We start from the raw sequence: 56,232 nt of genomic DNA on the forward strand, positions 1-56,232 counted from the left end.
GCAGGGCGACAAGGCGGTCCTCGGCATCCTCGCCGAGATGGGCTGTGCGGTCGAGGAGGGCGATGGCGCGGTCACGGTGACAGGTCCAGCGGAAGCATTCGACGCGGACGCGGGTTTCGCCCGCGCCGCCCTCTCGGGCGGAACCTTCGACCTCAACGCCATCCCCGACGCCCTGCCGGCGCTCGCGGTAGCGGCCTGCTTCGCCCGGGAGCCCGTGGAGCTCTCCAACGTGCCCCAGGCGCGCGCCAAGGAGACCGACCGGGTGTCGGTTATGGCCGCGGAGCTCACCAGGATGGGCGCCCGCGTCGAAGAGCTTCCCGACGGGCTGCGGGTACGGCCGCGGGCCGGGGGTGGCGGTAACCCCCGGGGTGGCGGCGCGGCCGGGGGCATGGGCGGGCTGGGCGCGGTCGGGCTTGCCAGTGCAACCACCCTGCTCGCCGCCCTCGTGGCCCGGGCCGCCCGGCAGGGCCCTTTGCTCCCGGTCCTCCTCCTCCCCCTGCTGGTGCCCCTTCTCGTGTCCGGCACCAGCGCAACCCGCAAAGCCATCGCGGGCCTCCCGTGGGTGCAGGCCCAAGACGAGCTCCTGACCCTCATCGGCTTTGCCGGCGCCACGCTCTCCGCTTCCGTCGTGCTCTTCGATTTCGTCTGGAAGGAGTAGCGCCTCGGGGTCCCATGAGGACGGCCTTGAACCTTGAGCGAATTCATTTCCCCGCGGGAAAGCCCAAACTCCAAACGGCGTTAGTATCGACCCGACCGGATAGGCTTTCCTCGATGAATGGCCATGATGTCGGAGAACAGCGAAGCGTCCTCCCATCTCAGGATGACGAACGTGGAGCGCTCTCTGGACGGAGGACTTGGGCATCCCCCCCCCCGATACAGTGCGCCCGCTCGAAACGCCCCCGCTGCGATGACTTGTAACGCAGTCGCACTGGGTCCCTTGTTTGCTTCTGCGTACCGCCAACCGTGACATCCCCATCGATCCGCCCGGAGATGACCAGCCGTCGCGCTCCCGCGTAGAGATCACCGTCAACCTGACCGGCGATCTCCACGCGTCGTCCAGCGGCGAAGAGTCCACCGTCCACCTGCGCCCCATCCGCGAGGTGCACGGTGTTGCCTGCGGCAAATGTTGTGCTTCCAAAGACCCCGGTCAGGTCCACAGAGCGAGCAGCCAGGACGGCATCCTCACCAATACTACCGTCAATATCCAGGGAACCCGCCATCGCGAAGATGCTGTCGGACTCGGTGGCGCTGGGTCAGCTTTTGCTCGTCCGCTTTGGCCTTCAGGCGATTGTCCTCATTCCGATCATTGCGCTCACGGGCCGTCTCTGGCGCATGTCGGGCCGGGTGTTCGGACTGACCTTGCTGCGCACGGTCATGCATATCCTCGGCATCGGAATGATGATCTCGGCGCTCTCCTACCTGCCTTTGGCGGACGCGATTGCGATTGCCTTTGTGATGCCGTTCATCATGTTGCTGCTCGGGCATTACGTGTTGGGCGAGGAGGTGGGCAGTCGCCGCCTCATCGCCTGTTCGATCGGGTTTTTCGGCACGCTTCTGGTGGTCCAGCCCTCCTTTCAGGCGGTGGGATGGCCTGCGCTTTTGCCACTGGGGGTTGCGCTGAATTTCGCGCTCTTCATGCTGGTCACCCGCAAGATCGCCAAGGAAACCGATCCCATCGGGCTCCAGGCCGTTTCCGGCGTGATGGCCGTGGCGCTCTTGGCACCGGGGATGCTGCTGATCCCGGATACCGCGGTTCCGCTCACGACATGGGACACGGCGCTCACCGAGGGAACCTGGATCCTGCTTGTGACCCTTGGCCTGTTCGGCACATTGGCTCATTTGTTGATGACCTGGTCGCTGCGCTATGCACCCTCGGCCACGGTCGCCCCGATGCAGTACCTTGAAATCCCGATCGCAACGATCATCGGCTTCGCGATCTTCGGCGATCTGCCCAATTCGATGGCCACCGTCGGTATCGCGATCACCATCGGATCGGGACTTTATATCGTCTTCAGAGAGCAGGCCATAAGCCGTCAGCTTGCAACAGAGCCTGTTGCAGCACCAGCCGTCGGGACACCGGCACAATAACCAGCAACCCGGGGGTCGCGACCGACAGCGCGACCGCGCCCTCGGCCTGATTCGACGTGCCGACACGCCGGTCCGGCGACAGTGTCAGCCCGTCGATGGGCCAGCGCAGTCCGCTCGATTGCCCGGCCACAGCGCGCATCGGGAACAGGGACACCCGCGTGCCGGCGGCAAGCGGAAGATCAAGCCGGGGCGGCACATGCGCCACCGCGTCGGTCTCTCCCACCAGGACGATGGCCCGGTCCGGATGTCGCACCATCACCGTCATCGCGGCCAGCAGGTGATCCACCCGTCCACCCAGAAATCCGATCCCGATGATCAGCGGCGCCGATATTGACCGCACCGCCTTGTCGAAATCCGTGGTGTTCTGTTCGCTTATTCGATGCACCTGTCCGGGCGGCATGGCAGCGACCGTCGCCTCGGAGACGGAATCCAGATCACCGATCAGAGCGTCCGGCATTCGGCCCAGCGCCCGTATCCAGTCAGCGCCGCTGTCGGCAGCGACAACCAAGCCGGCCTCGTCCAATAGGGTGCTCAACAGCCCATTGTCGCCATTTGCACCACCGACCAGCAAAACTGGGTCGTCCGAGAAAACAATTGCATCATTCATGTTTGATTAATGGCGAAACGCGAAACAGATCACAATCCGGTCACGAAATGATACCGTAAGAGGCACAGATTCGATGCGCTTTGGTCTTGGTAAACGTGCTAGCAAGACCATCGCAGAAGATTAGAAAGCGAGTTTTGTCATGGTGAGTTCGAACAAGATACTCACGGTTTCCTACGGAACCTTTTCATGTACGCTTGAAGGGTTCGACCAATCCTTCGACACCATGAAAGCGATTGCGGAATATTTCCGTGATCTTGCGCAGGACGACCGATATTTTGGCGCCGAACCACCAACCCCTGATGCCGAAATGCTGGCCCGGATCGCGGAACGCGAGATCGAACGCCGCGTGGAGGCGCGTTTTGTAAAAGGTAACTGGGTTCTGCGTCCAACGGAACAGTCCGGGTCGCCGCAAGGGGATGTCGCGCCGGACACGTCGTCGGATGCAGCCAATGTGGGCGCGACAGCCGGGGTGGCTGCCACCGCGCTGGCTGTCGCGACCGCACCGGCGACAGAGAACGCCGAGGTCGAGGCCAAAGAAAAAGGCCAGGCTGAAGGCGATGCCGACCGCCCGCAATACCATCCGGAGCATGATCCCGAAGATGCCGCGACCCCGGAGTTGAAGACAGAGGCTGCTGTCGTGTCGGGTCTCGACGATCTGCCCGAGAAAGAGACAGCAATTGATCTCTCCGAGGTTGATCTGTCCAAGCTTGAGCTTGATGCAGCCGCGGCCGACATCTTGGTTGACGACATCACGGTGGATGCCGATGGCGTGTTGTCCGAAGAGGACGCATTCTCGGCCGAGCAGAGCATCGACGACCTGATCTCCGAGCAGGCCGACAAGGCCGATCGCGCCGCGAAAGACCTGGCCGATGAGGCCCGCGCCGAAACGGCACAAGAGGTCACTGCGCCCGCGACCGTTGCCGTGACAGACAGCGTGGCCGACAAGCTCCAGCGCATCCGCGCCGTGGTGGCCGCAAAATCGCAAACGCCGCAGGTTCAGGCGTCCGACCATGCAGAGCCGGAATACATCGAGGACGAACACGCCATGCCCGGCCCGGACGGGGATGGCATCGATGAGAATGATGCCATTGATCCTGATGGAGCAATTCAGGCGTCGACAGTGGCTGAAGCCGGCGAGGACAACAGCGCCTTTGCACCGGCAGCGGAAGACGACAACACGCTCTTCGCCGATACCATTGCCGGGATCATGAGCGACCAGATCGAAGATGCGGACACGGACACCCTTCCGGACCCGGCGCAGGTGGAACCCACCAATGAGACCGCGCCCGGTGCCAGCCCCGACGGCGCGCCGGAAAGCGAGCTAGAGGCATTGCGCGCCCGCATCGCCGAGCTTGAATCCCAGACCGCAACCGCCGAGCCCCGCGTGACCGACAAGGACGCTGACGCGATTGCAGGGCTCTACGCGGACGAACACGAGGCCGATCCCGCCGAAGAGACGGATGACACTTCGGTGCAGGCCTTCGACGATCTCGAAGATCTTGAAGATATCGACGACAGCGTGAGTGGCAGCGATGCGCCTCAGGTCCTCCAAAAAACCCGTCAGGACGACCAGGCGGAGACGGAGGATGCGCCAAAAGCCGAAAGCGTGGCGGCCCCGCTCGTTGCCCGTGTCGGGAAAGCCAAGCGCGCGGATGTCGAAAGCGCGCTCGCAGCGGGCGATATCGAGGAATTCGACGAGGACGCGGAGCTTGATACAGCCGCCCCCGGCGATACGGAAAGCTCCCTCACCAAGGAGGAGGAAGAAGAGCTTGCCCGCGAACTGGCCGAGCTTCACGCCGAGATCGAAACCGATGACGACTGGAACCTCGACGCCGAGAATGACACGCAGGACGAGGCCGCACACGCGAATATTCGCAAGGCGGTCAAGATGACCAGTCCGGCGCGCGCCATGCTGACCGACACCGCCATCGCCGAAGACGACACCTCGGTTGACCGCCTCGTCGACAAGACGGAAACCGAAATGGACGAACCGGAAGGCAACCGCCGCCGCAGCGCCATCGCGCATCTGCGCGCCGCAGTTGCCGCAACAAAGGCGGAACGCCTGCTCGGCAAGTCAAAGCCGAAGGCGGATGAGGAAGAACCGTATCGCGAAGACCTCGCCGATGCGGTGCGCCCGCGCCGCCCCAAGGTTACGCAGACCCGCTCCGAACGCCCGGCCCCGGTGCGCGCTGCGCCCCTGAAGCTGGTCGCAGAACAGCGGATCGACACAGACGATGACGCGCAAGACGACGCCGTGCAGCCGGTTCGTCCGCGCCGCATTAAGCGCAACATGGACGCGGCCGCACCGGCCGGCGCAAGCACCGCTGTCGAAGACACCGGCTTTGCGGATTTCGCCGAGCAACAGGGCGCCAACACCCTTCCCGAACTGCTCGAAGCGGCGGCGGCATACATGTCCTTTGTCGAAGGCCATGACCAATTCTCGCGGCCGCAGCTGATGACGATCCTGCATCAGGCCGAGAGCGATGCAAGCTCTCGCGAAGAACGCTTGCGCAGCTTCGGCCAGTTGCTGCGCGAGGGCAAGATCGAGAAAAAGGGCGGCGGCCGCTTTTCCGCGTCGGACAATATCGGCTTCAAACCCGATGCCCGCGCCGCAGGCTGATCCCCGCCCCACAAACCGGATCGAACCGGCCCGCGATACAATCGCGGGCCGGTTCGCGTTTCGCCCTCGAGCAAACACCGCGATCCCGCCTTGCAAAGCGCCGCAGGGTCCCCCATTTTCGACGCCCCGCTTCTGTGCGATAAAACGGCCCAAACACGCCGACCACGGATCATAGACCATGAACCTGACCGAGACCGCCAGACTGTCTGTCGCCCCGATGATGGACTGGACCGATCGACACTGCCGGTATTTTCACCGGCAGATCAGTCGGCATGCCCTGCTTTATACCGAAATGGTCACGGCCCCGGCGCTTGTCCGTGGCGGCGCGACACAGTTGCTGGCCCATTCCGGTGCAGAGCATCCCGTTGCCCTGCAACTGGGTGGATCGGACCCGCGAGAGCTGGCCGAGGCGGCGCAGCTTGGACAGGCGTCCGGCTATGACGAGATCAATCTCAATGTCGGCTGCCCATCGGACCGCGTGCAATCCGGGACTTTCGGCGCGGTGCTGATGAAATCGCCCGCGCGTGTGGCCGAATGTGTCGCGGCGATGAAGGAGGCGGTCACTGTCCCGGTCACTGTCAAATGCCGCGTCGGCGTCGACGATCAGGATCCGGCGCAGGTGCTGCCTGACTTCGTCCAGCGGGTGCAGCAGGCGGGCTGCGATTACCTGATCATCCATGCGCGCAAGGCGTGGTTAAAGGGCTTGTCCCCAAAGGAAAACCGCGACGTTCCACCGCTGGACTATGACCTCGTGGCCGAGATGGCGGATCGTTTCCCGGATCTGCCGATATCGATCAATGGCGGCATCGAAACGCTTGATGCAGCCAAGGCGCTGATCGATCGCGGCCTGAACGGCGCAATGGTCGGCCGTGCCGCCTATCACCGCCCGTGGGATATCCTGTCGGACGCGGACGCCCGGCTTTATGGCGCCGCGCCCGCGGCCCGAACGCGGAACGAGGTCATCGACCGCATGAAGCCCTATATCGCTGCGCATCTCGAGGACGGCGGCAAGCTGCACCATGTCACGCGCCATATGCTGGGTCTGTTCGCCGGGCAGCCGGGCGCGCGCACCTGGCGGCGTGTCCTGTCAGAGCGGGCCAACGTTCCCGGTGTGGGGCCAGAGCTTCTGAACGAGGCGCTGGACCGGATGCAGCAGCCTGACCGGCTGGCCGGCTGACCGGATGGTCACCGACTGGCCTGACTGCGGGTATGTCCGCTTTGCCTGGCACCCCGACACCTATCGCTGGGCACAGGCCGCCCATCGGATCGGACGGGCCGTGGCACGCGATCCGGCGATGCAGGCGCAATGGCTGCAATGCGGCGGCACTTGGTTCGTTGGCGTGGATGCCCTGCCCTCGGATGCCGACGGTGCGATCGGCGGGACAGCGCTGTCCGGTCCCGTGGTCGATCGGATCGGCCCGCGTGACGATCTGCACCCGGCGCAGCTGTCGATCACCTATCCAGGCTTCCCGCGCCCCCGGAATAGCGAAAGCGAGGCTGCCTTTCGCTATCGCCGCAACCGCGACGGCGCGCATATGGACGGGCTTGTGGCCGAAGGATCACCGAAACGCCGCTTCCTGCAGGAACGGCATGACTGGATCCTCGGCCTGCCCCTGACAGAAACCTCACCCGGCGCCAGCCCGCTGGTGGTCTGGCGCGGCAGCCACCACATCCTGCAACGCGCCATGATCGACGCGCTGGGAGCGGTGCCGGAACGCGATTGGGCGAAGACCGACGTGACGGAGGTTTATCACGCCGCCCGCAAGACAGTGTTCGAGACCTGCGCGCGCAGTCCGCTCTTTACACGGCCGGGCGAAGCGGTCTTGCTCAACCCGTTTCTCCTGCACGGCGTTGCCCCCTGGGCAGCCCAGGCAACCGCGCCGCCAAGCGGTCGGATGGTCGCCTATCTGCGCCCTGAATCACCCCGGGACGGGCCGAACTGGCTGGGGCAAAAATAAGGCACCGCCACATTCCCAAAGCCCCTTGGCGACAATCGCGAAACGCCTTTCGCATTGTCACAGAAAACCGGACAATATCGTTCAAATTGTCGATTTTTCTAGGGATGTGGGTGCCGAAACGGGTAGTTTATCGCATATTCGGTAATCTTGGGATTAACCTGCTATGGAACTTGCAGCGCTTTTGGCTCTCACGCTTTTGGGTATCTCCGCCAGCGTGTTCGCGGATTCTGGTGACGATGATGACAGCGAAACGGACACCGGCGCCACCGGGGGTGACGACGGGGACGACGGGCTGGATACCGGCGACAGCGAAGACGGCAGCGACAGCTCCGGAGGCGATGGCGTCGTAACCTCAGATGGTGTGACCTTCGGCTCCGACGACGGCGATACGCTGGATGCAACGGCTGGCGCGGACACCGTGGTCGGCGGGGCCGGCGATGACGTCCTCAACGGCAGCGCTGCAGACAACATCCTTGACGGGCAGGAAGGGGACGACACTGTCCTTGGCGGCGACGGGGACGATCAGGTCTTCGGCAGCGAAGGCGACGACTCTCTTGACGGCAATTCCGGGGACGATCTGGTCGCAGGCGGCGACGGCGATGACACGCTTCTCGGTGGCCTTGGCAGCGACACGCTTTTCGGCGATGCTGGGAATGATCGGATCGACGGCCAGGAAGATGACGACGAGGCTGTCGGCGGCGACGGGGACGATACCATCTTTGGCGGGTCAGGCAATGACACGCTCTTCGGTAATGATGGCGATGACAGTCTGATGGGCGGTGCGGGTGATGATTCCCTCATTGTGGGTGCGGGTGCCGATACGCTTGATGGCGGCGACGGTGATGACCAGCTCTTTGGTGTCTGGGATGGCAATGACGACGAAATGATCGAAGCCCGCGATCTGGATGACCCTGACACCCTGCGCGGTGGTGCAGGCTTTGACCAGATCCAGATGGGCAGCGGCGACGTGGCCTATGGCGGAGAGAACAGCGACATCTTTTTCGCCGGTTCCTGGGTTGATCCCGACAATGCCCCGATCGTGATGGACCTTTCCGAGAACGAGGTTGTGATCGTCTCCGTGCCGGCTGGCACCTCCGGCGACACGGAAATTTCGCTGGAGGAGGACGAAGACAGCGGGGACACGCTGGTCCAGGCCAATGGACAGACCGTTGCGGCTGTTTCGGCAGATGCCGGTCCTGTTTCGCTCGATCAAATCCTTGTGGTTGAAAGCATCAATATCGCGCCGGCGGCGGCGGCTTGATGCAGATGATCAGAACGACCCGCGCCCCGACACGGGATTTCGCGGTGGCGCGGAACCATGCTAGGACTGCCGCGACGTACGCGGTTCCATGAGGGAAATGATATGAGACTGGCCCTGTTGATGATTTTGGCTCTTGCAGCGACCCCTGCTCTGGCACGGGACGCCTCGCCAGAGCAGCCAAGCTACGAGAAACCGACCTTTGACCGCCCGACGACCACGCGGACCACGCGTGAGCGAGAGGACAGCCCACGAGACCCGGAAAGGGTCGTTGTCACTCCGAAACCCAAGCCTGTCTCATGCCCCAAGGTGAAATGCGTGACCGACGAGCACGGCAACCGCCGGGCGATGTTCACGGCCGATGTCCAGCCGGACATGTACTATCTCGGCCGCAACTTCTGCGCCAAGGCGCCAAAGGATGTCGAAGTCACGGCGTGCTGCCTGGAAAAAGAGGACCAGACCTACCAGATCCTCTACAACGTGGAGGTCAGCAAGAAGGCGCACTGGAAAGCCAAGCAATTCTGTACCTGCGTGCTCGAACTCGACTGACCGCCGTCAAATGCAAGTGCCGCATTCTGGGCCACCTCGTGGCGGTCGCGGTTCATCCACACATGGCACAGCCAAGACACGGGCGCGCGGGCAGAACCTGACCCTCAGTTTCACACCGAACGACGTTGCCCGAAATCCGACCCCGGTTCAGCGCTTCCCGCAGGATGCCACACAAAAGGTTGCCAAAAGGTTAACTTGCGTCGCGGGACCGGAACGCCGGAGTCTCTAGTCCTCCGCCTCCGGGTCCATTTGCCCCACACCCTGGAACACGAACTTGAACGGCAGCGCCCAGAGAATGCCGAGGACCAGGAAAACCAGCAGCTCGACCAGGAACGGGGGCCGGTCGAACAGGCTGATCACGTTCAGACAGACCACGATGTAAACCGGCAGGCCAACCAGCAGGATCACCAGCGACCAGCGTTTTTTTGCCTTGTGACTCAGCGCCATCTGCGCCCCCTTTTCCTCAGTCTGCAAACGGGTCGGTGACAAGGATCGTGTCATCCCGCTCCGGTGAGGTAGAAAGTAGGGCGACCGGGCACTCGATCAATTCCTCGATGCGGCGCACGTATTTGATCGCCTCCGCCGGAAGATCGACCCAGGATCGCGCCCCTTCGGTGGATTGCGACCAGCCGGGCACTTCCTCGTAGATCGGTGTGCAGCGGCCCTGCTCCTCCGACGCGGTCGGCAGGTAATCATAGCGTTTGCCATCCAGCTCGTAGCCGACACATATTTTCAACGTCTCGAACCCGTCCAGCACGTCAAGCTTGGTCAGGGAAATTCCGTTCACCCCGCTCGTGGCGCAGGTCTGGCGCACGAGGCAGGCATCGAACCACCCGCAGCGCCGCTTGCGCCCCGTTGTGGTCCCGAACTCGTGACCCCGCTCTCCCAACCGCTGCCCATCGGCATCGTCAAGCTCTGTCGGGAACGGCCCCTCGCCCACGCGGGTGGTGTAAGCCTTGACGATCCCAAGTACATAATCGATTGCGCCAGGCCCAAGGCCGACCCCGGTCGCCGCCTGCCCCGAAATCACGTTCGACGATGTGACAAAGGGATATGTCCCGAAATCGATGTCCAGCAGCGCCCCCTGTGCGCCTTCGAACAAAATGCGCCGACCTGCTTTGCGTTTCTCGTTCAGCACCTTCCAGACCGGCGCGGCAAAGGGCAGGATCTGCCCTGCAACCTCGCTCAATTGCGCCAGCAGCGCATCACGGTCCACGGGCGGAACGCCCAATCCCCGGCGCAGCGGATCGTGATGCTGAAGCGCCCGGTCCACCCGCGCCTCCAAGGTGGCCTGATCCGCCAGATCGGCGACACGCACCGATCTGCGGCCCACCTTGTCTTCGTAGGCCGGCCCGATGCCGCGCCCGGTTGTACCGATCTTGGTGCCCTTGCTGGCCGCTTCTTCGCGCGCCCGGTCCAGTTCACCATGGATCGGCAGGATCAGCGGCGTGTTCTCGGCAATCATCAGGGTTTCGGGTGTGATCTCCACACCCTGCGCGCGGATCGTGTCGATCTCCTGCAAGAGATGCCAAGGGTCCAGCACAACGCCATTGCCAATCACCGACAGCTTGCCGCCCCGCACGACGCCGGAGGGCAGCGCATGCAGCTTGTAGACCTTGCCATCGACGACCAAGGTGTGCCCGGCGTTGTGCCCTCCCTGGAAACGGCAGATCACATCCGCCCGTTCCGAGAGCCAGTCCACGATCTTGCCTTTGCCCTCGTCGCCCCATTGTGCGCCGACTACGACCACATTCGCCATGTCTCGAAACCCCTGCCTGCATTCCATCCATCAAACCCGCGCCCGTATAGTGCGCATTCCGAACAGGGGGAACCGGTTTTCCACCGTTTTTCAGATGGGACGCCCGCAATGCGGAAGATGTCCGACAGAACGGGCTTCTGCAAAGCGGCCCCACCGAAACCCCGGTGCAGCACAACACGCCAGACGCTTGACGCGCAAGACAGGTCGGAGCGCATCGTGATCCATCAACACAAACGCGTTTCGGGGACTGCATGACCGAGGGTCAGGAGGCACGACCACGCAGGCCGTCGCCTCACTCTGCGTCGTAGGTCCAGCGATAGGCAGGGGGCGTTGGCCCCTTGTTGCGGCCGCCCTGCTGGGTTTGTTCCCATGCATGGGCGAGGATCCCGACCGACCGTGAGAGACCAAAGAAACCGCGCGCCAGGGGCGCCGGACATCCGAGTTCGGCATAGATCACGGCGGTTGCGCCGTCGATGTTCATCGGGACCGGTTTGCCGCGTTCGGTCGCGATATGAGCCTCGATGGCGCGGCCCACGGTCGCGTAGGCGCCGCTGACGGCTCCGGTTTCGGCGGCGTCGTCGACGAGGCCGAGCAGACGGGGCGCGCGAGGGTCCACCGGTTTGTGAAAGCGGTGGCCGAATCCGGGGATATAGGGACCGTTGTCGCGGCGCCAGTCGGTCAGGACAGCGCCAAGGTTTTCCGGGCCCGCGGCAACAGCGGCCTGGTAGAGTTCAAGCGCCTGTTCACCGGCACCGCCATGCACATCGCCCAGCATGTTGAGCCCGGTCGCCATGGCGGATTGCAAACCGATCCCGCAGGTTGCGGCCATGCGGGCAGCGGCGATGGACGGGGCTTGCGGTCCATGATCGACGGCGGCCACGAGAGCCGCCTCGAAGAGGGTCTCGCGCGGGCCGTCGATCTCGTCGCCGACAACCATGAGCCAGATCATGCGGGCAAACCCCGTGGTGCCGATCAGATCCTGCACCGGACGGCCGCGCAGCTCGATGCGGCCAGGTTCCATATCGATGATGCGGGTGCGCCACCAGTCTTTCACGTCATCCGTCATGTCACGCCTTCATTTTGCATTTCGGTTATGTCCGCAGCGGAATAGCCCAAGGCGCCCAGGATATCCTCGGAATTCGCCCCGAGCGCGGGCGGCGGGCTGTCCACCGCCGGTCGCGTGCCGTCGAACATGGCGCCGATCCGCATCAAGTCGAACGCCCGGTCAACACCCGGCGCGTCCTCGAACCGGGCCAGAAGGCCACGATCCGCGATCTGCGGATGGCCAAGGATCTCCGGCACCGTCATCACCGCGCCTGCGGGGACGCCGATCCCGTTCAACTCGCGCGACCAGTCACGGGCGGGACGTTTTGTCAGAACGGTTTCCAGTTCGGCTTTCAGGCGCAGGCGGTTGGCCTTGCGGTCTTCGCGCGTGGCGAAATCCGGATGTTCCAGCAGGTCCGGTCTTTCCAGGTGTCGGGCCAGCAGATCCCACTGCTCGTCTTTATTGGCGGCGATGTTGATCAGGCCATCGGCGCATTGAAACGTGCCAGAGGGTGCCGAGGTCGGGTTTTCATTGCCCTGCGGTGTCGGGGCGACGCCGCCGACCAGGTGGTTCGAAACCACCCAGCCCATCGTGGCCAGCACGCTGTCGAGCATGGAGATATCGATGAACGTGCCCCGATCTGGCGCGTTCAGGGCGGCGGTAATCGCCATGGCGGCCGTCAGGCCACCAACCGTATCGGCCAGGGGGTAGCCGACACGCAGCGGCGCGCTGTCTGCATCGCCAGTGACGGACATCACACCGGACAGGCCCTGGATGATCTGGTCATAGGCCGGTCGGTCGGCCCATGGGCCGTCCTGTCCAAATCCGGAAATCGCGCAGTAGATGAGGGAGGGGTTCCGGGTCTTGAGGCTGTCGAACCCAAGGCCCAGCCGGTCCATGACACCGGGCCTGAAGTTTTCGACCAGCACATCGGAGGCCGCCACGAGACGCGTCAGGGCCTGCTTGCCGCGCGGGTCCTTTAGGTTCAGCGTCAGGGATTTCTTGCCCGGGTTCTGGGCAAGAAACGAGATGCCCATCCCCTTGGCAGACAGCTCGGCATCAGCCCCGAGATTTCGGGCCAGGTCGCCGCGCGCGACCGCTTCGACCTTGATCACCTCTGCCCCCAGATGCGCCAGTTGATGACAGGCGAACGGGCCGGCGAGAACATTGGTCAGGTCGAGAACACGGATACCGCTGAGCGGTTTGGTCATGGGCTGTGACATGTGGTTCACTTCGGTCACGGCCGCACAAGGCGGCCCGTTTTGGCATCGCCCGGCGGGCGCGCCGCCGGGCCGGGTCTCGATCTGGCGGCATCAATCGCCATCCGCCACACCTTTGGCGCGGGCCTTTGCCCTGCGGGCGCGATAGCTGGGCAAGACGATGAGGATCGCCGCCAGCACCAGCAGACCCAGGGTCATCGGACGCTCCCAGATAAAGTCCATCCCGCGATAAAGCTGCATCGACCGGGCGAAATTGTCTTCAAGCATCCGGCCGAGGATGAAGCCGATCAGGAGCGGCGCCAGCGGGTAATCGGCAAAGCGGAAGATCGACGCCAAGACACCCAACCCGACCAGCATCAGCAGCTCTGTCGCGTTGTTCTGCCCGATATACGCCCCCATCAAGGTGAAGAACAGGATGAACGGGATCAGGTAATTGCGCGGGATCGCGAGGATCTTGGCGATATAGGGGATCAGCGGAAGGTTGAGGATCAGCAGCACGAAGTTCCCGATGAACATCGAGATGATGACCGCCCAGAAGACCTCTGGCGTGTCGGTCATCAGCCGCGGTCCCGGTGTCACGTTCAACGCGATCAAAGCCCCCAGCAGGATCGCCGTGGTCCCCGATCCGGGGATTCCGAGCGTCAGGAGCGGGACGAATGAGCCCGTGCACGCCGCGTTGTTGGCGGTTTCCGGCGCGGCCAGCCCCTTGACCGATCCATGGCCGAACTCGGCCTGGTCCTCACCTTTGGCGATGTTGCGCTCCACCGCGTAGCCCAGGAAGGAGGCGAGTGTTGCGCCCGCGCCGGGCAGCACGCCGACGAAAAACCCCTGCACCGACTGGCGGCCGATCACGGGGAGCATGGCCCTGCCTTCGGCACGCGAAAAGCGCAGCCCCGTGATCTTGTTCGGTCCCCCGTCGCCGCCGGAACCACGCGCCGGGTTCAGCACAAGGAACAGGGCTTCGGGCAGCGCGAACATCGCCATGGCCAGCGTGATAAAGGAAATCCCGGATTGCAGGTCCATCATCCCCAGCGTGAAACGCGGCATGTTGAACAGCGCGCCTTCGCCCACCGTGGCGAGAATCAGGCCCAGCACGGTCATCATCAGCGCCTTTGCGACCTGGCCGGTCCCGGCAAAGGCCGCGATCGCCGAGAGCCCCACAACCATCAGCGCGAAATATTCCGCCGAGTGAAACAGCAGCGCCAGCGAGCTCAGCGCCGGAGCAAAGATCATCAGAAGGATCACGCCCATCATGCCGCCTGCGAAGCTTGACACTGCGGCAATCGTCAGCGCCTTGCCCGCCTGCCCCTTGCGCGCCATGGGATAGCCGTCGAAGGACGAGGCCACCGTTCCCGCGACGCCCGGTGCGTTCAGCAGGATCGACGAGGTCGAGCCGCCGAAAATGGCGCCATAATAGACACCGGCCAGCAGGATCAGCGCCGCCGCCGGATCGCCCAGCGTGATCGCGATCGGGATCATGATGGCGATGATCGACATCGGCCCTAGCCCGGGCAACATGCCAATGAAGGTGCCGATAAGGCAGCCGGCGACCACCAGCAGCAGGTTCTTGATCGAGAATGCGGCCTCAAGGCCGATCAGGATACCTTCGAGCATGGCTCAATTCCCCAGGAAAAATGGAAAGGGCCGCAGGAAAATACCCAGGACCTGTTGCACGAGATACCAGACACACAACGCGGCCAGCAGCGACACCGGTACCATGATGTGGACCTTGCGCTCGCCCAGGATCGCGCTGCCGGCGATCAGGAAAAGCGTTGTCGCAATGAGAAAGCCGGCAGGCCGAAGCAGCAGCGCATAGGCCACCATCAAGCCCAGCAGCGCCAGCGCCTGGCCCAGCTTGTATTCGTGCAGGCGACGATAGTTGATTTCCGTTGCAGAGGGCTCTTTTCCGGCTTCGGGCTTTTCCAGCCCGAGCAATACGACCAGCCCGACGAGGATACCCAGCACGGCAAGAACCTTGGGAAAGGTCGATGGCCAGACAGGGTTCCTCTGCATGAAGGGTGGCACGTCCTGGTCCATGGTGAAAAAGGCCATGTAGCCGTAGGCGCAGCAGAAAACGATGAAGATCAGCGCGATCCAGCGATCCAGCGCCATTGCCATTCCCTCCCGATGAATGATCCGTCCCGGGTGACACCGCCCGGGATCGGGCGATGTCCTTGATGTGGCTCCGGCGCGGGCGCCGGGGTCGGCGGGGCGATCCCTTAGAGAAAGCCCAGTTCCGTCATCAGATCACCGATCTCCTTTTCCTGGTTTTCCAGGAAGGTGCGGAAGTCGTCGCCGGGGTTGAAGATGTTGACCCAGCCATTGCGGGCGCGCACGGTTTCCCATGCGTCGGTCTCGTACATGGCCTCCAGGGCCGAGATGTACTCCGCCACCTTCTCGTCGGAGGTGCCCGGTGCCGCGAAGAAGCCGCGCCAGTTCACGAAGGAGGTGTCGATCCCCTGCTCCATGAAGGTCGGTGCGCTGTCATAGGCCGGGACACGCTCTTCGGCGGTGACACCAAGGATGCGCACTTCGCCTTGTTCGGCCAGTGCAATCGCTTCGGAGAACCCTGTCGACAGGGCGTCGATCTCGCCCGACAACATGCCGGCCATGGCCTTGCCACCCGCGTCGTAGGGAATGTAATTGAGGTCGGTCGGCGCTTCTCCGGCCGCCTTCATCAACATCGCGGCCACCAGGTGGTCCATGCCGCCGGGAACCGATCCGCCACCAACGGCGAAATCCGGGCCCTGTTCGCTGTAGGCGGCCAGCAAGCCGTCCATGTCTTCGATGTCGCTGTCCGCCGGCACCACGAGCGCGGCATAGTCCCCGATCGTTCCCGCCACCAGCGTCAGGTCGCGGAAGCTCTGCGGGAACACGCCGGTGAGCGACCGGATCACGATCGGCGTGGAGTTCACCATCAGCGTGTTGTCGAGGCTCTCGGCGTTTTCGATCATGTAGCCGATCGCCTTGCCGCCACCACCGCCGGACATGTTCTCATAACTGGCCGAGCCGACAAGACCGGAATTGGTCAAGGCCTCACCGGTGCCGCGCGCCGTGCCGTCCCAGCCGCCGCCGGCGCCACCGGGAATGACGAAGTGCAGTTCCTCAAGGACCGTGTGTCCCCCGGCCTGCACAGAGCCGGACAGGGCCAGCGTGGCGGCCGCAGCGGCCATCACGACCCGGCGGGTCATGTTGATATTCATCTTGTATTCCTCCCGTTTGACAGGCGAAGCTGTTACGCCCATATTTCGTTGTCATCATAGAAAACTGACATGAGCCTGACACGCAATGGCACAAATTGCCGGAAGTGGCAGAAGGAGGGGTCCGCACCGTGCGGTATCTGCTGGTCGAGGACAACGCCGAACTGGCCGACAGCGTGGTGAAACGGCTGGCGATGGACGGTCATGCTGTGGATCATGCCCTCACGCTTGCCGATGCCGATGCCTGCCTGCGCACGGCGCGTTATGACCTGATCCTGCTGGACGTGATGCTGCCCGATGGCGACGGGCGCGATTTTCTGGCCCGGAGCCGCGCGCAGATCGAAACGCCGGTGATCGTCCTGACCGCCCGCGCCCAGGTGTCCGACCGCGTTGGCGCGTTGAATCAGGGGGCCGATGACTACATCACCAAGCCGTTCGATTTTTCCGAACTCGAGGCTCGGGTGCGCGCGGTGCTGCGCCGCAGGGGCGGATCGGCCCGCAACGAGATCACGCTGGGCACCGCGCTTTTTGATCCGATGTCGGGCAACCTGCGCCTGGGCGAGGATAACGTCGCGCTGCGCAATCGCGAAACGCGGTTGCTTGAGGTGTTTGCCCGCCATCCCGGACAGACCTTTTCCAAGGGGCAGCTTCTGGATCGGCTGTTTTCCTTCGACGCCGATGTGACGGAAAACGCGATCGAGGTCTATGTCGGTCGCCTCCGCCGCCAGATCGGACCGCTCGGTCTCAGGATCGAGACGGTGCGCGGGCTTGGATACCGGCTGGAGACGGAATGATCCCGCAGATATCCATCGGTCGCCGCCTCACGGCGCTTCTGGCGGGGGTGGCAGCGGTGTTGTCGCTCTTGTCCTGGTCGATGGTATCGGGGCTGGCGCGTCAGGCCGCCGCGCAGTCGCAGGACAACGTGCTTGCCGCGTCGGCGACCACCATCGCCGAAACCGTGCGCAGCGAACAAGGCGAGGTGCGTCTTGAATTGCCGTATTCCGCCTTTTCCATGCTGGGCGCGATCAGCGAGGACCGCGTGTTCTACAAGGTCACGGCCGGCGGCACGCTATTGACGGGCTATGCCGACCTGCCCGCGCCCCGGGCGGATCCGGCCTCTGGACGCATCACCTTTCAGACCGAGGATTACCTGGGCGAGGCCGTGCGCACCGCCTCTGTCCGGCGCAATGTTCTTGCCGGGACACGCGCGGTGCCCGTGGATGTCACGGTGGCACAAACTCTTGGCGGCGTGCGCGCGATATCGGGACAATTGTCCCGCACGGCGGCCGGGCTGTCGATTGCGTTTTTCATCGTGGCGGTGGGGCTTTCGGCGCTTGCGGCGCGGACGTCCCTGCGCCCGCTCAACAGCTTTGCGCAGGCGGTGTCCCGCCGCGGGCCGTCCGACCTGCGCCCCCTGCGCCGCGATACGCCCTCCGAACTGGCCCCGCTGCGCAGCGCGCTCAACCGGTTGATGGACCGGCTGGGTCAATCCATCCGCCGATCCGAGGATTTCATCGCAGAAGCGGCCCACAGGGTGCGCACGCCCCTGGCGACGGTGCGTACACAGGCCGAGATCGCGCTGCGCAGCGCGCCGGATGCGGATGCACGCCAAAGACTGCGCCAGATAATCCGCGCCGTGGACGAAAGCTCGCGCTCGGCCGGTCAGTTGCTGGATCATGCCACGGTGGCGTTCCGCGCCGAAGACCTCGCGCAGGACCGCATGGACCTTGGCGTGCTGGTGACCCAAACCGCCGCGGCGCTGGAGCCGACAGCGACGATGAAAGACATCCGTCTCGAACTTGACACGGCCCCGGCGCATGTCAACGGCGACGCGGTGCTGCTGGACAGTGCGCTTCGAAACATCCTGGACAACGCGATAAAATATTCTCCCGAGGAAACCACCGTGCGGATCAAGGTGCGCGCGGCAGAAAAAACGGCCCGGATCACCGTGTCTGATGATGGCCCCGGCCTTGGCGACGGCCCGGCCCGGGCCCTGACCGGGCGCTTCTGCCGTGGCAGCAACACCGAGGGCATTATCGGCTCTGGTCTTGGCCTGACGATCGCGGCAGAGGTGCTGGAGGCCCATGGCGGGCAACTCGACCTTGGCCCCAACCCGGAAGGAAACGGTACATGCGTCACATTTGTCTTGCCCTCTGCCTGAGTGTCCTGGCCCTTCCCGGGCTTGCGCAAGAGATCGAGGCGCGCAAGGTCTATCCCGGTACCGGCGATCACAGCCTGCGGATCATTTCCACCGCCGACCTGGACGTGTTCCACCCCTATATCCTCGCCTTTCAGAAAGCCCGTCCCGACCTGACCGTGGAGTACAGCGTCGCTTCCTCGGTCGAGCTTTACAAGGCGATCCGCGCCGAAGCCGAGTATGATCTTGCCCTGTCATCGGCCATGGACCTGCAAATGCAATTGGCGAATGACGGCTTTGCCCAAGGCTATCGCTCGACCCGGACAGATGCCCTTCCCGACTGGGCCAGATGGCGCGATCTCATCTACGCGTTCACCGCCGAACCGGCGGTGGTCGTTCTGTCGACCAAGGTGCTGGGAGATCGCCCCCTCCCCGCGACGCGGCAGGACCTGATCAATTTGTTGCGCACCCACCCCGACCGCTTCGTGAACGCCGTTGGCACCTATGACGTGCGCGAAAGCGGGCTGGGCTATCTTTTCGCCACGCAGGAAGCGCGCTCCACCGACGCCTACTGGCGCTTGAGCGAAGTCATGGGCCGACTGTTGCCGCGGTTATTCTGCTGCTCCAGCCAGATGGTCGAGGAGGTCATCGCCGGAGACCTTGCGCTCGCCTACAATGTTCTTGGCAGCTATGCCAGCGAACGCCTGGCCCGGGAAACCGATGATACGATCCGGATCGTGCGGATGGAGGATTTCGCCAATGTCATGCTGCGCACCGCCATCATCCCGGCCAACGCCCGCAACACCGACGACGCGGGAGCCATGATGGACTGGCTTCTGGAGGTTGGGCTGCGCGAAAGCGCGGATGCCTGGCCCCTGCCCCCGCTCAACAAAAGCTCTGCGGCGGCAACCACGGGCTTTGGCCCCATCCGGCTTGGCCCCGCGCTGATGATCTATCTCGATCCGTTGAACCGCCGCGCGTTCCTGGAGGAATGGGAAAATGCCCTGGAGCAGTGAGGATTTGGCCCGGACACAGCGGCTTGGCATCGCCCGTTGGTGCCGCCCGACATGCAAGACAGGGTCGACATAGGCAGACACGAGCCAACGCGCGGTCCACCCGGTTCCTCAGTGGTTTCGAACTCAGTTCAAAGTCACGCGCCAGCCGCCTGAAATGATCGGGTGCAATTGACGGGGCGACACATGGTGTACAGTCTTTGTCGGGAACGCTCCGGTGCGCCCGCCGCAGACCCCCGTCAACTGGCCGAGTTCAATGCGCGGCTTCGCCTTTGGCCATCGCCAGATGATGCGCCCGGTGATGGTCGCCGGTGGCCATCAGCCCGAAGAACCCGAGCGCCTGGATGCGGACCGCGGCGGCGGCGTCGGCACCGCGCACCGTCCAGACAATCTCGGGGCCATCACGCGTCACCTCTGACTGCCAGCCGGTCTCGGCCGCGAGAACCGGACCATGTGCCGGAACCATGCGGGACGCGGCCTCGCCCGGTCGCCCTGCCGTTCCGACCCGCATCCTGAGACCGTCCGGCACCGGCTCGGAGCGGACGCTTGCTCCGAGGACAAGCACGTTCATGTCGACCAGGTGCGCGCGCAGGCCGTCAATATCGACGCGGTTCCAATCAGTCTCCGGATCGGCAGACAGCATGGCGACGATTTCTGCAATTGCGGCGAAGGCGTCGTCTCCCGGCTCGGTGGGCAACTCTGCTGTCTCGGACCCCGACATATCATGTCCCATATGGCCTGAATGGTCCGCCTGCTGCGCCGCCAGGGGTGTTGCGGCAGCGATTGCGAGGGCGGCGATGGCTCGATTGAGCGCTTTGGAAAACATGCGAAAATCCTTGTTGATTCAACCCACGACTAGCCAAGACACCCCTGGTCTGGATATGATGACGATCATGTCACTGCCCGGATTTTTCGATCGATTGGAACAGGCCTGCCCCGCGGGGAGCGCACGGACGATCGCGCTGGAACCCGGACAGGTTTTGTTTCGGCAGGGGGACGATCCTCCCGGGCTGCTGTTTCTGACGGATGGGCAGGTCGAGCTTGTCCGTCACACGGATGCAGGGCGACGTGTCCGGATTCACACCGCGCGGAAAGACGAGACATTCGCAGAAGCCTCGATCTTCGCCGACCATTGCCATTGCGACGCTGTCGCGGCAGCGCCCTCAAACCTGCGTCTCCTGCCAAGGCGCCTGGCGTTGCGCGCCTTCGAGGCCAGGCCCGACCTTGCGAATGTCTTCAGCTTGCACCTCGCACAATCGCTGATGAAGGCGCGGCGCCTGCTTGAACTTCGTGCCATCACGCCATTGACAGAGCGGGCTTTGGCGCGACTGAGCGACCTTGCGGACGCCGAGGGCGCATTGCCACCGGAGATGTCGCTCATGTCGATTGCAGCCGATCTTGATGTGACCGCACCGGCGCTCTACCGCGCCATCGCGGTTCTCGAACAGCGCGGCCAGTTGACCCGGCCAGAACGCGGACGGGTCCGATTGCTGAGTGATCAGAGCCACCAGACGGCCCAGAGCGCCAAGCCAGGGGGCAGGTCGTAGGCAAGACAAAAGCGGCATGTACCAGCGCCGCGCGGCGTTCCGACACCGCGACGCGCGGCAGCACCAAATGCAACGGCACCGCAAGCAGATCAGCCCGGAGGACGCCGCCCATCGCGTCATGGCCCGTGGAGGACTGGGACGCTGTCACCTGGCGGTTTCGTCCCGCGCGGTGACCTGAGCCTGGTATGCGCGTTCCCGCTCCGGCCACTGGGTCTTGATCCAGTCGAGGACGTCGCGCAGGTCATCCTCGGAATAGTCCTCCCCGAAGCCCGGCATGTTGCTTTCGTAGCTGCCCCCAACCACGGCCGCAGTGCCGCGCATCGTGATGTCCAGAAGCACGCGGTCGGGATGGTGCCAGGTGTGGCCCGTCGCGTCATGGGGCGGCGCCGGCAGCCGTCCGTCCGGGCCGGGCGAGCGCCAGTCAGCCTGCCCTTCGAGGTCAGCGCCATGACAGACGGCGCAGGCTTCGGCGTAGATGGCCGCGCCCCGGGCAAGATCGGGCACGCGGGCATTACCGCCCGCATCCCCGGTCGCGGCGCCCCGGACCCAAACAGTCGCCACGAGACCCGCAACCACAAGCCCCGCCCCAAAGATGACAAGCCCCCTCACAGCTTCATCCCCCGGAGCCGCAACGAATTTCCGATGACCGAAACAGATGACAGGCTCATCGCCGCCGCTGCGATCATCGGCGACAGCAGCACGCCGAAGAACGGAAACAGGATACCTGCCGCGACAGGCACGCCGGCCGAATTGTAGACGAAGGCAAAAAACAGGTTCTGCCGGATATTGCACATCGTCGCCTGCGCCAGAACACGCGCGCGCACGATGCCGCGAAGGTCGCCCTTCACAAGGGTCACCCCCGCGCTTTCCACAGCAACATCCGCGCCTGTGCCCATGGCGATACCGACATCCGCCGCAGCGAGCGCGGGCGCGTCGTTGACCCCGTCTCCGGCCATGGCCACGGACAGGTCTTGCGCCTTGAGGTCGGCGATCAGGTCCGCCTTCTCCTCTGGCGACACCCCCGCGCGCACGTCGTCGATATCCAGTTCCTGCGCGACCGCGTCCGCCGTGCGCTGGCTATCGCCGGTCGCCATGACGATGCGCAGATCCGCGTCATGCAGATCGCGGATCGCGCCGGCGGTCGTTTCCTTGATCTGGTCTGCCACCGCGACGATCCCGGCGAGGTTGCCATCCACGGCAAGCAGCATCGCGGTCTTGCCTGCATCCTGAAGGTTGGCAATCTGCGCCTCGACCTGTGCGACGTCAATCTCCAGATCCTTCATGAGCCGTGTGTTGCCCAGCGCGACCGGCGCGCCATCGACCTTGCCCCGCACCCCCTGGCCGGTCACGGCGTCGAAATCGGTCGTATCGAGGCGTTCGACATCGCGATCCTCGGCGCCGGACAGGATCGCCTCGGCCAGCGGATGCTCGGACCCGCGCTCAAGCGCCGCGGCAAGGCCGAGAATCCGATCCTCGCCAATATCTCCAAGGGCGATCACGTCGGTCAGGCTCGGCTGCCCCTCGGTCAACGTCCCGGTCTTATCGAGCACCAGGACATCGACGCCCGCGAACCGCTCCAGCGCCTCGGCGTCGCGGATCAGGACACCCGCCTGCGCCCCGCGCCCGGTTGCGACCATTATCGACATCGGCGTGGCAAGCCCCAGCGCACAGGGGCACGCGATGATCAGGACGCTGACGGCGGCGACGACGGCATAGCCCAGGGCGGGTGCCGGCCCGAAGATCAGCCACGCCACGAAGGCCAGCACCGCGACACCGATCACGGCGGGCACGAAATACCCGGCCACCCGGTCGGCCAACGCCTGGATCGGCGCGCGCGAGCGCTGCGCCGCCGCCACCATCGCCACGATGCGGCTCAGGACCGTGTCGCTGCCGACCGCCTCTGCCGTCATCACGAAAGACCCGGTCTTGTTGAGCGTCCCGCCCGTCACGCTGTCGCCATCGGTTTTCTCGACCGGGACAGGCTCACCGGTGATCATGCTTTCATCGACCGAGGACCGGCCCTCGGCCACCGTGCCGTCGACGGGGACGGACTCGCCCGGGCGCACGCGCAACCGGTCGCCGGCCTCCACGGCGTCGAGGGGGACGTCCTCTTCCTCGCCCGACCCGGTCACGCGCCGGGCCGTCTTGGGCGCGAGGTCCATCAGCGCGCGGAGGGCATCACCCGTGCGGTCACGCGCCGTCAGCTCCATCACCTGGCCCACGAGAACAAGGATCAGGATCACCGCCGACGCTTCGAAATAGAGCGGCGGGCCGTGCTGTCCCTGAAGTTCGGCGGGAAAAACCCCCGGCAGCAGCAACGACACCAGGCTGAAGCCGTAGGCCGCACCAGTGCCGATGGCGATCAGCGTCCACATGTTCAGGTTGCCCGTCACGATCGACGACCAGCCGCGCTTGAAGAACGGCTGCGCCACCCAGACGACAACCGGCGTGGCCAGCAGAAATTGCAGCCAGCGGACTGTCGTGCCCCCGAACCAGTCCGCCCAGGGCATCCCCACCATGCTGCCCATCTCGAGCACCAGCACGGCCAGCGCCAACGGCCCGCCGATCCACAAGCGACGGCGGAAATCGACCAGCTCGGGGTTCGGCCCGGACTCCGCCTGCGGCATCATCGGCTCCAGCGCCATGCCGCAGATCGGGCACTCGCCGGGCCCCTCCTGAACGATCTCGGGGTCCATCGGGCAGGTATAAAGCGTGCCCTCGGGCATTGGCTTTGGCGCCTTGCCGTCGCCGAGATAGTCATCCGGCGCGGCCTCGAACTTGTCCTTGCACCGCTCCGAACAGAAGTAGAAGCGCTTGTCCGCGTGCTTTGCCACATGCCGCGCCGTGGCCCGGTCGACGGTCATGCCGCACACCGGGTCCTCTGCCTCGATATAAGCATCCGGATCGGCCGCGAACCTGTCCCGGCATTCGTCGTCGCAAAAGTGGTAGACATGCCCGTCGTATTCCATTTGGGGCTTGTCGTCCTCCGGATCGACGATCATCCCGCAGACCGGGTCGCGCGTGACGGTCTCGGCAGCTTGGGTGGTCTGGGCCATGGTGAGAACCTCCGTTTCAATATACCTAATTCTTCCACTCACTGGAAGGTCAAGGGATGACACGCTATTGACCCTCCAGTAGGTGGAAGCCCTATCTACAGGTCATTGGGATCACAGGCGTCACACGAAAGGAAACCCACCATGAAGAGGATGCTCACGTTATGCGGCACAACCGGCATGGTGGGTTTCGGTCCGGCCGCCTCCGGCATGGCCGTCGCGGCTCCCTCGGGCGGTCGATCCTTCGATCACCACGGCATGATGGGTTGGGGCGGTTGGCTTACAGGGCCGGTCATGACGCTGATCTTTTTTACCCTTCTCATGGGCACGATTGTGCTTGTGGTCAGACGGCTTGGCGCAGACAGACCCCGATCCGGTGATAAATCGGAAGACACCGCAATGACGAGTCTTCGGCACCGCTTCGCCAAGGGTGAGGTCAGCGAACACGAATACGAGGTGTCACAGAAAGTGCTTGATGGAGCGAAGACATGAATATCAGTGAGGTCGCAGCCGCGAGCGGTCTGCCCGCCAAGACTATCCGGTATTACGAGGATATCGACCTCGTGCATCCGGCACGAAGCGCCAACGGCTATCGTGCCTTCAGTGAGCGGGACGCGCACATGCTCGCCTTTCTCGGCCGGGCGCGGTCGCTCGGTTTCTCGATCGAGGAGTGCCGCACGCTTCTGTCGCTCTACGAGGACCGGGCGCGGGCCAGCGCGGACGTGAAAAAGGTCGCCATCGAGCATCTCGACCGGATCGCGCGCAAGATTGGGGAGTTACAAGCGATGCAAGCCACGCTGGAAACCCTTGTTACACAGTGCCACGGCGACGGCCGCCCGGACTGTCCGATCCTCGACGATCTCGCCGGTCTGGAGGGACACAAAGCGTGACCTTGCGGCCTGCCATAGCGGGTCTGGGCAGTGTTGCCCTGGTGGCTCTGGCCGTCTGGTACAGTCAGAGGCCGGCGGCGGACGCGTCTGGCAAGATCGATCTGGCGACACTCGCGATCCCCGATCTTACCGAGGACCAGACAACCGGAAAGATGCTGTTCGATGGCAATTGCGCCGCATGTCACGGTGAGAACGCGGCTGGCTCGGACCAGGGTCCACCGCTTGTTCATCGAATCTATGAACCCGGCCATCATGGCGACATGGCCTTTGCTCTCGCAGCGGCGCAGGGCGTGCGCGCGCATCACTGGCGCTTCGGAAACATGCCCGCAATCGAGGGTGTGAGCAAAGAGGACGTGGTGCAGATCACGGCCTATGTCCGCGCGCTGCAGCGCGCAAACGGTATCAATTGAGAAGGAAACCCATGACACCTCGCGACATTCTAATGCCCTTTACCGCTGCCGCGATTGCCAGCCTCTTGGCCATGACCGCCGCCGCCCATTCCGAGAAGGAAGCGACGACCCCGGCGGATGGCGCGACGCTGTCCGAAACGCCGGACATGGTCCACATGATATTCGACGACCCGATGCGCGTGACGATGGTCAGGCTGTTGAACGAGGATGGGGCCGAGATGCCGTTGGAGCGCGGCACAGGTCTTGATCCGGCGCTGGAATTCCACGCGGAACCCGAACCGCTTGGCCCGGGCGCCTACACCGTGGAATGGCGCGGCCTGTCCAGCGATGGCCATGCGATGTCGGGACGCTTTTCCTTTGAAATCGGAAACTGATCCAGGATGCTGGCCACGTTGACGTCCGCTGACGCGCTGACCTGGATGTCGATCCTTGTAAAGGCGCTGACCTATGCGACCACCCTCGTGGCTGCGGGGAGCGTTCTGGTCGCCTGCGCGCTGCGCAGGCTCGATGCGGAAATGCGGCGGTCGCTGGCGCGCATTGCAGTGGTCTCGGCCCTCGCCGCTGCGGCCCTGAGCCTCCTGCGCTTTCCCGTTCGCGCAAGTTTCCTGATGGGCGGATCGCTGGACGGGGCGCTTGACCCGGCGATCCTCGGCATGGTTGCGGATGGCCCTCTTGGCACAAGCGTCACGCTCCGCCTGATCGGGCTGGCACTGATCCTCGCGATCCTCTTTCCATGGCGGCGGGCGCAGTGGGTCGCCGCAGCCGGCGCCATGGTCGTGGCCGCGTCCTTTGCGTTTCGCGGCCACGCGCTTGATGAGCCGCGGGTGCTGCTCGGCCTGCTGATCACCGTTCATATTCTCGGGCTCGCCTTCTGGATCGGGGCCTTCGCGCCACTGGCACAGGCATCGGCACGAGGCGAAGCCGACATTGCGGGTCCACTGGCACAGGAATTCGGCGCCAAGGCGCTCTGGGTCGTGGGCGCGCTGGTGGCGGCCGGAGCGCTGACGCTGCTGCTGTTCGGAGCGGCCACACCGACGGCGCTGGCGACACCATACGGACAGGCCTTCGCGGTGAAACTCGCGCTGTTCGCGGGGGTCCTGTCGCTCGCGGCCCTGAACAAGATGTACCTGACGCGGGCGCTTCTGGCCGCCACACCGGGCGCCGGCAGCCGTCTGCGGCGCTCCATCGGGATCGAGGCGGCCCTGGTCGGGGCGATCCTGCTCACGACCGCGGCGGTCACCACCGTCACATCGCCACCGGGACTCTCGGAGCAAGCCATCCTGTCCGGGGAGCGGCAGGATGCCATGGCTGCGTGTCACCCCACGCGCTGCTACCATCCAAATCAAACAGATCGATCAGGGAGATACGATACATGAACCGCAGACATTTCATTTTCACCGGCCTCGGTGCGGCATTGGTTGCCGGTCCGGCGTCGGCGGCCCCCACCCGCATCGAGGTCTACAAGTCACCGACCTGTGGTTGCTGCTCGGCCTGGATTGAGCACATGGTGCAAGCCGGATTTGACACCCTTGCGCGTGACGTCGAACAGGAAACGCTCTGGTCGATGAAGGCGCGCGCGGGCGTCACACCGGACCTCGGATCCTGCCACACAGCCTTCGTCGACGGCTATTTCATCGAGGGCCATGTGCCCGCAAGCGATGTGGAGCGGCTGCTTGCCACCCGTCCGGCTGCGCTCGGGCTTGCGGTGCCCGGCATGCCGATCGGGTCACCCGGCATGGAGATGGGCAACCAGCGCGATGCGTTTGACACTCTGCTTGTGCTGCAGGACGGCACGACGGAGGTCTTCCAGCGTCACGCCTGATCCGGCGGGCAGCCTGCCTGCGGCTGACCTGCGCCCGCGTGACGCGACACCATCTTCAGAGATACGAGGCCCAGCGCGGATGCGCGTCGTCCACGACGAAGCGATGCGCGTGGCGGCGCACGCCCCGAAGGTGCGGGTGGTCGAGCGGCAGGTTGTCGTGGGTGTGTTCGAAGGTTTCGGGATCGCCCGATGGCCAAACGCGCAGGGCCAGGAGCATCCCGGCGCCGGCCACTGCCGCCAGCAGCCCAAGGGCTGCGACCGGGCCGAACTGCGTCATCAGCCAGCCCGACAGCGGATAGGTCACCAGCCAGCAGGCGTGGCTCAGCGCGAACTGCGCGGCGAAGACCGCGGGGCGATCCACGGTATGGGCCGAACGGCGCAAAAGGCGACCCGACGGGGTGAGCACCGCCGAATAGCCAAGACCGATCAGCAGCCATGCGCCGAGCAGGAACGGCCAGTCGAGGCCGTGGGTTGCGACCTCGGCCGCCAACGCGAGCAGGGTCATCCCCATAAGCACGGCCCCACCGACCATCACCGGGCGGTCCGACACCCGATCCAGCAGGCGCGGCAGCGCCAGCGCCGCGATCATCGACCCTGCCCCGAAGGCAAAGATCGTCCAGGCGAGCGCGCTTTCCGACAGGCCCAAAAGGCCCCGCACCAGAACCACCGAGTTCACCAGCACCATCGCGCCTGCCGCCGCGGCAGCGAGGTTCAGCGCCAGAAGCCCGCGCAGCCGCGGCGTGGCGAGGTAGATGCGGATGCCGCGTGTGGTGCGGTCGTAGATGCCGCGCGGCTCTGAGGGCTTGGGGCTGGGCTGGACCACCGAAACCACCAGTGCCGCCGAGGCCGCGAAGCCAATGACCGTGCCAAGGAACAGGGAATTATAGCTCAGCACCGCCAAGAGCAGCGCGGCGAGTGTGGGGCTGACGATATTTTCCAGGTCATAGGCCAGCCGAGACAGCGACAGAGCGCGGGTATAGCGTGCCTCTTCGGGCAGCACGTCCGGGATCGTCGCCTGGAAGGTCGGCGTGAACGCGGCCGAGGCCGATTGCAGCGCGAAAATCAGGACATAGACCTGCCAGACCTCGGTCACGAAAGGCAGGCACAGCGCAGTCCCTGCCCGAACAATGTCCAGCGCCACGAGAAGACCGCGCCGGTTGACCCTGTCCGCGAAGGCGCCCGCGAGCGGTGCGATGCCAACATAGGCCACCATCTTGATGGTGAAGACCGTGCCCAGAACCATGGAGGCATTGTCGCCCGCCAGATCGTAGGCCAGCAGCCCGAGCGCGACGGTGGCCAGCCCGGTGCCGAGCAACGCGACAACCTGCGCGGCGAACAGGTGGCGGTAGGTGCGGTCAGCGAGGATCTCCAGCATGGTTGGCCTCAAGGATAGCTGCTGAGGGTCTTCAGCACGGCCTTGTCGACCGCCCGAAGCTGCCGCGTGAGCAAGAGGCAGGGCCTGCCCGTCTCGATCATGCCGACCCCCGCGCCCAGAGCGCTGTCGGCGCGCGGGGACCACCGCGCGAGCCGGCGGGGTCAGTTGCCTCGACATTGGGTTTCGTCACGACCGGACGCTATCCTTCCCGGAGCCGTAGAACAAGCCGGCCAGGCAAGGCGGCCGGGCAAGGCAAGGTGCGCTTTGGCGATACGCGGACGACACGCAGTCGCGGCAGAGCTGTACCTGTCGCAGGCCGTCTGCTCGGTTGTGCCTGTCGCAGGCCGTCTGCTCGGTTGTGCCTGCCGCCTGCTTGCGCCGCGCGCTTCTTGCGATGTGGCCCGAACTCTGTTCTGGTTGGACAATCGCAAAAATGGAGTTGGCAAATTGTCCAGTGAACCTGAAACCTTCACCCTTCCGGCGCGGCGGGGGCGTGCAATCCGTCTGGGCAAGGGCGAGGCGATCCAGATCATCAACACGCATGGCGCTCAGGTCGTGGACACATGGGTGTTCAACGCCGAGGACCTGGCGGAATTCCTGTCAAACGAGCACATGCGTCCGACCCTCGGCAAGCTCTGGCCCGGTGAAGGCGACGCGCTGATCACCAACCGGCGCCGGCCGATCATGATCATGGAAGAGGACACGTCACCCGGACGCCATGACACCCTGATCGCGGCCTGTGACAATTATCGGTACGGCTTGCTGGGCTGCACAGACTATCACGACAACTGTACCGACAATCTGCATGCAGCGATGCGGCAGATCGGGCTGGAGGCACCGGAATGCCCCAGCCCGCTGAACCTGTGGATGAACATCCCGGTCACTGCGGATGGTGCCACAAGCTGGGGTGAACCGCTCTCCCGACCGGGGGATCACGTTGTCCTGCGGGCTCAGATGGCCTGTGTCGTCGCCATGTCGGCCTGCCCTCAGGACATCCTGCCAATCAACGGAGCGGGCTGCACGCCGACCGAGGCGCATTACCGGGTCCTTGACAGCCAGGGCTGATTTTCCGGTTCACACAAGCCGATCGCGGCACTTGGCACGGGCTTGCGTTTTGCCGCAGCCGCAAGGACGGGTGGCGTTGGGTCCCGCAGTCGGCGCCGGATGCGGGACGTTCTTGGACCAGAGCGCGACGCGGGACTGGGTGCCGAGCTTGCGCGACGCGTCTCTGGGCCGGCGACCGGGGGAAGGCGTTCCACCCGAAAACGCCGGGGGTCCTCACGCCGAGCGGTGCAGGATTTCCAGGTAATCGTCGCGGGTCGCCGTGCGGGGGTTGGTCGCGTGGCAATGATCCTTGAGCGCGGCGCTTGCCACCTCTTCCATCATCGCTTCGGTCACGCCCATCGCGGTCAGCCCCGACGGCATCCCGATCCGGTCGTTGAGCGCGGCAATATAGGCGTCGGGCGCAGCACCCATCCGGTCTTGCAGCACGTCCCACTTGGCGCCGATGCTGTCGCGGTTGAAGCGCAGGACTTCGGGCGTCAGCACGGCGTTGAGTGTGCCGTGATGCAGGTTCAGCGACCGGATCGCCCCAAGCGGGTGCGTGAGCGCATGAACCGCACCGAGGCCCTTCTGGAATGCCATCGCACCCTCCAGCGCGCAGACCATCATGTCGCGGCGCGCGTCGGTATCTGACCCGTCCGCCACGGCCCGTTCTATGGATCGCAATCCGCAGTCCAGCCCGTGCAGCGCGATGGCCTCGGCAGGCGGATTGAAGGCGGGCGCCATGTAGGTTTCAAGGCAGTGCGATATCGCATCCATCCCCGTCGCCGCGGTCAGCCCGGCGGGCAGGCCATAAGTGAGTTCCGGATCGCACAGGGCAATCGACGGCAGGTTGTGGGGCGACAGGATTCCAAGCTTGCGCCCGTCGTCCGTAATGATGACCGATGCGCGCCCCACCTCGGACCCGGTGCCGGATGTGGTCGGGATCGCGATCAGCGGGGCGATATCGCCGTGTATCTTGGCGACCCCGCCATTGATGGCGGTGTATTGTGCAAGGGGCGGTTCATGCCCCGTCAGAAGCCGCACGGCCTTGGCCAGATCAAGGGACGACCCGCCGCCAAGACCCACGATTCCGTCGCAGCCCTTTTCGCGATAGAGCGCCAGGGCCGCCATCACCGCCTCTTCCGTCGGGTTGGCAGGTGTCCCGTCGAAAACGACCGCGTCGGTCAGGGTGGCGGTGACGGTGTCGACCAGCCCGGTTGCGACCAGCCCCGTGTCGGTGCAGACCAGCGGGCGCGATACGTTCAGCGCAGCAAGATGCTCGGGCAGCCGGGCGACCTCGCCTTCGCCGAACTCGATCCGGGTGAGATAAGAGATCAATGCCATTGTGCCCTCGCCTTGTGTTTTCCGGTTTGGGTCCGCATCACGTCCCCCTTGTGTTGTCGCGTGCCCCCGTCATCCCGCAGGGGTCAGCCCCGGCCGATGAACGGCATCTTGGTCGCCATGACGGTCATGAACTCGATATTCGCCTCGGGTGGCAGGGAGGCCATGTGCAGCACCGAGTCGGCCACACAGGACACGTCCATCACCGCCTCGACCGCCATCGAGCCGTCGGCCTGTGGCACGCCACGGGTCATCGCCTCTGCCATCTCGGTCAGCGCATTGCCGACGTCGATCTGGCCGCAGCCGATATCGAACGGCCGCCCGTCCAGTGACAGCGTCCGCGTCAGCCCGGTCACCGCGTGCTTGGACATCGTGTAGGGTGCCGAGCCGGGACGCGGGACATGCGACGAAACAGAGCCGTTGTTGATGATCCGCCCGCCTTGCGGGCTTTGGTGGCGCATCATGCCGAAGGCCCGCCGCGCGGCAAGGAACAGGCCGGTGATGTTCACATCGCAGACTTGCTGCCATTCGGCGACGGGAATCTCGTCGATCGGTCGGCCGGCGACATTCGTGCCCGCGTTGTTGAACAACACATCGAGCCTGTCCCATTCCCCCGCGATCCGCGCATAAAGCGCATCAACCGCCGCTTCGTCCGTCACATCGCAGGGAATGACCAAGGCGGCGGCATGACCCGCTGCCGCTTCGTGCAGGGCATCTTCGCGCCGCCCGGTCAGGGCCACGCGCCAGCCTGCGTCCAGAAAGCGCCGGGCCGTGGCACGTCCGATGCCACTGCCCGCGCCGGTGATGAGAATCGACTTGGCCATGTCGCGCCTCAATGGTTGTCGCGCGGCAGGTCGCGGCCGATCTTCTGGTAGGCGGTCGCCAGTTCCAGGCAGCCGCCGTCAGCCAGCTGGCCCACATGGGTTCGGTAGATCTCCTGCCAGGGCGTTTGGTGCGCGATCTCGGGCGGTTGCCAAGCGGCCTTGCGCCGGTCCCATTCCGCGTCTTCGACCAGCGCATCCATGCGGCTGGCGTTGAGGTCCAGCCGCACCCGGTCTCCGGTTTGCAGAAAGGCCAGCCCCCCGCCCACCACCGATTCCGGCGAGGCATTCAGGATCGACGGGCTTTCGGAGGTGCCCGATTGACGCCCGTCGCCCACCGTCGGCAGGTGCTTGATGCCGGCGCGGATCAGGTTATCGGGCGGTTGCATGTTCACCACTTCGGCCGAGCCGGGATAGCCCACGCAGCCGACATTGCGGATAAACAGAATGCAATGCTCGTCGATCTCCAGCGCCGGGTCGTTGATCCGGTCGTGGTAATCCTCCGGCCCTTCGAAAACGATGGCACGGGCCTCGTAGACGCCTTCGTTGCCGGGCTCCGACAGGAACCGCTTGCGGAAATCGTCGGAAATCACCGATGTCTTCATCAACGCGCTGTCAAACAGGTTCCCCGACAGTACCTTGAACCCGGCATTGGGCCGCATCGGCGCGTCATAGGTCTTGATCACGTCGATATCGACGCTTTGCACCCCGGCAAGGTTCGCACCCATCGTGTTGCCGGTGGCGGTCATTGCGCCTTCGTGGATTCGACCCGCCTTGACCAGTTCGCCCATCACCGCAGGCACGCCCCCGGCGCGGAAGAACGATTCACCCAGATATTCTCCGGCGGGCTGCATGTTGACCATCAGCGGCACGTCGAAGCCGACCCGTTCCCAATCGGCCACATCCAGATCGACGCCGATATGGCGCGCCACGGCCTGAAGATGCGGCGGCGCGTTGGTCGATCCGCCGATGGCGGCGTTGACGACGATGGCGTTTTCGAACGCCTCGCGGGTCAGGATGTCGGACGGTTTCAGATCGTCATGGACCATCTGCACGATGCGCTTGCCGGTCTCATAGGCCATCGCCATGCGTTCACGGAAGGGCGCCGGTATGGCGGAATTGCCCGTGAGGCTCATGCCCAGTGCTTCGGCCATGGCATTCATGGTGCTGGCCGTGCCCATCGTGTTGCAATGGCCCAGAGACGGCGCCGAGGCGCAGACCCGGCTCATGAATTCTTCGTAGTCAATCTCGCCCGTGGCCAGAAGGCGGCGGCTTTCCCAGACGATCATGCCCGAGCCCGCGCGCTGACCCTGCCACCATCCGTCCAGCATCGGCCCGCCGTTGAGCGCGATCGCCGGAAGATCGACCGTTGCCGCGCCCATCAACATGGCGGGCGTCGTCTTGTCGCAACCGGTGGTCAGGACCACACCGTCGATAGGATAGCCGTGCAGCACCTCGACAAGGCTCAGATATTGCAGGTTGCGGTCCAGCGCGGCGGTTGGGCGCTTGCCGGTTTCCTGGATCGGGTGGACAGGAAATTCCATCGGAACGCCGCCCGCCTCGCGGATGCCTGCCTTGATCCGGTCCATGAGGAAGACATGGATCTTGTTGCAGGGGGCGATGTCAGACCCGGTCTGCGCGACGCCGATGATCGGGCGGCCAGTCTGCAATTCCTCGCGGGTGAAGGTGCTGTTCTGATAGCGCTCCACGTAAAGCGCGGTCATGCCCGGATTGTTGGGGTTATCGAACCATTCCTGGCTGCGGAATTTGCCTTTGGCACGGGTGTCCATAGCCGTTTCCTTCCTTGTCGTGGGCTTCCCGGGGGAAGCGAGATGTTGGCGCTGCGCACAGCATCGGGTATGTGGTATACCAAAGGCAAGTACCAATTCGCCCCCACGACCGTTTGTCATCGTGAGGGCGTCGGAGCTCAGCCCTTCTTCACGGCCGCTTCGAGGTCAAGCCCGTTGAGGGCTGCCACATGATCGGCAAGCCAGGGCACGTAGTCGCCGCCCTTTCCGGCCGCTTCCATCTGGGCGAACGCGTTGCGGATCGCCGCGCCAAGCGGATTTGCCATGCCCGCTTCCGTCGCCATCGCGGCGGCATAACGCGTGTCCTTCGCGGCGTTGGTGATGCTGAACTTGTGCGCCTCGCGGTCGCGGTCGACAGCGGCCCGCATGAAGGTGTCGAAAAAGCCGTTCGACAGCCGCGAGCCGCCGATGACGCTCTGGATCGACTGCGGCGCGAGCCCGGCCTTGACCCCCATCGTCAAGGCTTCGGCATACAGCGCCCCATAGCCCATCGAGATGAAATTCATCACCAGCTTCATGCGGTGCCCGTCGCCGGTGCCGCCGACATGGTTGATGTTGCCCGCCCAGCATTCGATGATCGGGCGCACCTTGGCAAAGGTCGCGGCGTCGCACCCTACCATGGCGTCGAGCGTGCCTTCCTCGGCCTCCTTGGGCGTGCGGCCCAGCGGCGCATCCACAAGGGTCATCCCCACGGCTTCCATCTCGGCGGCCAGGGCGGCCGTCGACACCGGGTCCGCGGTCGTTGCGTCGATCACGATCAGCCCTGACCGGCCCGAGGCCAGAATCCCGTCTTCACCCCGGATCACTGCCTCGACCTGCGCCGAATTGGACAGGCAAAGATGAATGATGTCGCAGTTCTCGGCCATCGCGCGGGGGCTGTCCGCCTCGACCGCGCCCTGATCAACCAGCGCCTCGACCGGCGTGCGGTCGCGGTTGCCCTTGACCATCAGCGAATGACCCGCCCGGATCAGGTTCGATGCCATGCCGCGTCCCATCCAGCCCAGGCCGATGAATCCGATTTTTGCAGTGTCTGCCATTTTTGGTCCTCCTTGACGCCGGGGCGATGCCCGGCTTGATTCCTCACCAGATTGGTATACCAATTGCCGCAAAGAACAAGCGCAGGCACCGCGTCCTGTGTCACGAAAACAACCGCATCCTTCGCATCCGGGCAGGCAACTGCCCCTCCAACAAAGGCTTGACCATGCTGCCCAACGATCATTCCAATGCCCTGCTTCTGGGTCGCGTCCAGACAGCCGACGGTCCCTCGGTCGTCACGCTGCGGGACGGTCGCGTTCTGGACATCACCTCGCGCGCCACGCCGACGATGCGCGACCTGATGGAACGTGACGACCTGGTCGACCACGTGCGCGGCGCCCAAGGCACCGACATCGGGTCAATCGACGACATCGCTGCCGCCTCGACCGAGGCCCCCAAGGCCCCGCATTTCCTGCCCCCCGCTGACCTGCAGGCGATCAAGGCGGCGGGCGTGACCTTTGCCGAAAGCATGGTCGAACGCGTGATCGAGGAACAGGCGGCCGGCAACCCCGACCGCGCGCAGGCGATCAGAACGCGGGTGCAGGGCGTGATCGGCGACAGCCTCGCCGGGATCGTGCCCGGGTCCGACAAGGCGATGCAGGTCAAGGACGTTCTGCAAAAGGAAGGGCTCTGGTCGCAATATCTCGAAGTCGGGATCGGCCCCGATGCCGAGGTCTTCACCAAGTGCCAGCCAATGGCCTCGGTCGGTTGGGGCGCCAGCGTCGGCCTGCACCCGATGTCGAGCTGGAACAACCCCGAACCCGAGGTCGTGCTGGCGGTGGACAGCCACGGCCGCATCCGGGGGGCGACGCTTGGCAACGACGTCAACCTGCGCGATGTCGAAGGCCGCTCGGCGCTTTTGCTGGGCAAGGCCAAGGACAACAACGCCTCTTGTGCCATCGGCCCGTTCATCCGCTTGTTCGACGAGCATTACACCGCTGACGACATGCGCCGTGCCGAACTGACGCTCGACGTGACCGGAAAGGACGGCTTCGTGCTGGAAGGTCGGTCGTCGATGTCCAAGATCAGCCGCGATCCCGATGAGATCGTCGCCCAGACCATCGGGCGGCATCACCAGTATCCGGACGGCTTCCTGCTGTTTCTCGGCACGCTGTTTGCCCCGGTGCAGGACCGCGACGCCCCCGGTCAGGGCTTTACGCACAAACCGGGCGACTTGGTGACGATATCAGAAGACCGGCTCGGCAGCCTGCGAAACACCGTACAGCTATCGACCACCTGCCCGGAATGGACCTTTGGCGCCGGAGCCTTGATGCGAAACCTCGCAGCGCGGGGGATGCTGGCATGAAGGTCCTGATCATTGGCGGCGGCGGTTTTCTGGGCCAGAAGCTGGCGCATCGTCTGGCCGAAGCAGGCCGATTGCGAGACCGCGAGATCACCGGCCTGACGCTGGCCGATATCGCGGCCCCGGCTTCAATGGCCGCGCCCTTCGCGGTTGAAACCACCACCTGCGACATCACCGACCGGTCGGCGGTCGACCGGCTGCTGGCAGCACGGTTCGATGCGATCTTCCTTCTGGCCGCCGTGGTGTCGTCTCACGCCGAGGCCGAGTTCGACGTGGGCATGCAGGTCAACCTGCACGGCGCGCTGAACGTGCTTGAGGGCGCGCGGCTTTTGGAAAACGCACCTGTCCTTGTCTTCACCTCGTCCCTTGCGGTCTTTGGCGGCAACGTTCCCGACCCGATCCGCGACTGGACTATTCCCAACCCGCAGACCTCCTATGGCACGCAAAAGGCGATCGGCGAGTTGCTGGTCAACGATTATTCGCGGCGGGGCTTTGTCGATGGCCGCACGCTGCGCCTGCCCACCATCTCGGTCCGTCCGGGCCGTCCGAACCGGGCCGCCTCGTCCTTCATGTCCTCGATCATCCGGGAACCGTTGAACGGCGAAGAGGCGGTCTGCCCGGTGGAACCGGATTTCGCGCATTACTACCTCAGCCCGCGCCTGTGCGTGCAAAACCTGATCCGCGGGGCCGAGATCGACGCCGCCGATCTGGGCCAGAGCCGCACCATGACGATGCCGGGGCGCACGCTGACGATCCGACAGATGATCGACGCGATGACAGCCGTCGCGGGGCCGGACCCCGCCAAGCTGATCCGCTTCGAAGACGACCCCGCCATCCGCGATATCGTGACGGGCTGGCGGTTCGACTACGATCCGGCCAAGGCGCTGGCGCTGGGTCTGGAGGCAGACGACAGCTTTGAAGACAACGTGCGGTATTACCTGGAAGACGACCGGCCCCGCTGACGGGGCGCGATCAGGCGGCGCTTTCCTGCGGGAAGGCCGTCATCCAGTCCAGCCCGTCTTCGGTGCGGCCTGTGCGCGGCTTGTATTCCGCGCCGATCGGCGTGCTCCATCCCATGTCGCGAAACGCCGCGATCAGGTTGGGGTAATGCAGCTCTCCGCCATCGGGTTCACCCCGGTCCGGCACACCCGCGATCTGCACGTGACCGATCAGGTCGCGATGCGCCCCGAAGCGGCGGATCAGGTCGCCCTGCGTGATCTGCAGGTGATAGCAATCGAACATGATACGCAACGCGGGATGCCCCACGGCGGCCAGGATCTCGGCCGCATGTTCGATCCGGCTGAGGTGATAGCCGGCCACATCGCGCCGGTTGATCGGTTCTATCAACACGCCGATGCCCAAGGGCGCGGCCAGTTCACAGGCATGGGCAAGATTGGCGCGAAACGCCGCCTCGGCCTTTTCGCCACCGTCCGTGCGACCCGCCATGACGTGCACGTTTCCCGCTCCGATAGCGGCGGCATAGTCCACCGCCTGCGAAATGGCGGCCTGCGCGTCTGCGGTACGGTCGGGCAGAGCGCAAAGCCCGAAATCCCCCGCCTGCGTGTCGCCCGGCACGGTATTCAGGCCCAGCATCGCAAGCCCCGTCTCGTCGAGCGCCGACCGCACGTCACCCGAGGGTGTCGCATAGGGGAAATGGCACTCGACCGCACCGAAACCATGCGCCTTGGCGGCATGGATCGCGTCAGGCAGGCTGCGGTCGGTGAAAAGAAATCCAAGATTTGCTGAAAACATCAGTCCCACTCCACGTCGAATGTCGTGACCACGTCGCGGATCTGCGCCTCGGTGAGCATGCGCGGCTGCGCCCCGCGCAACAGCAAGGCCAGCTTTGCGGTCTCTTCCAGCTCTTCCATCGCGAAGACGGCAGCATCCAGATCCTTGGCGGCCAGAACCGGGCCGTGATTGGCCAGCACTACCGCCGACCGCTTGCCGGCCAGACCGCGCACCGCGTTGCCCATCTCGGGATCGCCGGGTCGAAAATAGGGCAGCAATTGCACCTTGCCCAAGCGCATGATCGCATAGGCGGTAAGCGGCGGCAGCATGTTGTCGGGGTCGATCTCGGGTAACATCGACAGCGCGACCGAATGGGTTGAATGCAGATGCACGACCGCGCCCGCCGTGCTGCGTGTCTCGTAGAAGGCGGCGTGCAGGGGCATCTCCTTGGTCGGGGCATCGCCGCCGACATGCCGGCCCTGCGCGTCGAACCGCGCCAACCGGGCAGGATCGAGTGCACCAAAACTTGCCCCCGTGGGTGACACCAGCAGCCCGCCGTCTTCGCACCGGGCCGAAATATTGCCCGACGCGCCACCGGTCAGCCCGCGTGCAAAGATCGAGGCCGCCTGACGGCAGATCGCTTCGCGCAGGGCCGTGTCGCTCATGCCGCGCCCTCCAGCATTGCGTCGGCTTCGGCAAAGAAATCGGGGCCGCCGAAGTTGCCGGATTTCAGCGCCAGCACAAGGTCCGGCCCCGCGCGCAGGCAGGGCACGCCGGGCGCGATCTCGGGGCCGATCACAAGCGCTGAGGGGGCCAATGCCTCGACCACCGCGCCGGATGTTTCGCCGCCCGCGGTGATCAGCCGGGTGACGCCACCCGCCACCAGCGCCTGCGCGGTTTCGGCGAAAAAAGCCTCCACCCGTGCCGCGACCACCTCTGCACCAAAGCGCTCCTTGGCGGCGCGTACCACGTCTGGCGTGGCAGAAGAATAGATCAGCGGCAGGCCGTCCTGCGACAGCGCCCAATCGGCGATCTGTCCGGCGGAGACCTCGTCCGCCATCAGCGCTTCGGCGGTGATCTCGTAGCGCGGCCCGGCGTGGCGTTCGACCTGCGCGCGCGTGGCGTTGGAACAGGACCCAGACAGCACCGCAGCCGCCCCGGCCTGCCCATGCCAACCGGTTGCCTTGCCGGCAAGACGCCCCGCCCGGTTAAAATTTTCCGGCAGGCCCATCGCGATGCCTGACCCACCCGTGACCAGCTTGAGCCCGTCCGCAGCGGCCCCAAGCGCCAGCAGATCGGCGTCGCGGATGGCGTCGCACACCACCAGCCGGGCCGGTTCCGCCTCCAGTCGCGCGCGGATCGCCTGCGCCCCCTCGAACACCACGGAGGCCGGCACATGCCCGACCGCGCCCGTCACCTGGTGCGCCAGCCAGCGCCGCAGGTCGGGGTCGGTCATCGGCGTCAGCGGATGGTTCTCCATGCCGCTCTCGCTCAGAAGCCTGTCATTGACGAACAGATGCCCCTGATAGACCGAGCGCCCGGTCGCGGGAAACGCCGGGCAGACGATCGCGTGCTCTGCGCCCAGCCTGTCGGCAAGCGCCTCGGCAACGGGGCCGATATTGCCATCCGGCGTGGAATCGAAGGTGGAACAGTATTTGAAAAGGATCTGCTCGCAGCCCTGCGCCAAAAGCCAGTCCAGCGCGGCAAGCGAGATCTGCACCGCCTCGTCCACGGGGATTGACCGCGACTTGAGCGCGACCACCCCGGCCTCGACCTCGGGCGCGGCGGGGCCGTCGGGCACGCCCACGTATTGCACCGTGCGCATCCCCGCCTTGACCAGCGTATTGCCAAGGTCGCCTGCCCCGGTAAAATCATCTCCGATACAACCCAGCAGCATCAGCTGTCACCCGGCAAGGTCAGTCCGGCCGCTCGGGCATACACCCGCGTGACGGCGGCATCGTCCTCGGCGCCCCAGCCTGCCTCGACTGCGGCCTCGAACTGGCCAAGGGCCGCACGCGTCAGCGGCACAGGCAGCCCTGCGTCCTCCGCAATGCCGGAGACGATGCCAAGATCCTTGGGCCAGATCGTAACCGCAGAGCGGGGCGCATAGTCGGCCTCGACCACATGCGGTGCGCGGTTCTCGAACATCCACGAGGTGCCCGCCGAGACCGAGATCACCTCGACCGCGCGCTCCAGGTCCAGCCCCTGGCTTGATGCGAAGGCCAGCGCCTCGCCCATCGCGGCGATATGCACACCGGCCAGAAGCTGGTTCACCGCCTTCATGGCAGAGCCTGCGCCCGCCGCGCGGCCAAGATCATGCACCGTTTCGGCCATCGAGTCGAGAGCGGGGCGTGCCGCGTCAAAGGCCGCCTCGGACCCTGCGGCCATGACCGACAGCTTGCCTTGTGCCGCCTTGGCGGCCCCACCCGAGATCGGCGCATCAAGGTAATGCAACCCCAGCGCCTCGGCCTTGGTGGCCAGATCGCGTGCAACCTCTGGCGGCACGGTGGCACAGGACAGGATCGCGCTGGCCGGTTTCATCGCCTCGGCGCACCCCTCGGGGCCGAACAGCACAGCGTCGGTCTGGGCGGCGTTCAACACGACGCTGACCACGATGTCGCTTTGCGCCGCGGCCTCGCGGGGCGTTCCCGCCTCTCCGCCTTCGGCCAGCAGCGGCTTGGCCGCATCCTCACGCAGGTCGCAGCCGATCACACGGTGCCCTGCCCGCCTGAGCGAAAGCGCCATTCCAAGCCCCATAGAGCCCAGACCGATCACCGTGATCACTGCCATGCTTCACCTTCCTTATTGGTATACCATTTTGTCACTTTTTTCAGACGCAGTGTCAATTGACGAGCGCCCGCACCTCGCCGGCGATCGCCCGACCCAACGCGCGGTGGCCGTCCGATTCGAGATGGACACCGTCGATGTCGCTGACTGCAATGATGCTCCCGGCATCGAAGTATCCTGCGCCCCGGTCCTTGGCCAGGGTCTCGTAGCGGGCTGGTAGATCGCGGAACAGGTCCGCCGCGCCCATGAATTCGCCAGCGAGGATGCCGGTTTCGACCACAGCGGGCGGGCAAACCAGAAGGACGGCGAACCCGCCGTGCCGGCTTTGCATCTCTTCCGACAAGGCGATATCGAGCAGCCCCGCCATCCCGGCCGTTACCCGCTGCGGTGTCGGCGCAAACCGCGTCTTGGCGTCGTTCGTGCCCAGCATGATGGACAGCACGTCAATCGGCCCGTGGCTTTGAAGCGCGATCCGCAGCCCGACCTGCCCGTTCATATGGGCGCCCATCACTGGATCGTCGAACTGGGTCGTGCGCCCCGGCAGGCCTTGGTCCACGACGGTCCAGTCGGGGCCAAGTTCTGCGCCGGTTACCGACGGCCACCGCACATCCGTGCCGTAGCGGTCGGACACACCGCGCCGGGTCAGGGGCGGTGTGCCGTGAGTGTTGCTGTCTCCATAGACAAGAAGAGTCGGCATGGCTGTCCTCTCAGAGGTGGCGTGTGAAAGACACGAGCGCCGTCACAGCCCGGAAATCCCCGTGATTCCCGGAAAGAGGATCAACAGCGCCAAGGCGATGATCTGCAATCCGATGAACGGCAGCAACGCCTTGAAAATGTCGCCCAGCGAGATGTCGGGGGGTGCGACGCTTTTGAGGTAGAAGGCAGCCGGCCCAAAGGGTGGTGACAGGAAAGACACCTGCATGTTCATGCAGAAAAGCACGCCGAACCAGATCGGATCGTAGCCAAGTTCGACGATGATCGGCACGAAGATCGGCAAAGTCAAAAGCGCGATGCCGACCCAGTCGAGGAACATCCCGAGGATGAACAGGATCAACATCATGAACAGCAGGATGTAAATCGGCTCGTCCGAGATGCCGACGATCAGCGAACTGATGAAATCGATCCCGCCCATGAGGTTGAAGACGCCGACGATGGCGCTGGCCCCGATGCCGATCCAGACGATCATTCCGACGGTGGCAAGCGTCTGCATCGCAGCGCCCTTGAGCAGGTCGAAACTGAATTCGCCGCGCACCACGGTCGCAAGGATGACACCCGCGGCCCCGATGGCCGACGCTTCGGTCACCGACGCGATGCCGCCGTAGATCGACCCAAGCACGAAGACCACGACCATCAGCGGCAGGATCAGCCCGCGCAGCAGCGCCATCTTTTCGGCAGTGGGCATCGATACCGGGTCAGGGTCGGGCACGGTCTTGGGTGTCAGATAGGCCCGCGCCAGGATGTATAGCACGTAGAAGGACGCCAGCATCACGCCCGGCAGGAACGACGCGGTAAACAGCGCCCCCACCGAAACGTTCGCCGCAAGACCATAGATGATGAGAACGATTGACGGCGGGATCATCGTGCCAAGTGCACCCCCGGCGCAGACGACACCGATCGCCAGTCCGCGGTCATAGCCCAGCCGCAACATCTGCGGCAGCGCCAGCAGCCCCAGCAGGACAATCTCGCCCCCGATGATGCCGCTCATTGCCGCGAGGATCACGGCCACGAAGATCGTCTGGATCGCCACGCCCCCCCGCAAGCGGTTCGACAGCAGCTTCATCGCGTCAAAAAGATCCCGCGCGATGCCCGACCGGTCCAGAACGGCGGCCATCAACACGAACATCGGAACGGACAGAAAGACGAAAGAGGTCACGAAACTGAAGACACGGCTGGTGATCAGCGGCACGGCCATCGGACCGAACCAGCCAAGCGCAAAGACCAGTGCGACCAGCAACGTGACAAAGGCAAGCGGCATGCCGGTCAGCAAAAGGACCATCAGCATGACGAACATCAGCAGGGTGCCATATTCGATCCCGAGCGCGCTCAGGTCGAAGCCAACATCAAGAAGGTCAAGCATCTAGATTTTGCTCCCATCGGCGCTGTGGGTGCGCCGGGCATGGTTGAAGGCTAAGATCAGGAACTGGATGGCCAGACCGATCATGACGACCAACAGGAAGCCCTTGATGATCGCGGGGGTCGGCGGATTCCAGGCCGATCCCGTGGTTTCCATCCGGAACACCCCGGACGGCGTCCAGAACGCCAGCTTAGCCACCAACCAGGCGGCATAGGCAAAAAACAGCGCCGAGATCATGCTGGTCAGGTAGATGACTACATCGAAGATCCGCCGCAGGCGTGGCGGCAGGAAATCGTAGATCAGCACCACCCTGATGTGACTGTTGCGCGACGCGCAGAACAGTCCACCATAGAGAAAGGCGATCGAGCTGAGAAAGATGCTGGTCTCGTGGACCCATTGCGTCGGACTGCCCAACACGTAACGCATGAAGATCTCGTAGATCAGGACCAGCGCCGCCAGGACGATCGACGTCGCGAATACGTATCCGACCCGCTCAATCACAAGACCAAAGCGTCCCGCCTCGGGCGCGGTCAGGCCGACACCCTCGCTGGTGGCGCTCAAGGTCGGGTCCGCGACACCCGCGGCTCGAGGTTCTCGAGTCATAGTTTTCTCGCTCTGAATGGAGTGGTCTGGTGGAGGGGCACCCCCTCCACCAGTTGGAACGATCAGTCTGTGCTGAGCAGGCCTTCGGCTTCGAGGAAGGCCGTCAGAGTGTCATACACTTTTTGTGCATCCGCCGACTCCGAAGCTGCTTTTTCCCACTCGCCCATGGCGATGGCACGGAACTTTGCGCGCTCTTCGGCGGGCCAGTCGTGGATCGTCGCACCCTGGGCCTTGGCTTCTTCGATCGCTGCGGCATCTTTCGCGTCGACGGCGGCCATCTGGCGTTCGGCGACGTCGGCAACCGAGTCTTCGAAGATCTGCTGGATGTCCGCGGGGAACGAATCCCATGTGCTCTTGTTGATCGACACTTCGATCAGCGGCATCGAGTGGAAGCCGGGATAGACGGGATGCTGTGCGATCTCGTGCAGACCCTGCGACTGGTTGACGTGGAAGACGCTGTAGTCCGCCGCATCGACAACACCTTTGTCAAGCGCCGTGAACACCTCAGACGTGGGAAGGTTCACCGGCGACGCACCCGCCGCACCGAACACCCGCTGAACAAGGCCGGCCGGGGCCCGCAGCTTCAGCCCTTCAAGATCGGCCACACCCTCGAGCGGAACGTCAGAGACGAAAGCCTCCAGGCCGGGCGTCGACGCACCGACAAAGTGAGTCCCGTAGGGTTCCACCAGCTCGTTCATGAGCTCCTTGCCGCCGCCTTCGCTGAAGAATTTCAGCATTTCGCGCGGATCGGACCAGGCACCGGTCGGGTTGCCGATCAGGCCGAACGCCGGGTCCTTGCCCGCGAAATAGGACGTGTCCGTGACGTGACCGTCAAGAATGCCCGCACCGACGGCATCGAGCGTTTCCTGAAAGTCGACGACCGAGCCAACCGACATCATCGTGACTTCGACCCGGCCATCGGTCAGATCGCTCATCCCTTCTGCCCATGCCTGCCACAGCTGGTAGTTGGGATCACCCGCCGGATCGCTTGACTGCATCTGCAGCGTGAAGTCCTGCGCCATCGCGCCGGATGCGACAAGCGCAACCAGGGCAGCCGACAGGGTACTTTTAGTTGCTATCGATTTCATAGTTCTTCCTCCCAGAGTATTTCTCTAAACGTGATGACGGTCACGACAGAACGCCGGACGGTTCATCTGGTGAAACAGTGAAGACACTGCGGCGCGGTGTCAATGCGTGTTTCCGGGTCATTTTCCCTTATTTTCAATGAGTTACACTGCTCATAGATAGCCTGCATGGCTGCGAACGACACGGCCGCTCGTGGTTGGTTGATAACCGCCCCCGGAGCCTCCGGAGACACGCGTGACAAGACCACCGAATGCGCGCATAACAATGGCAGAAGCTACGTTAGCGAGGGGTGCCTCGACAGACAATAGCTTTTTGGCATACCAAATGAAAGTCTGAAACATGAGCCTGAAATCAAAAACATGACCCCGTCATCCACGCTGCCAGAACAGATCGCCACGCACCTGCGCCGCAATATCCTGCGCGGCGTTCTCGCGCCCGGCGATCCGATCAAGGAACGGGACAACGCGCTTGAAATGGGTGTCAGCCGCACCCCCCTGCGGGAGGCCGTGCGCATTCTCGCCAAGGAAGGCCTCGTGATTTTGCGCCCGGCGCGCAGCCCCGTTGTGGCCGATCCATCGCTGGAAGAGGCGCGGGCTTCGGTCGAGGTGCTACAGGCGCTTGAAACCCTGTCCGGCGAACTCGCCTGCCGCAATGCCTCGGACGCCGAGATCGCCGAGATCCGCCGCATCTTCGAACAGCACAGCAGCCTGAGCAAAACCGCCGAGGGTGATGCGCTGATCGATCTGTTCGAAGTGGACATGGCCTTTCACACCGCCATCGCGCGGGCCTCGCACAATCCGGCACTGGCCGAAACGCACGCCGCTTTTCTTGCGCGGATGTGGCGGCAACGCTACCTCTCTGCCGTTCAACGGCGTGCCCGGGACCGGGTCCACCATCAGCACGAGAACATCGTGCTCGGGCTCGAAGCGCGCGATCCGAAACGCGTCGGCGCCGAGATCAACGCGCATATCTCCGCGCTGATCAACAATCTTGTCCGCCTCTACGCGGCGCGCGACGCAGGTCAGGAGATAACCAGTCATGAAAAGGGTATCGAGTGACATCTTGCCGGCAATCATCGGCAGCGGTGGCCTGAAATTCCCCTGCGCGCAACGCCCGCCGGGAAAAAGATCACCTCGCGCGACGGGGCCTGTCATGGGCGGGCTCTCGCTCTGGCCTGACTGCGGGGGGCTCGGGTGGCCACGAAAAAAGGGCGCCGCCGGAACCGGCGACGCCCCCCGAATCACAACCCGAACGCCTTAGTCGCGCAGATCGGCAGGCAGCAGGTCCTGCGGCATGTTCTGGTAGCAGACCGGACGCAGGAACCGGCGGATCGCCAGCGTGCCGACGCTGGTCGCGCCAAAGTTGGTCGAGGCCGGGAACGGCCCGCCGTGCACCATCGCATCCGCCACTTCCACGCCGGTCGGGAAGCCGTTGACCAGCACGCGGCCCGCCTTGCGTTCCAATACCGGCACCAGCGGACGGGCGGCATCGGTATCGCCGCTGTCCATCTGCAACGTTGCCGTCAGCTGGCCGTGCAGCCCGCGCGCGATCTGTGCCACCTGGGCTGCGTCCCTGGCCCGCACGACGATACCGGCGGGGCCGAACATTTCCTCGGCCAGTTCGGGATGCGCCAGCCAGTCGTCGCCCGACACCTCGAACATCGCGGGCGCGCCCTTGCGCCCCTCGCAGGCGGTGCGGACATGGGCTTTCAACCCGTCAATGCCCGCGACCTTGGACGTGCTTGACTGGTAGCCCTTGGCGACGCCGCCGGTCAGCATCGGTTGCGCCTCGACGCCAGACAAAGCCTCGGCCGCGGCGGATACGAAGGCATCCGCGCCCTCGCCCTCTTGCAGGATCACGACGCCGGGGTTGGTGCAGAACTGCCCCACGCCCATCGTCAGCGACCCGGCCCAGGCGGTGCCGATGTCACCGCCGCGCGCGGACTGCGCGGCAGGCATCACGAAGACCGGGTTGATGGCCCCCAGCTCGCCGTAGAAGGGGATCGGCTCGTCACGGCTCATCGCCAGATCGAACAGCGCCTTGCCACCCCCGAAGGACCCGGTAAAGCCCACGGCACGAGTGAGCGGGTGCAGCACCAGCGCTTCGCCCGCCTCGGTGGTGTTGGACTGCACGAAACCGAAAACGCCCTTGGGCATCCCGGTCTTTTCGATTGCCGCATGGATCGCCTGCGCGACTAGCTCGCCGCAGCCGGGGTGACCGGGATGGCCCTTGTAGACGACCGGGCAGCCCGCAGCCAGCGCGGCAGCGGTATCGCCACCGGCGGTGGAAAAGGCCAGCGGGAAGTTCGACGCGCCGAAGACACCCACAGGACCCAGAGGCCGCTGGATCATCCGCAGATCGGGGCGCGGCATCGGCTGGCGGTCGGGCAGAGCCGCGTCATGGCGACGGTCAAGATAGTCGCCCGCGCGGATGTGGCTGGCGAACAGGCGGATCTGGTTCGCGGTGCGCGGCAACTCCACCGACCGCAGGCGCGGCTCGGGCAGGCCGGTTTCGGCCATGCCCGTTTCGGTAATGGCATCGACACGCGCTTCGATCTCTTCGGCGATGGCGTCCAGAAACGCCGCCCGTTCGTCGCGGCTGGTCCAGCCGTAGGTTTCAAAGGCGGTTTCGGCGGCCTGCATGGCCGCGTCGATCTCGGCCTTGCCACCGTTGAAGACAGTCATCGGGTCGCCCGTGACGGGGTCGGATTCAAAGGTATTGCCGCCCTCTGTCCAGGTTCCGTCGATCAGGTGGCGTCCAGTCAGGTCGGTCATAAATTGCTCCGTTCAGGTCAGTCGTGAAACGGGTCGTCCGCAATGCGGCGGCCCAGCATGAAAGCATCGGCGACATGGATCAGCGGGCTGCTGTCCACATCCGATTGGCCCTGCGCGACAAGCGTCGCGAAGTGCCGGTACAGGTCGGGGTATTCGCCCGGTTCGGTCAGCGTCTGTTCCGCACCATCGAGGAACAATCGCGATCCGCCTTCGATCAGCCGCAGGGCACCGGCGTCGGTCTCGACCGCGATCTCCCAGATTTCGCCGCCGTCCTGCCGCCAGTCAAAACCGGCGCTGGCGTCGATATCCTCCCCATCGGTAAAGGTCAGATCGGCTGCGATGGGGGTGTCACGGTTCGCCGGAAAGGTCAAATCCGCCGCCGTCAGGTGCAGCGGCACCGGGCAGATCGCCGTGAGGATCGACAGCGCGTTGATGCCGGGATCAAAGACGCCCAAGCCACCCGGTTCCCAGATCCAGTCCTGACCGGGGTGCCATTTGCGCACGTCTTCCTTCCAGTCGATGCGGATCCGGGTGACGTGCTTGTCCGCCAGCCAGTCCCGCGCGGGGGCCACCCCTGCCGCATGGCGCGAATGCCACGTGGCAAACAGGGTCACACCGGCGTCACGCGCCAGCGCCTCCAGCGTCCGCACCTCGGCCAGCGTGGCACCGGGCGGCTTTTCCAGCATCACGTGACGGCCCGCCGCGATGGCCGCCTTGGCGGCGGCAAAGCGCGGCAGGGGCGGCATGCAGAGCGACAGCGCGGTGATATCGGACCGCGCGTCCAGCAAGGCGTCGACGGTGTCGAAATTCTCGACGCCGCCCACACCGCCTGACCGGCTGACCGTCGCGGCCAGGTCATAGCGCGGGTCATTGGCAAGGGCCGGGATATGCTGGTCGCGGGCGATCTTGCCCACGCCGACGATGGCGATCTTGATGGGGTCAGTGGCTGTCACGGGGCACCTCGTTTCCACGGCATCCCTTGAGAAAATCGAAGTCCGCGCCGGTATCGGCCCCTTCGACATGGTCATGGAACAGCTTGGTATAGCCGCTATCCGGTCCGTCCGTCGCGGGTGTCCATGCCGCCAGCCGGTCCGCCAGTTCCGCATCGGAAACATCCAGATGCAGCTTTCGGTTCGGCACGTCCAGTTCGATCATGTCGCCCGTCCGCACCACGGCCAGCGGTCCACCCACCGCCGCCTCGGGCGCGGTATGCAGAACCACGGTGCCATAGGCGGTGCCCGACATGCGCGCGTCCGAGATGCGGACCATGTCGGTGATCCCCTTCTTCAGCACCTTGGGCGGCAGGCCCATGTTGCCAACCTCGGCCATGCCCGGATAGCCCTTGGGGCCGCAGTTCTTCATCACCATGACGCAGGTCTCGTCGATGTCCAGCGCATCGTCGTTGATCCGCGCCTTGTAGTCGTCGATATCCTCGAACACGACCGCACGGCCCCGATGCTGCATCAGCGCCGGCGTCGCAGCAGATGGTTTGAGGACCGCCCCCTTGGGAGCGAGGTTGCCCTTCAGCACCGCGATGCCGCCCTTTTCCGTCAGCGGCTTGTCCACCGGCCGGATCACGTCCTCGTTCCAGTTCTGTGCGTCCTTGACCTCGTCCCAGATGCCGCCACCCGAGACGGTCAGCGCGTCGCGGTGCAGCATCCCCGCCTCGCCCAGCCGTTTCAGAACAACAGGCAGGCCACCGGCATAGAAGAACTCTTCCATCAGGTATTTGCCCGAGGGCATCATGTTCACAATCGTCGGCACCTCGCGGCCCAGCCGGTCCCAGTCGTCGAGCGTCAGATCGACACCGCATCGCCCCGCCATCGCGAGCATATGCACCACGGCATTCGTGGACCCGCCGATCGCGCCATTGACGCGGATCGCGTTCTCAAACGCCTCTTTCGTCATCACGTCCGACGGCTTCAGGTCGTCCTTGACCATCTGCACGATGCGCCGCCCGGTCAACTGCGCCATGACCCGCCGGCGCGCATCGACGGCGGGGATCGCGGCATTGCCCGACAGCGCCATTCCAAGCGCCTCGGCCATGCTGGCCATGGTGCTGGCGGTGCCCATCGTGTTGCAGGTGCCCGAAGAGCGGCTCATTGCCTGCTCGGCCTCAAGGAAATCTTCCTGGCTCATCTTGCCGGCCTTGATGTCCTCGGACATCTGCCACAGCGCGGTGCCCGACCCGACCCGTTCACCCCGGAACCAGCCGTTCAGCATCGGTCCGCCGGTCACGACGATGGACGGAATGTCGGTGCTGGCAGCCCCCATCATCAGGCTGGGCGTGGTCTTGTCGCAGCCGACCAGCAGCACGGCGCCGTCGATGGGCTGGGCGCGCATCGTTTCTTCGACCGCCATGGCGGCAAGGTTGCGATACATCATCGCCGTGGGGCGAAAGGTGTTCTCGGAGGCGCTGAACACCGGCACCTCCAGCGGAAAGCCCCCGGCCTCCCAGATGCCGGCCTTCACCTTTTCGGCCAGCTCGCGCAGGTGGCCGTTGCAAGGCGTCAGATCGGACCACGTGTTGAGGATGCCGATCACGGGCCGCCCGTCGAACAGGTCGTGCGGGTAGCCTTGGTTCTTGAGCCAGCCACGGTGGTAGATGTTGTCGCGGCTCGTGCCGCCATACCATTCCTGCGACCGCAGCTTGCGGGGCCATTCGGCGGGTTGGAACGTCATGAAACCACCCGGATTTCGGTCAAAGGTTCCGCGCGGCCCAATGGACGATGCGCCAAGGGATTGCGCAGCGGCAGGCCAAATGGCACGGCCTCGATCTCGAACACGTCGCCGTCCTGCGGCGTGATCCCGTCGGCAAAGGACAGGGTCGCGGTGCCGAACATATGCACATGCACGTCGCCCGGCTGACGGAACAGATCGTACTTGAAGTGGTGGTGTTCAAGGTTGTGAACCGTGTGCGACATGTTCGCCTCGCCCGACAGGAACGGCTTTTCGAAGATCACTTCCTCCCCGCGCCGGACGCGGCTGGTGCCTTCGACGCTGTCGGGCAAATCGCCCACCAGCAGTTCCGGTCCGATGGCGCAGGGGCGCAGCTTGGAATGGGCCAGATACAGATAGTTCTGCCGCTCGGTCACGTGGTCCGAAAACTCGTTGGCCAGCGCAAAGCCGATGCGGCAGGGCGTGCCGTCGGCGGCGATGATGTAGACGCCCGCGATCTCGGGCTCTTCGCCACCGTCCAGCGCAAAGGCCGGGCTCGGCAGCGGCGCACCGGGCGCGACCAGCGCCGCCCCGGTGCCTTTGTAGAACCATTCGGGCTGCACGCCCGCCACACCGTTGGCAGGCTTGCCACCCTCGACGCCCATGCGGAACATCTTCATCGAATCCGTCTCGTCCTCGGGCTTCTTGCTGTGCATCGCGGCCCGCGTGGACGCCGACCCCAGATGCGTCAGCCCGGTTCCGGTCAGATGCAGGTGCGCGGGGTCCGGATGGGTCAGCGGCGGCAGCATCCGCCCCTCCTGCGCCAGCTGCTCCAGATCGACGGCCCCGTTCAGCCCCAGTGACAGGACATGGTCGCGGAGCGACACGCCTTGGGCAATCGCCTCTTGCGCGATCTCGTAAAGCGACAGCGTCGTCTTGACGTCATAGGCCTCCGAGCCGTGACGGGCGACCAGCTGCGTGCGTCCATCATCGGTCTTGTATTGCGAAAGCAGCATGTGCTTATCCTTTCTTCTTGTTCATGACGTCGAAGATCACGGCGGCCAGCAGCACCAGACCCTTGATCACCTGCTGGTAATCGATGCCGATCCCCAGAATGGACATGCCGTTGTTCATGACCCCCATGATAAACGCCCCGATCACGGCCCCGACGACTGTGCCGACACCGCCCGCCATAGACGCGCCGCCGATAAAGACCGCCGCGATCACGTCAAGCTCGAACGCAGCGCCCGCCTTGGGCGTCGCCGTGTTCAGACGCGCGGCAAAGACCAGACCGGCCAAAGCCGCGAGCATCCCCATGTTGGCAAAAGTCAGAAAGGTCAATCGCTTGGAGTTGATCCCCGACAGCATTGCCGCCTTTTCGTTTCCGCCGATGGCATAAAGCCTGCGGCCCGTCGTCGTCCGGTTGGTGACAAAGGAATAGACCGCGATCAGCAACGCCATGACGATAAAGACATTGGGCAGACCACGGAACCCGGCCATCAGGAAGCCCAGATAGGTGATGCCGCCAAAGATCAGAAGGGTCTTGAAAATGAAAAACGCGAAGGGCTCTTCCGGGGTGCCGGTGCGGGCCTGTGCCGCGCGGTTGCGGATCGCCATCCAGGACAGCCCCGCCGCCACGGCAAAGGCGATCAGGAACGAGAACAGGTTGAACCCGGCCATGTTCAGGAAATCTGGCACGAACCCCGAAGAGATCAGCTGGAACTGCGGCGGGAACGGGCCCACCGACTGACCGGCCAGCAGCCACAGTGTCAGACCCTTGAAGACCAGCATTCCCGCGAGCGTCACGATGAACGACGGAATGCGGAAATAGGCAATCCAGAAGCCCTGCGCCGCCCCGATCAGCGCGCCAGCCACAAGGCACAGCGCACCGGCCAGCAGATAGGGCATGCCCCAGTTGACGATCATCACGGCGGCCAGCGCCCCGATGAAGCCAAGCACCGATCCCACGCTCAGGTCGATATGCCCCGCCACGATGACCAACAGCATCCCGATCGCCATGATGACGATGTAGGAGTTCTGCAGCACGAGGTTCGTCAGGTTGATCGGCTTGAGAAGAATGCCCCCCGTCGCGATCTGAAAGAACGCCATGATCGCGATCAGCGCGAACAGGATGCCATATTCGCGCAGGTGGTTTTTCAGAAAGCGCCAGCTTGCGCCGGCCTGTTGCCCTGCCTTGGCCCCGGCCGAAGTCTCCGTGATCTCGCTCATATGATGCTTTCCCCCGCTTTGATGATGCGTGCCATGATCTTTTCCTGTGTCGCCTCGCTGGTGGGCATCTCGCCCACGAAGCGGCCTTCATTCATGACGTAAAGCCTGTCGGTGATGCCCAGAAGTTCAGGCATCTCCGACGAGATGACGATGACCGCCTTGCCTTGCGCAGCAAGCTCGCGGATCACCGTGTAGATTTCGAATTTCGCGCCGACGTCGATGCCCCGGCAGGGCTCGTCGAGGATCAGGATATCGGGATCCGCGAACAGCCACTTGGACAGGACGACCTTTTGCTGGTTGCCGCCCGACAGGTTGATCGTCTCCTGTTCGATGCTGCTCGACTTGATGTTGAGCCGGTCGCGGTAGGTATCCGCGACCTCGGCCTCGCGCTTGGTGTTGACGACAACGCCGTTGGCCACGGCCTTGAGGTTCGCCAAAGGCACGTTGCGCCGGATTGTCTGGTCCAGCACCAGCCCGTAGGTCTTGCGGTCCTCGGTGGCATAGGCCAGCCCCGCGTTGATCGCCGCGCGCACGTTGGACAGGTCGGCCACCTGCCCGTTGATCCTGGCGGTGCCACTGATATTGGCGCCATAGGACCGCCCGAAAAGGCTCATCGCCAGTTCCGTGCGCCCTGCCCCCATCAGCCCGGCGATGCCCAGCACCTCGCCCTTGTTGACGTGAAACGACACGTCCTTGACGACGGTCCGGTCGCTGTCGATGGGGTGATGCACGGTCCAGTTGGCGACCTCCATCGCCCGCACGCCGGTGCCGTGATCAACGCGCGGCGGATAGCGGTCGTCCAGCGACCGGCCAACCATGTCGCGGATGATATCGTCTTCGCTGATGCCATCCCTGCAATCCAGCCGCGACACCGCCGCCCCGTCGCGGATCACGGTGATCGTGTCGGCAACACGGGAAATCTCGTTGAGTTTGTGGCTGATCAGGATCGAGGTGACCCCCTGCTTGCGGAACTCCATCATCAGTTGAAGCAATTGCTCGCTGTCCTGTTCGTTCAGCGAGGATGTCGGCTCGTCGAGGATCAGCAACCGCACGTCCTTGGACAGCGCCTTGGCGATCTCGACCAGTTGTTGCTTGCCCAGACCCAGATCGGCCACGGGCGTCTTTGGGTTTTCCTTCAGCCCGACGCGCGCCAGCAGGTCGGCGGCGCGGCGTTCGGTCTCGCGCCAGTCGATAACACCGCCGCGGCTGCGCTCGTTGCCCAGAAAGATGTTCTCGGCCACCGACAAAAGCGGGATCAGCGCAAGTTCCTGGTGAATGATGATGATGCCGCGGTCTTCGCTGTCGCGGATCGACCCGAACTGCTGCACCGCGCCGTCGTAGACGATGTCGCCGGTGTAGCTGCCGTGCGGATAGACGCCCGAAAGCACCTTCATCAGTGTCGATTTGCCCGCCCCGTTCTCGCCGACCAGCGCGTGTATCTCGCCTTCTTCGACCTTCAGGCTGACATCGTCCAGCGCCTTGACCCCCGGAAATTCCTTGGTGATCCTGCGCATTTCGAGAATGGTCGCCATGATCCGCTCCCCCGTCTTGAGTGGTAAAGCCCCCCGGTGTTGCCACCGGAGGGAGATGTGGCAACGGGTTTCCCCGCCGCCACCGGGAGGATCATTCGATGTCCGACGCGTCGTAATAGCCCGACTCGATCAGCACCGAATTGATGTTGCCTTCGGTGACCGGCACCGGCTCGAGCAGGTAGGACGGCACGACCAGAACACCGTTGTCATAGGTTTCGGTGTCGTTGATCTGCGGCTCGCCGCCCTGCAGCAGCGCATCGACCATGCCCACGGTCACACCGGCCAGTTCGCGGGTGTCCTTGAAGATCGTCGAATACTGGTCGCCGCGCAGGATCGCCTTGACCGAGGGGATTTCCGCATCCTGACCGGAGACGATCGGCATCGGCATGTCGCCCGAGCCGTAGCCCACGCCCCGCAGGGACGAGATGATGCCGATGGACAGACCGTCATAGGGCGACAGCACGCCGTGGACCGTCTCGTCGGTGTAGTTGGCGGACAACAGGTTATCCATGCGGGCCTGAGCGACAGACCCGTCCCAGCGCAGCGTCCCGACGGTATCCATGCCGGACTGGCCCGACACAACGGTGACGCGGCCATCGTCGATCATCGGCTGCAGCACCGACATGGCACCATCGTAGAAGAAGTAGGCGTTGTTGTCGTCGGGCGACCCGCCGAACAGCTCCACGTTCCATGTCTCGGCATCGGGGAACCGCTCTTCCAGACCCTGCACCAGGGTGTTGGCCTGCTGCACGCCGACCTGGAAATTGTCGAAGGTGGCGTAGTAGCTGACGTCGCCCGAATCGCGGATCAAGCGGTCATAGGCCACGACGGGCACGTCCATCGCGGCGGCGTTGGCCAGCACGTTGGTCAGCGTGGTCCCGTCGATCGCCGCGATGACCAGCGCGTCAACGCCCTTGGTCAGCATGTTCTCGATCTGCGCCAACTGGTTGGGAATGTCGTCCTCCGCGTATTGCAGATCGGTGGCATAGCCCGCCTCTTCGAACTGCTGCACCATGTTCTCGCCGTCGGCGATCCAGCGGGCCGAGGATTTGGTGGGCATCGAGATGCCGATGGTGCCGTTGTCCTGGGCGAATGCCGGGGTCATCAGAACGGCCGCGATTGCCGTCGCACCGAGTGCGCGTCGCGTGAAATTCATAATTTCCTCCCTGGGTGGACGGAACCTTGTCATCCCGTCCTTCTTGCGTGCCGGTCCTCCGGCGACGGGTCAGGCTTGCGCCAATCCGTTATATATATCAAATAGCGATTATGGATTTTGATATAGCAATTTGGGTATAGCCAAAGCATGTCCCAGACCCCACACCGCACGCAGGACGATCTTGTCCGGCGCGGGCTCAAGTTCTCGCAGCTGCGCCTGCTGGCCGCCCTGCGCGACAGCGGCCAGATCGGCACTGCCGCCGCACAGGTCGGCATGACGCAGCCCGCCGCGTCGCGGCTTCTGGCACAGCTCGACACGATGGCGGGCACACCGCTCTACACCCGCCACCCGCGCGGGGTGACACTGACCGAGGCGGGCCACATCCTTGCCGATCAGGCCACGGCCACGCTCAAGGGTCTGGAGAGCGCCTACCGCAAGGTCGGCCAGATCGGCAGCGGTGTGCGTGGCCACGTTCGCGTGGGTTCTGTCACCGGCCCGTCGCTGGAACTGCTGCTGCCCGCCATGCGCGAGGCGCGGCTGGCCTATCCGGACATCTCGGTCACCGTGCGGGTCGAAACCTCGGACCGGTTGGCCGATGCGCTGCTGGCCGACGATCTCGACTTCTACATCGGGCGCGTGCCCGATTCCGCCGACGCGCGTCCCTTCGCCCTGCACAAGATCGGCGCCGAGCCGATCTCGCTGATCGTCCGCCTGCATCACCCGCTGTCGCGGGTCCCGGCGCCGACGCTGCAGGATTGCCTTGGCTTCGACTGGGTCATGCAACCCCCGGGCGGCCTGCTGCGCCGCACGGCAGAGACCTACCTGCTTGAACGTGGTCTGCCCCTGCCCCGCCGCGTGATCGGGACCACCTCGATTCTCTTCACCCTCGCGCTGCTGCATGACACCAACGCCATCGCCCCCCTCGCCCGCGCGGTGGGCGACTTCTTTATCCAGCGCGCGGCGCTTGGCAGCCGGCTCGATATCCTGCCCGTGGCGCAGGACATGGCCGTGGCGGATTTCGGCCTTGTAAGCCGTGCTGGCGACCCCTTCAGCCCGGCTGTTGCCACCCTGCGTGACCTGATCACGGCGCAGGCGGCCTCGAGCCGACCTGCCGCCCCGTCGTGACACCGCGGTGTTGCGCAACCAATGCCGCCGGCAACCGTCCGATCAACTGCGCCCGCCCATGTCCCGACAGCAAGGTTTGTCTGTCAAATCAAACCGTCAAGGACCGGGATTGGATGTCCTTCACCCCAAGTCGTTATTTTCATGGTTTAAACGACTTCCGAAAAGACGGCGCGAATTTTCAAACGCGCCCCTGCGGTTCCGGCCATGCTGAGTATCGCTTACCGGGCTTCTGACGGCCGTTCCCTCTGCAAGAATGCGGTTCGAGCGTCATGCGCTTTTTGACTTTCACCCCTGAACGCATCCCACAATCAAAGTAAGGCGGGCGCCCGCGAAAGCCGGTCTCTCAAGCGACTTGACAGATAGTGCAGGTCGCGGATACCTAGCCCTCCACACTTCGAGGCGGCCTCGTCAAGGAAAGTCATGGACGTTCAGAAAACGCGCGCGGCGCAGCCGGGGCAAATCACGCATCATGGTCGGAAAATAAAATACGTCCGCCTGCTCAAGGGGTACACCCTGAAGCAGCTTGCAGAGCTTGTGGGCTGTTCTGAAAGCATGGTTTCGAAGGTCGAGAACA

54 protein-coding genes (1 of these 54 only partly in view) are annotated in these 56,232 nt (G+C 64.5%); 23 read left to right on the forward strand and 31 right to left on the reverse strand.

Annotated features, from left to right (window positions below; all coding sequences use genetic code 11):
- Positions 1–658 (forward strand): heme exporter protein CcmB (locus LCF59_RS12330; RefSeq protein WP_292287910.1); only part of this gene is annotated, 658 nt, incomplete at its 5' end.
- Between the two features lie 569 nt (positions 659–1,227).
- Entirely contained in the window at positions 1,228–2,088 is an 861-nt protein-coding gene (locus tag LCF59_RS12335; protein ID WP_292287911.1) for a DMT family transporter, read from the forward strand.
- Here LCF59_RS12335 and LCF59_RS12340 read toward each other — a convergent pair.
- Positions 2,012–2,695 carry a thiamine diphosphokinase gene (locus tag LCF59_RS12340; protein WP_292287912.1) on the reverse strand — a complete coding sequence of 228 codons (684 nt, stop codon included), beginning with the start codon at positions 2,693–2,695 and terminating at the stop codon, positions 2,012–2,014. The two genes, LCF59_RS12335 and LCF59_RS12340, sit on opposite strands and share 77 nt — an antisense overlap.
- A gap of 139 nt (positions 2,696–2,834) precedes the next feature.
- Here LCF59_RS12340 and LCF59_RS12345 point away from each other — a divergent pair, with 139 nt between their 5' ends.
- The 5 genes from LCF59_RS12345 to LCF59_RS12365 all read left to right on the forward strand — a co-directional run bounded on the left by LCF59_RS12345 (position 2,835) and on the right by LCF59_RS12365 (position 9,080).
- Positions 2,835–5,315 (forward strand): hypothetical protein, encoded by a 2,481-nt coding sequence (locus LCF59_RS12345; protein WP_292287913.1) that lies wholly within the window; start codon positions 2,835–2,837, stop codon positions 5,313–5,315.
- Positions 5,316–5,493: 178 nt separating this feature from the next.
- Positions 5,494–6,492 carry a tRNA dihydrouridine(20/20a) synthase DusA gene (dusA, locus tag LCF59_RS12350; RefSeq protein ID WP_292287914.1) on the forward strand — a complete coding sequence of 333 codons (999 nt, stop codon included), beginning with the start codon at positions 5,494–5,496 and terminating at the stop codon, positions 6,490–6,492.
- A gap of 4 nt (positions 6,493–6,496) precedes the next feature.
- A complete protein-coding gene (locus LCF59_RS12355; RefSeq protein WP_292287915.1) occupies positions 6,497–7,273 on the forward strand; it encodes a hypothetical protein in 777 nt (258 codons plus the stop codon).
- A 163-nt stretch (positions 7,274–7,436) separates the two neighbouring features.
- Entirely contained in the window at positions 7,437–8,534 is a 1,098-nt protein-coding gene (locus tag LCF59_RS12360; RefSeq protein ID WP_292287916.1) for a calcium-binding protein, read from the forward strand.
- A gap of 102 nt (positions 8,535–8,636) precedes the next feature.
- Positions 8,637–9,080, forward strand: a complete 444-nt coding sequence (locus LCF59_RS12365) for a hypothetical protein (RefSeq protein WP_292287917.1) — start codon at positions 8,637–8,639, stop codon at positions 9,078–9,080.
- A gap of 225 nt (positions 9,081–9,305) precedes the next feature.
- On the opposite strand, the gene LCF59_RS12370 is transcribed toward LCF59_RS12365, so the two are convergent.
- From LCF59_RS12370 to LCF59_RS12400, 7 genes are all read right to left on the reverse strand, one after another.
- Complete coding sequence (locus tag LCF59_RS12370) at positions 9,306–9,527, reverse strand: DUF2842 domain-containing protein (protein WP_292287918.1); 222 nt, start codon at positions 9,525–9,527, stop codon at positions 9,306–9,308.
- Positions 9,528–9,543: 16 nt separating this feature from the next.
- Positions 9,544–10,839 (reverse strand): adenylosuccinate synthase, encoded by a 1,296-nt coding sequence (locus LCF59_RS12375; protein WP_292287919.1) that lies wholly within the window; start codon positions 10,837–10,839, stop codon positions 9,544–9,546.
- A gap of 292 nt (positions 10,840–11,131) precedes the next feature.
- The gene (locus tag LCF59_RS12380) at positions 11,132–11,905 is read right to left on the reverse strand and encodes a citryl-CoA lyase (protein WP_292287920.1); all 774 of its coding nucleotides are present in this window, start codon (positions 11,903–11,905) and stop codon (positions 11,132–11,134) included.
- A complete protein-coding gene (locus LCF59_RS12385; protein WP_292287921.1) occupies positions 11,902–13,107 on the reverse strand; it encodes a CaiB/BaiF CoA-transferase family protein in 1,206 nt (401 codons plus the stop codon). The genes LCF59_RS12380 and LCF59_RS12385 overlap by 4 nt, the downstream gene beginning before the upstream one ends.
- A 90-nt stretch (positions 13,108–13,197) precedes the next feature.
- Complete coding sequence (locus LCF59_RS12390) at positions 13,198–14,718, reverse strand: tripartite tricarboxylate transporter permease (RefSeq protein ID WP_292287922.1); 1,521 nt, start codon at positions 14,716–14,718, stop codon at positions 13,198–13,200.
- Between the two features lie 3 nt (positions 14,719–14,721).
- Positions 14,722–15,216: a tripartite tricarboxylate transporter TctB family protein gene (locus LCF59_RS12395; RefSeq protein WP_292287923.1), complete on the reverse strand. Its 495-nt coding sequence runs from the start codon at positions 15,214–15,216 to the stop codon at positions 14,722–14,724.
- Positions 15,217–15,323: 107 nt separating this feature from the next.
- Positions 15,324–16,307 carry a tripartite tricarboxylate transporter substrate binding protein gene (locus tag LCF59_RS12400; RefSeq protein ID WP_292287924.1) on the reverse strand — a complete coding sequence of 328 codons (984 nt, stop codon included), beginning with the start codon at positions 16,305–16,307 and terminating at the stop codon, positions 15,324–15,326.
- 128 nt (positions 16,308–16,435) lie between these two features.
- Here LCF59_RS12400 and LCF59_RS12405 point away from each other — a divergent pair, with 128 nt between their 5' ends.
- The 3 genes from LCF59_RS12405 to LCF59_RS12415 are packed head-to-tail and all read left to right on the forward strand — an operon-like array spanning position 16,436 to position 19,457.
- Positions 16,436–17,098, forward strand: a complete 663-nt coding sequence (locus LCF59_RS12405) for a response regulator transcription factor (RefSeq protein WP_292287925.1) — start codon at positions 16,436–16,438, stop codon at positions 17,096–17,098.
- The gene (locus tag LCF59_RS12410) at positions 17,095–18,465 is read left to right on the forward strand and encodes a sensor histidine kinase (RefSeq protein WP_292287926.1); all 1,371 of its coding nucleotides are present in this window, start codon (positions 17,095–17,097) and stop codon (positions 18,463–18,465) included. Before LCF59_RS12405 ends, LCF59_RS12410 begins: the two co-directional genes overlap by 4 nt.
- Positions 18,435–19,457 (forward strand): ABC transporter substrate-binding protein, encoded by a 1,023-nt coding sequence (locus LCF59_RS12415; RefSeq protein WP_292287927.1) that lies wholly within the window; start codon positions 18,435–18,437, stop codon positions 19,455–19,457. The genes LCF59_RS12410 and LCF59_RS12415 overlap by 31 nt, the downstream gene beginning before the upstream one ends.
- A gap of 250 nt (positions 19,458–19,707) precedes the next feature.
- Here the strand turns inward: LCF59_RS12415 and LCF59_RS12420 are convergent, their stop codons facing one another.
- Positions 19,708–20,280 (reverse strand): hypothetical protein, encoded by a 573-nt coding sequence (locus LCF59_RS12420; protein ID WP_292287928.1) that lies wholly within the window; start codon positions 20,278–20,280, stop codon positions 19,708–19,710.
- Between the two features lie 67 nt (positions 20,281–20,347).
- Here LCF59_RS12420 and LCF59_RS12425 point away from each other — a divergent pair, with 67 nt between their 5' ends.
- Positions 20,348–21,001 carry a Crp/Fnr family transcriptional regulator gene (locus tag LCF59_RS12425; protein WP_292287929.1) on the forward strand — a complete coding sequence of 218 codons (654 nt, stop codon included), beginning with the start codon at positions 20,348–20,350 and terminating at the stop codon, positions 20,999–21,001.
- A gap of 144 nt (positions 21,002–21,145) precedes the next feature.
- Here the strand turns inward: LCF59_RS12425 and LCF59_RS12430 are convergent, their stop codons facing one another.
- A complete protein-coding gene (locus LCF59_RS12430) occupies positions 21,146–21,610 on the reverse strand; it encodes a cytochrome c (protein WP_292287930.1) in 465 nt (154 codons plus the stop codon).
- Positions 21,607–24,057 carry a heavy metal translocating P-type ATPase gene (locus tag LCF59_RS12435; RefSeq protein WP_292287931.1) on the reverse strand — a complete coding sequence of 817 codons (2,451 nt, stop codon included), beginning with the start codon at positions 24,055–24,057 and terminating at the stop codon, positions 21,607–21,609. Before LCF59_RS12435 ends, LCF59_RS12430 begins: the two co-directional genes overlap by 4 nt.
- Positions 24,058–24,198: 141 nt before the next feature.
- Here LCF59_RS12435 and LCF59_RS12440 point away from each other — a divergent pair, with 141 nt between their 5' ends.
- The 6 genes from LCF59_RS12440 to LCF59_RS12465 are packed head-to-tail and all read left to right on the forward strand — an operon-like array spanning position 24,199 to position 27,176.
- Positions 24,199–24,546 (forward strand): hypothetical protein, encoded by a 348-nt coding sequence (locus LCF59_RS12440; RefSeq protein WP_292287932.1) that lies wholly within the window; start codon positions 24,199–24,201, stop codon positions 24,544–24,546.
- Positions 24,543–24,944 (forward strand): Cu(I)-responsive transcriptional regulator, encoded by a 402-nt coding sequence (gene cueR / locus LCF59_RS12445; RefSeq protein ID WP_292287933.1) that lies wholly within the window; start codon positions 24,543–24,545, stop codon positions 24,942–24,944. Before LCF59_RS12440 ends, cueR begins: the two co-directional genes overlap by 4 nt.
- A complete protein-coding gene (locus LCF59_RS12450) occupies positions 24,941–25,354 on the forward strand; it encodes a c-type cytochrome (RefSeq protein WP_292287934.1) in 414 nt (137 codons plus the stop codon). Before cueR ends, LCF59_RS12450 begins: the two co-directional genes overlap by 4 nt.
- 11 nt (positions 25,355–25,365) lie before the next feature.
- Positions 25,366–25,728, forward strand: coding sequence for a copper resistance CopC family protein (locus tag LCF59_RS12455; RefSeq protein WP_292287935.1), 363 nt, complete (start codon positions 25,366–25,368; stop codon positions 25,726–25,728).
- A gap of 6 nt (positions 25,729–25,734) precedes the next feature.
- Complete coding sequence (locus LCF59_RS12460; protein ID WP_292287936.1) at positions 25,735–26,730, forward strand: CopD family protein; 996 nt, start codon at positions 25,735–25,737, stop codon at positions 26,728–26,730.
- A complete protein-coding gene (locus LCF59_RS12465; RefSeq protein ID WP_292287937.1) occupies positions 26,727–27,176 on the forward strand; it encodes a DUF411 domain-containing protein in 450 nt (149 codons plus the stop codon). The genes LCF59_RS12460 and LCF59_RS12465 overlap by 4 nt, the downstream gene beginning before the upstream one ends.
- Before the next feature lie 55 nt (positions 27,177–27,231).
- Here the strand turns inward: LCF59_RS12465 and LCF59_RS12470 are convergent, their stop codons facing one another.
- Positions 27,232–28,551, reverse strand: coding sequence for an MFS transporter (locus LCF59_RS12470; RefSeq protein ID WP_292287938.1), 1,320 nt, complete (start codon positions 28,549–28,551; stop codon positions 27,232–27,234).
- Between the two features lie 447 nt (positions 28,552–28,998).
- Between LCF59_RS12470 and LCF59_RS12475 the strand changes: the two genes are divergently transcribed.
- Positions 28,999–29,616, forward strand: coding sequence for an urea carboxylase-associated family protein (locus LCF59_RS12475; protein WP_292287939.1), 618 nt, complete (start codon positions 28,999–29,001; stop codon positions 29,614–29,616).
- A 213-nt stretch (positions 29,617–29,829) separates the two neighbouring features.
- Here LCF59_RS12475 and LCF59_RS12480 read toward each other — a convergent pair whose 3' ends face one another.
- The 4 genes from LCF59_RS12480 to LCF59_RS12495 form a co-directional block, all read right to left on the reverse strand.
- On the reverse strand, positions 29,830–30,939 hold the full coding sequence (locus tag LCF59_RS12480; RefSeq protein WP_292287940.1) for an iron-containing alcohol dehydrogenase: 1,110 nt from the start codon (positions 30,937–30,939) through the stop codon (positions 29,830–29,832).
- Positions 30,940–31,022: 83 nt separating this feature from the next.
- Positions 31,023–31,760 carry an SDR family oxidoreductase gene (locus LCF59_RS12485; RefSeq protein WP_292287941.1) on the reverse strand — a complete coding sequence of 246 codons (738 nt, stop codon included), beginning with the start codon at positions 31,758–31,760 and terminating at the stop codon, positions 31,023–31,025.
- Positions 31,761–31,768: 8 nt separating this feature from the next.
- Complete coding sequence (locus LCF59_RS12490; protein WP_292287942.1) at positions 31,769–33,547, reverse strand: IlvD/Edd family dehydratase; 1,779 nt, start codon at positions 33,545–33,547, stop codon at positions 31,769–31,771.
- A gap of 137 nt (positions 33,548–33,684) precedes the next feature.
- Complete coding sequence (locus LCF59_RS12495; protein ID WP_292287943.1) at positions 33,685–34,602, reverse strand: NAD(P)-dependent oxidoreductase; 918 nt, start codon at positions 34,600–34,602, stop codon at positions 33,685–33,687.
- Positions 34,603–34,766: 164 nt separating this feature from the next.
- On the opposite strand from LCF59_RS12495, the gene LCF59_RS12500 reads away from it, so the two are divergent.
- On the forward strand, positions 34,767–35,906 hold the full coding sequence (locus LCF59_RS12500) for a fumarylacetoacetate hydrolase family protein (RefSeq protein ID WP_292287944.1): 1,140 nt from the start codon (positions 34,767–34,769) through the stop codon (positions 35,904–35,906).
- Positions 35,903–36,865, forward strand: a complete 963-nt coding sequence (denD, locus tag LCF59_RS12505) for a D-erythronate dehydrogenase (RefSeq protein WP_292287945.1) — start codon at positions 35,903–35,905, stop codon at positions 36,863–36,865. Before LCF59_RS12500 ends, denD begins: the two co-directional genes overlap by 4 nt.
- Positions 36,866–36,875: 10 nt before the next feature.
- Here denD and LCF59_RS12510 read toward each other — a convergent pair whose 3' ends face one another.
- The 8 genes from LCF59_RS12510 to dctP form a co-directional block, all read right to left on the reverse strand.
- The gene (locus LCF59_RS12510; RefSeq protein ID WP_292287969.1) at positions 36,876–37,658 is read right to left on the reverse strand and encodes a TIM barrel protein; all 783 of its coding nucleotides are present in this window, start codon (positions 37,656–37,658) and stop codon (positions 36,876–36,878) included.
- Positions 37,655–38,299, reverse strand: a complete 645-nt coding sequence (locus LCF59_RS12515; protein WP_292287946.1) for an aldolase — start codon at positions 38,297–38,299, stop codon at positions 37,655–37,657. Before LCF59_RS12515 ends, LCF59_RS12510 begins: the two co-directional genes overlap by 4 nt.
- Positions 38,296–39,531, reverse strand: a complete 1,236-nt coding sequence (otnK, locus tag LCF59_RS12520; protein WP_292287947.1) for a 3-oxo-tetronate kinase — start codon at positions 39,529–39,531, stop codon at positions 38,296–38,298. The genes LCF59_RS12515 and otnK overlap by 4 nt, the downstream gene beginning before the upstream one ends.
- A complete protein-coding gene (gene ltnD, locus LCF59_RS12525; protein ID WP_292287948.1) occupies positions 39,531–40,424 on the reverse strand; it encodes an L-threonate dehydrogenase in 894 nt (297 codons plus the stop codon). The genes otnK and ltnD overlap by 1 nt, the downstream gene beginning before the upstream one ends.
- 52 nt (positions 40,425–40,476) lie before the next feature.
- On the reverse strand, positions 40,477–41,118 hold the full coding sequence (locus LCF59_RS12530; RefSeq protein WP_292287949.1) for an SGNH/GDSL hydrolase family protein: 642 nt from the start codon (positions 41,116–41,118) through the stop codon (positions 40,477–40,479).
- 42 nt (positions 41,119–41,160) lie between these two features.
- Positions 41,161–42,498 (reverse strand): TRAP transporter large permease subunit, encoded by a 1,338-nt coding sequence (locus LCF59_RS12535; protein ID WP_292287950.1) that lies wholly within the window; start codon positions 42,496–42,498, stop codon positions 41,161–41,163.
- Positions 42,499–43,098, reverse strand: a complete 600-nt coding sequence (locus LCF59_RS12540) for a TRAP transporter small permease subunit (protein ID WP_292287951.1) — start codon at positions 43,096–43,098, stop codon at positions 42,499–42,501. It abuts the gene before it with no gap.
- Between the two features lie 62 nt (positions 43,099–43,160).
- A complete protein-coding gene (gene dctP / locus LCF59_RS12545) occupies positions 43,161–44,186 on the reverse strand; it encodes a TRAP transporter substrate-binding protein DctP (protein ID WP_292287952.1) in 1,026 nt (341 codons plus the stop codon).
- A gap of 357 nt (positions 44,187–44,543) precedes the next feature.
- Here dctP and LCF59_RS12550 point away from each other — a divergent pair, with 357 nt between their 5' ends.
- Complete coding sequence (locus tag LCF59_RS12550) at positions 44,544–45,242, forward strand: GntR family transcriptional regulator (RefSeq protein ID WP_292287953.1); 699 nt, start codon at positions 44,544–44,546, stop codon at positions 45,240–45,242.
- A 198-nt stretch (positions 45,243–45,440) separates the two neighbouring features.
- Here LCF59_RS12550 and LCF59_RS12555 read toward each other — a convergent pair whose 3' ends face one another.
- From LCF59_RS12555 to chvE, 7 genes are all read right to left on the reverse strand, one after another.
- A complete protein-coding gene (locus LCF59_RS12555; protein WP_292287954.1) occupies positions 45,441–46,958 on the reverse strand; it encodes an aldehyde dehydrogenase (NADP(+)) in 1,518 nt (505 codons plus the stop codon).
- A 17-nt stretch (positions 46,959–46,975) separates the two neighbouring features.
- Positions 46,976–47,911, reverse strand: a complete 936-nt coding sequence (locus LCF59_RS12560; RefSeq protein ID WP_292287955.1) for a Gfo/Idh/MocA family oxidoreductase — start codon at positions 47,909–47,911, stop codon at positions 46,976–46,978.
- Positions 47,898–49,640 (reverse strand): L-arabinonate dehydratase, encoded by a 1,743-nt coding sequence (gene araD / locus LCF59_RS12565; protein ID WP_292287956.1) that lies wholly within the window; start codon positions 49,638–49,640, stop codon positions 47,898–47,900. The genes LCF59_RS12560 and araD overlap by 14 nt, the downstream gene beginning before the upstream one ends.
- Positions 49,637–50,632 carry an AraD1 family protein gene (gene araD1, locus LCF59_RS12570; RefSeq protein WP_292287957.1) on the reverse strand — a complete coding sequence of 332 codons (996 nt, stop codon included), beginning with the start codon at positions 50,630–50,632 and terminating at the stop codon, positions 49,637–49,639. Before araD1 ends, araD begins: the two co-directional genes overlap by 4 nt.
- Positions 50,633–50,636: 4 nt before the next feature.
- The gene (gene mmsB / locus LCF59_RS12575) at positions 50,637–51,845 is read right to left on the reverse strand and encodes a multiple monosaccharide ABC transporter permease (RefSeq protein WP_292287958.1); all 1,209 of its coding nucleotides are present in this window, start codon (positions 51,843–51,845) and stop codon (positions 50,637–50,639) included.
- Positions 51,842–53,377 (reverse strand): multiple monosaccharide ABC transporter ATP-binding protein, encoded by a 1,536-nt coding sequence (mmsA, locus tag LCF59_RS12580; RefSeq protein WP_292287959.1) that lies wholly within the window; start codon positions 53,375–53,377, stop codon positions 51,842–51,844. Before mmsA ends, mmsB begins: the two co-directional genes overlap by 4 nt.
- 91 nt (positions 53,378–53,468) lie before the next feature.
- On the reverse strand, positions 53,469–54,533 hold the full coding sequence (chvE, locus tag LCF59_RS12585; protein ID WP_292287960.1) for a multiple monosaccharide ABC transporter substrate-binding protein: 1,065 nt from the start codon (positions 54,531–54,533) through the stop codon (positions 53,469–53,471).
- 147 nt (positions 54,534–54,680) lie between these two features.
- Between chvE and LCF59_RS12590 the strand changes: the two genes are divergently transcribed.
- Together LCF59_RS12590 and LCF59_RS12595 are read left to right on the forward strand one after the other, a co-directional pair.
- Positions 54,681–55,658, forward strand: coding sequence for a LysR family transcriptional regulator (locus tag LCF59_RS12590; protein ID WP_292287961.1), 978 nt, complete (start codon positions 54,681–54,683; stop codon positions 55,656–55,658).
- A gap of 420 nt (positions 55,659–56,078) precedes the next feature.
- On the forward strand, positions 56,079–56,232 hold the 5' end (the start) of the coding sequence (locus LCF59_RS12595; protein ID WP_292287962.1) for a helix-turn-helix domain-containing protein. 455 nt of this gene lie beyond the right edge of the window; only the first 154 of its 609 coding nucleotides appear in the window; its start codon is at positions 56,079–56,081; its stop codon lies off the right edge, out of view.

Origin of the sequence: Marivita sp., assembly GCF_020055675.1 — a bacterium.
In the GTDB taxonomy this organism is placed as follows: Bacteria; Pseudomonadota; Alphaproteobacteria; order Rhodobacterales; family Rhodobacteraceae; genus Marivita.

What these genes read in the sequence shown, in the direction of transcription:
- LCF59_RS12335 (WP_292287911.1), top strand. Translation starts at nt 1,228, where the DNA reads ATGCTGTCGGACTCGGTGGCGCTGGGTCAGCTTTTGCTCGTCCGCTTT.
- LCF59_RS12340 (WP_292287912.1), bottom strand. Translation starts at nt 2,695, where the DNA reads ATGAATGATGCAATTGTTTTCTCGGACGACCCAGTTTTGCTGGTCGGT.
- LCF59_RS12345 (WP_292287913.1), top strand. Translation starts at nt 2,835, where the DNA reads ATGGTGAGTTCGAACAAGATACTCACGGTTTCCTACGGAACCTTTTCA.
- dusA (WP_292287914.1), top strand. Translation starts at nt 5,494, where the DNA reads ATGAACCTGACCGAGACCGCCAGACTGTCTGTCGCCCCGATGATGGAC.
- LCF59_RS12355 (WP_292287915.1), top strand. Translation starts at nt 6,497, where the DNA reads ATGGTCACCGACTGGCCTGACTGCGGGTATGTCCGCTTTGCCTGGCAC.
- LCF59_RS12360 (WP_292287916.1), top strand. Translation starts at nt 7,437, where the DNA reads ATGGAACTTGCAGCGCTTTTGGCTCTCACGCTTTTGGGTATCTCCGCC.
- LCF59_RS12365 (WP_292287917.1), top strand. Translation starts at nt 8,637, where the DNA reads ATGAGACTGGCCCTGTTGATGATTTTGGCTCTTGCAGCGACCCCTGCT.
- LCF59_RS12370 (WP_292287918.1), bottom strand. Translation starts at nt 9,527, where the DNA reads ATGGCGCTGAGTCACAAGGCAAAAAAACGCTGGTCGCTGGTGATCCTG.
- LCF59_RS12375 (WP_292287919.1), bottom strand. Translation starts at nt 10,839, where the DNA reads ATGGCGAATGTGGTCGTAGTCGGCGCACAATGGGGCGACGAGGGCAAA.
- LCF59_RS12380 (WP_292287920.1), bottom strand. Translation starts at nt 11,905, where the DNA reads ATGACGGATGACGTGAAAGACTGGTGGCGCACCCGCATCATCGATATG.
- LCF59_RS12385 (WP_292287921.1), bottom strand. Translation starts at nt 13,107, where the DNA reads ATGTCACAGCCCATGACCAAACCGCTCAGCGGTATCCGTGTTCTCGAC.
- LCF59_RS12390 (WP_292287922.1), bottom strand. Translation starts at nt 14,718, where the DNA reads ATGCTCGAAGGTATCCTGATCGGCCTTGAGGCCGCATTCTCGATCAAG.
- LCF59_RS12395 (WP_292287923.1), bottom strand. Translation starts at nt 15,216, where the DNA reads ATGGCGCTGGATCGCTGGATCGCGCTGATCTTCATCGTTTTCTGCTGC.
- LCF59_RS12400 (WP_292287924.1), bottom strand. Translation starts at nt 16,307, where the DNA reads ATGAATATCAACATGACCCGCCGGGTCGTGATGGCCGCTGCGGCCGCC.
- LCF59_RS12410 (WP_292287926.1), top strand. Translation starts at nt 17,095, where the DNA reads ATGATCCCGCAGATATCCATCGGTCGCCGCCTCACGGCGCTTCTGGCG.
- LCF59_RS12415 (WP_292287927.1), top strand. Translation starts at nt 18,435, where the DNA reads ATGCGTCACATTTGTCTTGCCCTCTGCCTGAGTGTCCTGGCCCTTCCC.
- LCF59_RS12420 (WP_292287928.1), bottom strand. Translation starts at nt 20,280, where the DNA reads ATGTTTTCCAAAGCGCTCAATCGAGCCATCGCCGCCCTCGCAATCGCT.
- LCF59_RS12425 (WP_292287929.1), top strand. Translation starts at nt 20,348, where the DNA reads ATGTCACTGCCCGGATTTTTCGATCGATTGGAACAGGCCTGCCCCGCG.
- LCF59_RS12435 (WP_292287931.1), bottom strand. Translation starts at nt 24,057, where the DNA reads ATGGCCCAGACCACCCAAGCTGCCGAGACCGTCACGCGCGACCCGGTC.
- LCF59_RS12440 (WP_292287932.1), top strand. Translation starts at nt 24,199, where the DNA reads ATGAAGAGGATGCTCACGTTATGCGGCACAACCGGCATGGTGGGTTTC.
- cueR (WP_292287933.1), top strand. Translation starts at nt 24,543, where the DNA reads ATGAATATCAGTGAGGTCGCAGCCGCGAGCGGTCTGCCCGCCAAGACT.
- LCF59_RS12455 (WP_292287935.1), top strand. Translation starts at nt 25,366, where the DNA reads ATGACACCTCGCGACATTCTAATGCCCTTTACCGCTGCCGCGATTGCC.
- LCF59_RS12460 (WP_292287936.1), top strand. Translation starts at nt 25,735, where the DNA reads ATGCTGGCCACGTTGACGTCCGCTGACGCGCTGACCTGGATGTCGATC.
- LCF59_RS12465 (WP_292287937.1), top strand. Translation starts at nt 26,727, where the DNA reads ATGAACCGCAGACATTTCATTTTCACCGGCCTCGGTGCGGCATTGGTT.
- LCF59_RS12470 (WP_292287938.1), bottom strand. Translation starts at nt 28,551, where the DNA reads ATGCTGGAGATCCTCGCTGACCGCACCTACCGCCACCTGTTCGCCGCG.
- LCF59_RS12480 (WP_292287940.1), bottom strand. Translation starts at nt 30,939, where the DNA reads ATGGCATTGATCTCTTATCTCACCCGGATCGAGTTCGGCGAAGGCGAG.
- LCF59_RS12485 (WP_292287941.1), bottom strand. Translation starts at nt 31,760, where the DNA reads ATGGCCAAGTCGATTCTCATCACCGGCGCGGGCAGTGGCATCGGACGT.
- LCF59_RS12490 (WP_292287942.1), bottom strand. Translation starts at nt 33,547, where the DNA reads ATGGACACCCGTGCCAAAGGCAAATTCCGCAGCCAGGAATGGTTCGAT.
- LCF59_RS12495 (WP_292287943.1), bottom strand. Translation starts at nt 34,602, where the DNA reads ATGGCAGACACTGCAAAAATCGGATTCATCGGCCTGGGCTGGATGGGA.
- LCF59_RS12500 (WP_292287944.1), top strand. Translation starts at nt 34,767, where the DNA reads ATGCTGCCCAACGATCATTCCAATGCCCTGCTTCTGGGTCGCGTCCAG.
- denD (WP_292287945.1), top strand. Translation starts at nt 35,903, where the DNA reads ATGAAGGTCCTGATCATTGGCGGCGGCGGTTTTCTGGGCCAGAAGCTG.
- LCF59_RS12515 (WP_292287946.1), bottom strand. Translation starts at nt 38,299, where the DNA reads ATGAGCGACACGGCCCTGCGCGAAGCGATCTGCCGTCAGGCGGCCTCG.
- otnK (WP_292287947.1), bottom strand. Translation starts at nt 39,531, where the DNA reads ATGCTGCTGGGTTGTATCGGAGATGATTTTACCGGGGCAGGCGACCTT.
- ltnD (WP_292287948.1), bottom strand. Translation starts at nt 40,424, where the DNA reads ATGGCAGTGATCACGGTGATCGGTCTGGGCTCTATGGGGCTTGGAATG.
- LCF59_RS12530 (WP_292287949.1), bottom strand. Translation starts at nt 41,118, where the DNA reads ATGCCGACTCTTCTTGTCTATGGAGACAGCAACACTCACGGCACACCG.
- LCF59_RS12535 (WP_292287950.1), bottom strand. Translation starts at nt 42,498, where the DNA reads ATGCTTGACCTTCTTGATGTTGGCTTCGACCTGAGCGCGCTCGGGATC.
- LCF59_RS12540 (WP_292287951.1), bottom strand. Translation starts at nt 43,098, where the DNA reads ATGACTCGAGAACCTCGAGCCGCGGGTGTCGCGGACCCGACCTTGAGC.
- dctP (WP_292287952.1), bottom strand. Translation starts at nt 44,186, where the DNA reads ATGAAATCGATAGCAACTAAAAGTACCCTGTCGGCTGCCCTGGTTGCG.
- LCF59_RS12550 (WP_292287953.1), top strand. Translation starts at nt 44,544, where the DNA reads ATGACCCCGTCATCCACGCTGCCAGAACAGATCGCCACGCACCTGCGC.
- LCF59_RS12555 (WP_292287954.1), bottom strand. Translation starts at nt 46,958, where the DNA reads ATGACCGACCTGACTGGACGCCACCTGATCGACGGAACCTGGACAGAG.
- araD (WP_292287956.1), bottom strand. Translation starts at nt 49,640, where the DNA reads ATGACGTTCCAACCCGCCGAATGGCCCCGCAAGCTGCGGTCGCAGGAA.
- araD1 (WP_292287957.1), bottom strand. Translation starts at nt 50,632, where the DNA reads ATGCTGCTTTCGCAATACAAGACCGATGATGGACGCACGCAGCTGGTC.
- mmsB (WP_292287958.1), bottom strand. Translation starts at nt 51,845, where the DNA reads ATGAGCGAGATCACGGAGACTTCGGCCGGGGCCAAGGCAGGGCAACAG.
- mmsA (WP_292287959.1), bottom strand. Translation starts at nt 53,377, where the DNA reads ATGGCGACCATTCTCGAAATGCGCAGGATCACCAAGGAATTTCCGGGG.
- chvE (WP_292287960.1), bottom strand. Translation starts at nt 54,533, where the DNA reads ATGAATTTCACGCGACGCGCACTCGGTGCGACGGCAATCGCGGCCGTT.
- LCF59_RS12590 (WP_292287961.1), top strand. Translation starts at nt 54,681, where the DNA reads ATGTCCCAGACCCCACACCGCACGCAGGACGATCTTGTCCGGCGCGGG.